Source organism: Bradyrhizobium retamae, assembly GCF_001440415.1.
Lineage (GTDB): Bacteria > Pseudomonadota > Alphaproteobacteria > Rhizobiales > Xanthobacteraceae > Bradyrhizobium > Bradyrhizobium retamae.
The window spans coordinates 55,834-98,036 of record NZ_LLYA01000156.1; the positions used below are offsets into that span (position 1 = coordinate 55,834).

The following is a 42,203-nucleotide window of genomic DNA, read 5'->3' on the forward strand; positions in this document are numbered from 1 at the left end:
TCCGCGCGAGGTCGAGGATGTCTTGTCGCAACATGCCGACGTCGCGATGGTCGCCGTGGTCGGCGTACCCGACGACAAATGGGGCGAGGCGGTCACCGCCGTGATCGTCGCCCGCGAAGGCGCGCGACCGAATCCGGACGAGCTGATCAACCTCGTGAAGGCGAGGAAGGGCTCGGCGCACGCGCCCAAGCACGTCAAGTTCGTTAGCGAGTTGCCGATGACCGGCGTCGGCAAGGTCGACAAGAAGGCGCTGAAGGCAGGCTTCTGGACCGGGCGGGAGCGGATGGTGGGGTAGCGATCAATCAGCGCGGTCGGCACCGCGCCTTTCAGCCGGCCATGCGCTTTTCGGTAGGAGCCTTCTTGTCGAAATTATTGGGCACTTCGATATCGACTTCGAGTGTCGACACCGTCTTGCCGCGCTCCAGCTTAACCATCACCTTGTCGGGATCGAGCACCACGTGCTTCGACACTACCGCGAGGATTTCCTCCCGCAGTGTGGCCAGCAAGTCGGATTGACCGAGTAGCCCGCGCTCATGCGCTAGCAAGATCTGCAGCCGCTCCCGCGCAACGGGGGCAGATGCATTGCGGCCGCTAAACAGCCGCAGCAGATTCATGCTCATGCAGCTCTCCGTCCCAGCAAGCGGTTCATGAAGCCCTTGCGCTCAGCCGGCACGGTCATGGCGACCTGTTCGCCCATCAGGCGGCGCGCGGCATCGATATAGGCGCGGGCCGGCGCGCTCTCGGCATTGTTGAGCGTCACCGGCGTGCCGACGTTGGACGCCTTCAGGACATCCTGGCTCTCGGGAATGATGCCGAGCAAAGGCGTCGCGAGGATTTCCAGGATGTCGTCGATGTTGAGCATCTCGCCGCGCGCCGCACGCGCCGGATCGTAGCGGGTGATCAGCACATGCTTTTCCACCCGCTCGCCGCGCTCCGCCTTCACCGTCTTCGAATCGAGCATGCCGATGATGCGGTCGGAGTCGCGCACCGAGGACACTTCGGGATTGGTGACGATGACGGCTTCGTCGGCATAGCGCATTGCGAGCGTCGCACCGCGCTCGATGCCGGCCGGGCTGTCGCACACAATCCAGTCGAACCGGCTCCTGAGCTCGGCGATAACGCGGCCCACGCCCTCGTCGGTCAGCGCATCCTTGTCGCGGGTCTGTGAGGCCGGCAGCAGCCAGAGATTTTCCAGCCGCTTGTCGCGGATCAGGGCCTGCGACAGCTTGGCGACACCCTGCACCACGTTGATGAGGTCGAACACCACGCGGCGTTCGGCGCCCATCACCAGATCGAGGTTGCGCAGGCCGACATCGAAATCGACCACCACGACGCTTTGCCCGCCTTGCGCAAGCGCCGCACCGAGCGCGGCCGTCGAGGTGGTTTTTCCAACGCCTCCCTTGCCCGAGGTAACGACCAGGACCTTGGTCATACTTGATCTCCTTAGCCGGTTAATTCAGCGGGGTAATTTTCATGGTGTCGCCCTCCAGCCAGGCTTGCGCCGGACGGTTGCGGAGCGCGACGTCGATTTCTTCTGCGGTCTGGTAGTAGCCATCGATCGCCAGCAGCTCGGCCTCGATTCTCTGGCAATAGATCCGTGCGGCCGAATTGCCGTTGACGCCAGCCATCGCACGGCCGCGCAGCGTGCCGTAGATGTGAATCGATCCGCCGGCGACGATCTCCGCGCCCGACCCGACCGAGCCCAAAACCGTGACATCGCCTTCCATGAAGACGATGGACTGGCCCGAACGTACCGGGTTCTCCAGCAAGAGCGAGGTCGGCTTCGGCTTCGGCTCGGGCCCCGGCTTCTGCGTCGGCTCGTTTCGCGTGATCACGCAGGCACGGCCGCCTGTCAGCAAGGGCGGCATGTTCGCCGCGAGACGATCTTCCTCCACCCCCTCGATGCCGAGGACGCGGATGTTGCGCTCGTTGAGACTGCCGACGAGATGGGCGATGGCGGAGCTTGAGAGATCGACGGCTGAGAGATCGAGCACAATCGGCTTGCCGACGAAGTATCCGGGCGAGCGGGCCAGCGTGGCGTCGATCTCGGCGAGCCATTCCACGATCGGCACGACAGGGCTGAATACGAACGCGACATAGGACCGGCCGCGCAGCCGGACCAGTTGACGCGTAGGATCCGCTCGGACGTCCATGATGTTCGACTCGCCTTCTTAGTGAATGGTTAACAATCGACGAACTTGGTTAACGAGTAATTAATGTGAAAGCCCGCGCTACGCGCAGAAAACGGCGCAACGCCAGCGAATCCGGCGCATTTATGGCCGATCCTTGCTGCTGATCGCGGCGAGGGCGCGCAAAAGCCTATGAAAACAGGGGTCACGTGAGTTGTAGCTAACGCGAGCTCAACTTACTTTGGTCACGTTTCCGACCTAAATTAGTCCTCGCGCGGTTCCAACAAACTTATGTGTGCTGCGGATCTCTGCGGTCTGGCAGCTCAATCCGTCGGGCAGACGGAACATTAGCCGGCAGGGGACGAGGCAGTGGAAGCCGTGAGCGTTGTGTGGTCGCGAGATTCGATCTCGCAGGCAGGTGTCGTCGGACGCAGGGACGGCGCCTCACACCTTGCTTCAAATCTTCCAAGCAAGCTCGATAGCGGACAGAAAGCGGACGTCGATGATCCCGCGCGCCTGTTCCGCGATCTGGAACTCCTGACCGGTACGTCACCTGCCGTTCCGCCGCCGAGCAATCCGCCGGTCAATCCGCCAAGCGACATGAGGAGTGAGCGTATGAGTAGTGTGAGTGAGCAGGACCACATCAATCCCCGCGATCCCCTGTACTACGCGCCGCGCTCGCTACGTGAGCGGTCGGCTTCCGTGCGCGACGCCAGTCCCGCAACGACACCGTTCTCTCCGGCGTCGTTTGACTCCCAGCTCGAGAGCGCCGTATCCGATGCGCTGCGCCATCGCCTCGATCCCGAGATCATGCGCGAACCTCAACTGGAATCGAAGAAGGCGTTGTGGAGCGTCGCAGCGCGCTTTGGTGCCGCGATCGGCGTCGCGGCTCTCGTGGCGTTGTTCTTCGTCATCGCCGTGCCGGGGTCGCGGCAGAGCGACGGTGAGCCGTCGGCGTCCTCCGGAATCGTGCAGTCGATCAAGGCTGCCCTGTTCCAATCCGGAGAGGCTTCGCCAAAGCCTGCAATCAGCGAATTCCAGGCCGTTCTCGCCTCCACGCCACCGAGCGCCTCGCCTGCGCCCGAGCAGTCCCAGTTGCTCAAGCAATTCATGCAGTGGCGCGAGAAGCCGGATCCGGCGACGCCACAACGCGCCAACCCATGATCCAGATGGAGGAATGACAATGCCTGAGAACCGACCTTCCGCCATCTTGTTCTCAAGGAGTTTGCCATGACCTCGCACCGGATCTCCTTGCTGGTCGGGGCCGTGCTGTTCGGAATCGCAGGCAGCGCTCAGGCTGCCGGCGACATTGCGATCGTGCGCGACCTTGCAGGCCGCGTCGGCCCCGTGATCGGCTCGGCCCAGGCCTGCCGCGACATTGCGCGTCCCCGCATCCAGACCATCGCCGACAAGTTTTCACAGGTGATCCGGGAAGCCTCGTCGAACGAGGCAGAGCGTTCTGATCTCACCCAGACGTTCGATCGCAGCGTGGCCGACGGCCGCGCCGCCGTTAGCTCGGGCAAAATCGATTGCATCCGGGCGGATCGTCAGCTTGCCGATCTCGAACGCTCGATCTCGGGCCCTAGTCTTTCCAGCGTCATCGGCCCATCCCCTGCCGCCGCGGCAACGGCCGCGAACGCAGCAACCGCGCCGACGGCCCCGGTCCCGACCGGGCCGCTGCCACGCGGCATCGGCGAAAAGGAAATCCGCTTCGGCATCGCCGCGCCCTTCTCCGGCCCGGCCCGTGAGCTGGGACGCCAGATGAAGCTCGGAATCGAGACCGCCTTCAACCGGATCAACGATGCCGGCGGCGTCGACGGGCGGATGCTCAAGTTGTACGCCGCCGACGACGGCTACGAGCCTTCGCGCACCGCGGAAGCGATGAAGCAGCTCTATGAAAAGGACCAGGTGTTCGGCATCGTCGGCAATGTCGGCACGCCGACCGCGGCGGTTGCGATTCCCTATGCGCTCGAGCGCCGGATGCTGTTCTTCGGAGCCTTCACCGGCGCCAACATCCTGCGCAACGATCCGCCGGATCGCTACGTGTTCAACTACCGCGCCAGCTATGTTCAGGAAACCGACGCAGTCGTCCGCTACCTCGTCAAGATACGCCGGCTGCAGCCCCGCCAGATCGCGGTGTTCGCGCAGCAGGATTCGTACGGCGACGCCGGATTTGCCGGTGTCGCCAAGGCGTTTCGCTCTATGGGCGTGAACGACGGCGCCATCCTCCGGCTCAATTATGCGCGAAACACCGTCGACGTCGACGACGCGATCAACCAGTTGAAGCTCGCGAAACCGCCGATCAAGGCCGTCGTCATGGTCGCCACCTACCGGGCCGCGGCGCGGTTCATCGAGAAGACACGCGACCTCTATCCCGGGTTGATCTACTCCAACGTCTCGTTCGTCGGCTCCACCGCGCTCGCCGAAGAACTGAAACTCTTGGGACCGCGTTACACCAACGGCGTGATCGTGACGCAGGTGGTGCCGGCGGTGTCGGGCTATTCGTCCGCCGTGCTCGAATACAAGAATGCGCTCGCCAAGTATTTCCCAGGCGAAGCGCCCGACTACGTTTCGTTCGAGGGCTATGTCGCCGCCAACGTGCTGATCCAGGGCATCAAGCGGACCGGCCCGCAGATCGATACGGAGAAGCTGATCGACACGCTGGAGACGATGCGCAATCTCGACCTCGGTCTCGGGACCCAGCTCAGCTTCGGCCGCTCCGAGCACCAGGCCTCGAACAAGGTGTGGGGCACGGCACTCGACGAAAGCGGGCGTTACCAGCCGATCGATCTCGAATGATCGGGAAGCCGCGATCCCTCTGATCGCGGCTTCACCATGCCGCCTGTCCGCGCTCAGCGCTTCTCGATGACAAGGCTCTGGATGGCGCGGCCGAAATAGCCGCGCTCGTCGGCGAGCCGCGCCATTGCCAGCCCCGCGCCGTCGGGACCGATCCAGGACTCGGCATCAAGCAGGATCCAGTCGCCGACCGGCTCACGCGCAAAATTCACGGTCAGGTCGGCATTGAGAAAGGTCCACGCGCGGAAATCCAGCACGGCCGAGGTGCCGTTGCAGAAATCCGCCGCCGCCATCGCCCGCATCGCCTGCGATACCGGCGCGCCTTCCACGATCGGCCGGTCGACGCGATACCAGATCGCGCCGGGACCGGGCTCGCCGAAGCGGCCGCGCGCGGCGCGCAGCGACATACCTGATACGAACGGGCTGGAGGAAAAATCCGCGGGCTCGACGCGCGATCGATCCGGCCCCGGTAGCTCGACTGGCAGGATCGCGGCCTCTGGCGGCAATTCCTGGGCCTGCACCTTGATCTTCAGCACGGTCGCGCCGACCACGACGACGCCTTTAGCCAGTAGCCTGACCGCGCAGAGCTGGATCTTGCGGCCCTCGCGCAAGACTTCGCTCTCGATGGTCAGCGGCGCCACCGGCACGGGGCGCATCAGGTCCACGGTCACGCGCGCAACCCGCATCGCGACCGGCGTCGGAATCCGCTCCGCCGCCCACACCACCAGCGCCGCCGGCGGCGAGCCGTGCTGCATGCTCGGATCCCATGGGCCTGCCGCAAAGGGGCTGGTGACGACGTCGTTGCCGTCAACGCGAAAAATACCGTCCATTGAATGAGAAGTCCTGTCGATCAAGGGACGAGCTTCTTGCCTGCTTCGGCGGAACGAGTCGAGCCCGCGGCGGACAGGGCACCGTGCGCCATTGGCGGGAGATGGCGAGCAAGGCGGCGCGTCAAATGAATGCCATGCCGCCATTGAGGACGATGGTCTGCCCGGTCATGTAGCTGTTGCCGAGCACCATCGCGACGGCTTGCGCGACTTCCTCGGCCTGGCCCATGCGGCCGAGCGGGATGTTGCGCGCGAGGTCCGTCCGGCCGCCCATCATGTCGGTCTCGATCAGCGACGGCGCCACCGCGTTGACGGTAATGCCTTCCTTGACGAGGCGCGCCGCGTAGCCGCGCGTCAGTCCTTCCATGCCAGCCTTGGAGGCGTTGTAGTGTACGCCGATGGCGCCGGCGCCGCGCGCCGCGCCCGACGAGATGTTGACGATGCGGCCCCATTTGCGCGCCCGCATCGCCGGCAGCACCGCCTGCGTGCACAGGAACGCCGATTTCAGGTTTACCGCGATGGTGCGGTCGAAATCGTCCTCGGTGAGATCGTCGACGCCGCGCAAGATAGCTAAGCCGGCATTGTTGACGAGAATGTCGATCGGACCGAGCGCGGAGCCCACCTGTTCGACCATGTTGGCGACGGGCCCAGCCTGCGAGACATCGGCTCCGATCGCGATGGCGCGGCCGCCACTGGCCTTGATCCGGGCGACAACAGCATCGGCATCACCAGCGCGCTCGCGATAATTGACCGCGACCGCGGCGCCGGCTTCGGCAAGCGTCAAGGCAACTGCCGCGCCGATACCGCGGGACGCGCCCGTCACCAGTGCAACACGCGCACTCAGGTTGTGTTCGGCCATCACCGATCCTCCGTCGCCTTCACGGCGGCGCGCGACCCGCAAGGCACCTCACAATGCGGGGTCGACCGCCTCGTCATATTCCTTCCTGAACCGCGCGATCAGCTCGGCGGCCGGCACCACCTTGCCGATGCCGCCAATACCTTGGCCGCTGCCCCAGATCTCCTTCCACGCCTTCGGCTTGGCGCGCTCGCCGGAGGCGTCGGTGCCAAAACTCATCTTCGAGGGATCGGAGGTCGGCAGGTCGTCGGGATTGAGGCCGGCCTTGACGATCGACGGCTTGAGGTAATTGCCGTGCACGCCGGTGAACAGGTTTGAATAGACAATGTCTTCCGCCGACGACGACGTGATCATCTCCTTGTAGGCTTCGACCGCGTTAGCTTCCTGGGTCGCGATGAAGGCGGAGCCGATATAGGCAAAGTCGGCACCGAGGATGCGCGCCGCACGGATGGCGCGGCCGTTGGCAATCGCGCCCGACAGCGCGATCGGTCCGTCGAACCAGGCGCGCGTTTCCTCGACGAAGGCGAGCGGCGAGATCGTGCCGGCATGGCCGCCGGCGCCGGCCGCCACCAGGATCAGGCCGTCGGCACCTTTCTCGACCGCCTTGTGCGCGAATTTTTGGTTGATCACGTCGTGGAAGACGATGCCGCCCCAATTGTGCGCCGCCTGGTTGAGATCTTCGCGCGCGCCGAGCGAGGTGATCAGCATCGGCACCCTGTACTTCTCGCAGGCCGCAAGATCGTGGTCGAGCCGGTTGTTGGATTTGTGAACGATCTGGTTCACCGCAAACGGCGCCGACGGTCGCTCCGGATGCGCCTTGTCGTAGGCTGCGAGTTCTTCGGTGATCCGCGCCAGCCATTCGTCGAGCAGCGAAGCCGGCCGCGCATTCAGCGCCGGAAACGATCCGACCACGCCGGCCTTGCACTGGGCGATCACGAGATCGGGCACGGAGATGATGAACAGCGGCGATCCGATCACGGGTATCGACAGGCGGCCCTTGAACAGCGCGGGCATGGACATTCGAAGCGATCCTCTGGTTATCAGGCAAACGATTTGGCTCTAGAGATGCCAGACGTCATACCAACCAACAAGGCAATCTTTCCAGTGTCAAGTATTGCGTTTTGGCGCAGCCAGATGACGGAACGACCACTACTGACAGAGCGCCCTCGTCACATAATTTTCCGTCTTGCAATCGCCAGACTGCCGCTTGTAGCCGGGCAGGAACACTTTCGGCGAGCATTTCTCGGCCGCGTCAGTATCGAGGCTATTGCCTTCCTTGTAGCCCTTGCTCTGGCACAGCCGGTCGGCGCCGGCCTTGCAGTCCGGCGCGCCGTTGGCCGCGACAAGACACGCCGCCCGCCCGCTCACCATGACTGATGGCCTGGCGATGTTCGGCAGGCTGTCGCCGGCACCCTTGGCGCCGGCGTTGAGATCCTTGATGGTCTCGCCCGGGCTCTTCAGCGGCAGCAACAGCGATTTGGATTTCTCGAACAGCTTTCCGATTTCGTTGATCAGGCCGGGATTTTCCTGGCGCGGCGCTTGCTGTGGCTCACTCTGCTGCCGCTCGGGCTGAGCCGGCACCGGCTGCTGGGCCGGCGACTGCAGGCCGAGCGAGGGCTGCGGTACGGCTTGCGACCAGCCGGCATCGGGAGCGATCGCAAGCACGGATGCAACGAGGCCAACGACCGCGCGTTGCGTCCCGAATAGCTTGATCAAACGGCCGATTCGATCGGGCATGGAACGAACGTAGCCTGAAGCCGGGATGCCGGCAAAGCCTAGACCAGCTTGAACGCGGCATAGAAGCCGAGCACCAGGACGACGGCACCGATGGCCACCCAGGTGCCAAGGCGCTTTTCTAGCTCGGCCCGGATCACGTCGCCATAGCGGTTGAGCAGGACCGCGACCACGAAGAACCGCCCGCCGCGTGCCACGATCGAGCACAGGATGAACAGCCAGATGTTGTAGCCGGCAAACCCCGAGGTGATGGTGACGAGCTTGTAGGGGATCGGCGTCAGCCCCTTCAGCAGGATGATCACCGCGCCCCATTCGGCATAGGAGGCGCGGAAGGTTTCGACCTTGTCACTGAGACCGTAGATCGTGATCAGCCAGTGCCCGACCGAGTCGTAGAGCAACGCACCGATGGCGTATCCGACCACGCCGCCGGCAACGGATGCGATGGTACAGACGGTCGCGAACCACCACGCCTTCTTCGGCTGCGCCAGCGACATCGGCAGCAGCATGATGTCGGGCGGGATCGGGAAGAACGAGCTTTCCGCGAAAGACACCGCCGCCATGATCCAGAGCGCATAGGGCTTGTCGGCGGCGTTGATACACCAATCGTAGGTCCGTTTGAGCATGGCCGCATGAACCATCATGGAGCGGATTTGTCCATGCCGGAAAACGACGGAATTTGAGAGGATTTACTACCGCTTCCGTAAGGAACGACCTTCCAGCGCGACAATTCGCCGCCGGACTGCGGGGCCAGCGGCCGCCTTGGGCAGCGGCTTGGTTGGCGCCGTTTTCGGCGACTTGACGGCCTTCGGCAGCTTCTCGGCGATGCCGAGCAGGTCCTCGCGCCGCTCCATCTCGCGCCAGACGTCCTCCGGCTTCACGCCGGCCGATGCCCACAGCACGGTGAGGTTATAGAGCAGGTCGGCGCTCTCGCGGACCACCGCGTCGCTCTTGCCGTTGACGGCATCGATCACGACTTCGATGGCTTCCTCGGCGAGCTTCTTGGCCATCTTGGAGGGGCCGCGCTGAAACAGCCGGGCCGTGCGCGACGTCGCCGGATCGAGATCCTTGGCCGCGATAACAGCCTGATAAAGCCGTTCGAGCGAATCACTCATTCTCCGAACCTAATGCAAAGCCATGGCCGGCGTGTTAACGGCCGGGCACACACCATAAAAAAATCCACCGGCCGACGGCCGGTGGATTTTCTTTACCCTTACGGTCGCGATTACCATCCGCCATAATACGGGCTGCCATAGTACGGGCGGGGCGCGTAGTAGTAAGGTGCCGGGCGGCCATAATAGACCGGGCCGCCACCGTAATAGCCGTAGTCGTCATAGTAGTGACGGCGGTTCTGGGTGGCTGCAATCGCAAGCCCCGTACCGACGATGCCGGCAAAGGCCGCCGCTGCCGCCGCGCCACCACCACCGCGATAGTGACGGCGACGGGCACTGATATCGGTCGCGTCGCTGGTCCCGGTCGAGGCCGTCACGCCCTTGCTCGACGGCGCGGAGCCCGCGAATGCCGTGGTCGGCGCGACTGCCGTCAGTGCAACGGCCACAACCGTTGCCACCGCGCCGGCGCGGCCGATCGATGAAAACACACCTTTTCGCGCAAACATCTCGATATCCTCCGTGGGAGCTGGCCTGACAGGCCTTCGATAGCTAAACCACCGGACGGATACTAGGTTCCCGAATCCGAACGGCGGCTGAACGATCCCTGGCAAAATCGTGGCAGTCATCGACCATTCAGGTTAGATGCTGCACAATAGCTCGCCCGAGGGCCAAGTCTGCAGTTGGCGATGTCACGAAACCGACATCACCGGCGCGGCAACTTGTCCCACCTCTTGCTGATGTCATCTCGATGCGTGCGATCAGGACCAACGCCATTCGCTCTCGCCTGAGCGCTCTCTTGGCTTTCCTTGCCGGGCTGTTCGCCGTTGCGGGCTTCACGGCGAATAGCGCTCTCGCCGCCGACGAACCTCGGCCTCCGCTCGCAATCCAGTTTTCGCTGGATCGTCCGATCGATGCCGCGGCAGCGCCGTTCGTGATGGCGGCCGCCGGCGGCCTGTACACCACTGAGGCGCTTGCGGTTACGACCAACATCGCCAGCGGATCGCCGGACGCGATTGCGCGGGTCGCGGCAGGCAGCAGCGATTTCGCCGTGGTCGACGTCAACGCATTGATGCGGTTTCGCGACAAGGACAAGCAGGGCGGCTCCAGGATCAAGGCCGTGTTCGTGCTGTTCAACAAGGCGCCCTATGCCATCATCGCCCGCAAGAGCCGTGGCATCCGCGCGTTGACCGACATTGAGGGCAAGACTCTCGGCGTCGCCGAAGGCGACTTGTCGGCCCGGCTGTGGCCGGCGGTAGCGCACCAGAACAGCATCAAGATCAAGAGCGTGAAGCAGAGCAGCATCAGTGCCGCGGTGCGCGAGCCGATGCTGTCGGCGGGCCAGATCGATGCCGTGACCGGATTCTCCTATCTGTCGGCGATCAATCTGAAGGACCGCGGCGTGCCTGCCGACGATCTGGCGGTGCTGAAATTCGCCGACTATGGCTGTGAAGCCTACGGTTTCGCCATTATCGCCAATCCGGCGCTGGCGGCCGCCAAGCCCGAGGCGGTGAAAGGATTCGTGCGAGCCGTCATCGGCGGGTTGCATCTCACGGTCAAGGACCCCGAACGCGCCGCAACCGAGGTCGCAAATCGCATGGACGGCGGCTCGAAGGACCTCGAATTCGAGCGGCTGCAAAGCATCCTGCGCGACTACGTCGTGACCAGCGAAGTGAAACGCAACGGTATCGGCGCCATCGATCCGGGACGCTTCGAACGCTCGATCGATCAGGTGGCGGAAGACTTCAAGTTTCAGAAACGGCCGCAGGCGTCCGACATTTTCGACGACCAGTTTCTGCCCCCGCTCAACAGCCGGCTGATTAATTGAGTGAGGGCCCTTCTTCCACCGGTGCTCTGGGCTTACCCCTCTCCCGCAAGGGGAATGCGCGCGATGTTCAGCACTCGTGCGAAGGAAGTGAGGTGAGCAGACTGATCGGGCTCCCTCCTCCCTTGCGGCGGAGGGTTGGGGAGAGGGGTGCCGCTTGCTCAGCGTCGTTGACGTGTGCGCCCGGCCTCACTAGTCGTCCCGAGCGATCCCTGTTTACAATGGGCGATTGAAACGCCTTGCGAGTCCTCATTCGATGTCCATGCTGCGCCTTTACACCCGTGTCCTCGAGCTGCTTGGCAAGGAGGCGCGGCTGGGCTGGATTCTCGCCGTCGCCAACCTCCTGCTGGCCGGGGCGCAATTCGCCGAGCCGGTGCTGTTCGGCAAGATCGTCGACGTACTCTCTGGCAAACCGCAGACCGGCCCGCTGGCCACGAACTCGGCCTGGCCGCTGCTGGGAGCCTGGGTCGTGTTCGGGCTGTTCACTATCGCCTGCGGCGCGCTAGTCGCGCTCCATGCCGACAAGCTGGCGCACCGTCAACGCCAGGCGGTGCTGACGGATTATTTCGAGCACATCATGCAGTTGCCGTTGACCTTCCACACCGGCACCCATTCCGGCCGGCTGATGAAGGTGATGCTGAACGGCACCGACGCGCTGTGGCGCCTCTGGGTCGCATTCTTCCGCGAGCATTTTGCGGCGATCCTGTCACTGGTCGTGCTGCTGCCGCTCGCGTTCTACATCAATTGGCGGCTGGCGATACTCTTGTTCGTGCTGTGCGTGGTGTTCACGCTGCTGACCACGCTGGTGGTACGCAAGACCTACGGCATGCAGAGCGAGGTCGAAGCGCAGTACAGCGATCTGTCGGCGCGCGCGTCTGATGCGCTCGGCAACGTCGCACTGGTGCAGAGCTTCGTGCGGATAGATGCAGAGGTTCAGGGCATGCGTTTCGTCGCCGACAAGCTGCTCGCCGCGCAGATGCCGGTGCTAGGCTGGTGGGCACTGGTGACCGTCATCACCCGTGCTTCCACCACCATCACCGTGCTCGCGATCTTTACCGTCGGCATCTACCTGCACGCGCAGGGACAGACGACGGTCGGCGAGATCGTGATGTTTGTCAGCTTCGCGACCATGCTGATCCAGAAGCTGGAACAGGTGGTGAGCTTTATCAACAGCGTGTTCATGGAGGCCCCAAGGCTGCAGGAATTCTTCGACGTGCTGGATGCCGTACCCGCAGTGCGCGACCGGCCCGGAGCGGTCGATACCGGCCGGCTTTCCGGCCTCGTCGAATTCCACGACGTATCGTTTTCATATGACGGCAAACGGCCCGCGGTCGAAGACGTTTCGTTTACCGCTCTGCCCGGGCAGACCATCGCCCTGGTCGGCCCGACCGGCGCCGGCAAGTCGACGGCGATTGCGCTGTTGCACCGCGCCTTCGATCCGCAGTCCGGCATCATCAAGATCGACGGCATGGACATTCGCGCGTTGAAGCTGACGGCGCTGCGGCGGAACATCGGCGTGGTGTTCCAGGAGGCGCTGCTGTTTAACCGCTCGATCGCGGACAATCTGCGCGTCGGCAAGCCGGACGCGACCGATGAGGAAATGCGCATCGCCGCAAGCCGCGCGCAGGCGCTGGAGTTCATCGAGCGCAGCGAGAAGAAGTTCGAGACCCATGCCGGCGAGCGCGGCCGGATGCTATCCGGCGGCGAGCGGCAGCGCTTGTCGATCGCCCGTGCGCTGCTGAAAGACCCACCGATCCTGATTCTCGACGAGGCGACCAGCGCGCTCGACGCCGTCACCGAGGCCAAGGTCAACGCGGCGCTCGACGAGGTGATGAAGGGCCGCACCACCTTTGTGATCGCGCACCGGCTTTCGACCATTCGCAACGCGACCCGCATTCTGATGTTCGACAACGGGCGGGTGATCGAAAGTGGAACTTTCGATGAACTGGTGGCCATGGGCGGTCGCTTCGCGGAACTCGCCAAGGCCCAGTTCATGGTGCAGGAGAATGCCCGGACCGGCATCAAGGTCAAATAGCCGACAAGCATCTGTTACGGTTCAACTATCGCCGAAATTGCGCCAATTTCGTCCACGATTAAATCGCCGGGCCTCTGTTCTGAATCGCCAAGCCGGTATAGGTTTGCGCACCTGCCGCAATGCGACGGCGCCGGACACGCTTGAAACCCGAACGTTTGATTTAAGGACCTCTCCTTTTCGAAGGCGGGTCTCAAAGGACCGGAACGGAAAAGTGCATCTTCTTCGCCCGTTGCTTCGCGCTTCCTCATTGAACCTGATTTTGCTGGCGACGGCGCTTGCCGTCATGACGTCGCGCGCCGTGCACGCCGAAGCGCTGTTGGTCGTCGAAGCCGATACCGGCAAGGTGCTGCAGGCCGACAATGCCACCATGCCCTGGTATCCCGCCTCGGTGACCAAGATCATGACGGCCTACGTCACGTTGAAGGCTGTCAAGGAAGGACGACTGTCGCTCGACACGCTCTTGACGGTGTCGCCGGTCGCCGCCTCGCAGTCGCCGTCCAAGATGGGCTTTCCTCCGGGCACCCAGGTCACCGTCGATAACGCGCTCAAGATGATGATGGTGAAGTCGGCCAATGACATGGCCGTGGTGCTCGCCGAAGGCGTCGGCGGCTCGGTCGACGGTTTCTCGGCGATCATGAACCAGACCGCCTTGCGGCTCGGCATGACGCAGACGAGCTATGTCAATCCCAACGGCCTGCCCGCGGACGGACAGATCACGTCGGCGCGCGATCTCGCGATGCTGGCACGCGCCGTCATTCGCGACCTGCCCGAGTACGAATACTTCATGCAGATCCCCTCGATCCGCTACGGCCGCAGGGTGACGCAGAATTTCAACAAGCTGATCGGGCGCTATCCCGGCGCCGACGGTTTCAAGACCGGCTTCATCTGCGCTTCCGGCTACAATCTGGTTGCGTCTGCGACGCGCAACGGCAAGCGGCTTATCGCGGTCGTGCTCGGCGCATCCTCAGGCCAGGCGCGGGCCGTTCGCGCAGCGCAATTGCTGGAGCGCGGCTTCGGCAACGGGCTGGGCTGGCTGAAGCCCGCGCTCGGCACCGTCGACAATCTGGTTCCGGTCGATGCGACGCCGCCGAACCTGCGCGACGAGATGTGCAACGGCAAGCGCAAGCGGCCGGCCACCGATGAGGACCCGGACATCGTCGCCAGCAACGGCAACACTTCGACTGGCGAGACCGCGGTGAACTTCTTTACGGCGGGGCTGCAGCACCACCCCGTCAAACCTGCGGATCTGCTGGCGGCCGCGGCAGAGCCGTCCGAGCCTGTTCCGGTCTATACCGGTCCAACCAAGACCGGCCCGGCATTGATCGCCGCCGTTGCGGCGGATGCCGAGAAGCAGACGCCGCCAAAGCGTGGCAAGAAATCGACGATTGCAGCGAAGAAGCCTGACGCCGCAGCACCAAAGGCCGAAGCCACCGCGAAGCCGGCAGCCAAGCCTGCTGCAGTCCGGCATGCGACCGCCAAACCGGAGGCTGCCGCCAAGCCGGCCGCCACGGCCGAGAGAAAGCCGGCCGCCTCGGCCGAAAGAAAGCCGGCAGCTTCCGCCGACAAAAAGCCGGCCGCCAAGCCTGTCGCCGTCGGAGACAAGCCCGCGCCGAAGCCGGCCAAGCCAAACGCCGCCGCTAAACCCAAAGGCGAAAACAAGCCGGCTGGTTAACGGGCCGCGGAGCCACGTAATTAGGCAGCTTTCCTGCCGTTCGGCCGAACGATTCCAGATCGCCGAAATGCGTCGATAGCGCGCAGCCGCTTGCCATCGGCGGCGGCATTCACAATACTGCCAAAAACAAGGCATGCCCGGCCGAGAAACAGGGAAACAAGCAGAGGGGAGATACCATGGAGCGGATCTGGCTCAAGCAATATCCGGCCGGTGTGCCAGCCGATATCGACGTCACCCAGTACTCGTCGCTGGTCGAGCTGTTGGAAGAAAGCTTCAAGAAGTTCGCCGATCGCAAGGCGTTCATCTGCATGGACAAGTCGATCAGCTACCGCGATATGGACGAGATGTCGGCCGCACTCGCTGCCTATCTGCAGAGCAAGGGCCTGCAAAAGGGCGCCCGCGTCGCGCTGATGATGCCGAACGTGCTGCAATACCCGGTCTCGACCGCCGCCGTGCTGCGCGCGGGATATGCCGTGGTGAATGTCAATCCGCTCTACACCCCGCGCGAGCTCGAGCATCAGCTCAAGGATTCCGGCGCCGAAGCGATCATCGTGCTGGAGAATTTCGCCACCACCGTGCAGCAGGTAATCGCGAGAACCTCGGTCAAACACGTGATCGTCGGCAGCATGGGCGACCTGCTCGGCTTCAAGGGCGTGATCGTCAATCTCGTCGTGCGCAAGGTGAAGAAGATGGTGCCGGCGTGGTCGCTTCCAGGCTCCGTCTCGTTCAATGATGCGCTCGCCGCCGGCCGCAGCATGAAGCTGAGCAAGCCGCAACTGACGCGTGACGACGTCGCTTTCCTGCAATATACCGGCGGCACCACCGGCGTCTCCAAGGGCGCGACGCTGCTGCACAAGAACATTCTCGCCAACGTGCTGCAGAACGACGCCTGGCTGCAGCCGGCGCTGAAGAAGCCCCCGCATGTCGACCAACTCTTCATCGTCTGCGCGCTGCCGCTCTATCACATCTTCGCGCTGACGGCGTGCTTCCTGATGGCGGTGCGCGCCGGTGGCGTCAATCTTCTGATCCCGAATCCGCGCGACATACCGGGCTTTATCAAGGAGCTGCAGAAATACCAGGTAAACAGCTTCCCGGCGGTCAACACGCTCTACAACGCCCTGCTCAACGCGCCGGGCTTCGACAAGGTCAACTTCTCCAAGCTGAAGACCTCGTTCGGCGGCGGCATGGCGACGCAAAAGGCGGTCGCCGAGAAATGGCTGAAGGTGACGGGCTGCGCGCTGTCGGAAGGCTATGGCCTGTCCGAGACCTCGCCGGTGCTGACCTGCAACCCCGCCGACACCGACCAGTTCTCCGGCTCGATCGGCATTCCCGTGCCCTCGACCTACATCTCGATCCGCGACGACGACGGCAAGGAGGTGCCGCTTGGCCAGCCCGGCGAGATCTGCGCCAAGGGACCGCAGGTGATGGCCGGCTACTGGAATCGGCCGGAAGAGACCGCGAACGTGATGACCGCGGACGGCTTCTTCCGCACCGGCGACATCGGCGTCATGGACGAACGGGGCTACACCAAGATCGTCGACCGCAAGAAGGACATGATCCTGGTCTCGGGCTTCAACGTCTATCCGAACGAGATCGAGGAAGTGATTGCGGGGCATCCAGGCGTGCTCGAATGCGCCGTGATCGGTGTGGCGGATTCGAAGTCGGGCGAGGCGGTGAAGGCCTTCATCGTCAAGAAGGACCCGAACCTTTCGGCCGACGACGTCATCAAGTTCTGCGGCACGCAGCTCACCGCCTACAAGGTCCCCAAGCAGATCGAGTTCAGGACCGATCTGCCCAAGACCAATGTCGGCAAGATCCTGCGCCGCGAACTGCGCGACGAGAAAAAGGCCGCGGCGTAAGGCGCACGCGGACCTCTCGACATGACGGAGACTAACGTCGCGCCAGCCGACATTCTGGCCTTCTGGCGCGACGCCGGCCCAGATCGCTGGTACACTCGCGACGACGCTTTCGATGCGGAGGTGTGCCGGCGCTTTCGCGGCCTTTGGCAGAGAGCGGCGGCCGGCGAGCTATCGTCGTGGGAAACGAGCGATGACGGCGCGCTGGCGCTCGTCATCGTGCTCGACCAGTTTCCCCGCAACATGTTCCGCGGCGACCTCAGGACCTATGCCAGCGACCGCCTCGCCCGTGAGGTGGCGCACCGCGCCGTCGACCACGGCGTCGAGGCGCGGATCGATCCCGCTTTGCGCGAATTCCTCTATCTGCCTTTCATGCATTCGGAGCACCTGGGCGACCAGTTGCGCTGCATCGAGCTGTCACGCGCGGCCGGCCATACCGAGAGCCTGAAATGGGCCGAGCACCACGCCGATATCATCCGGCGCTTCGGTCGCTTTCCCCACCGCAACCACCTTCTGGGCCGCGCTACCACGCCGGAGGAGCAGGCATTCCTCGATGAAGGCGGCTTTTCGCCGTGATGACGCAAGCGTGAACGGTCTCGACCGTTGCCGTTTCTCCTCCCCTGAATATTGTGCCGTTCACCTTCCCGGTCTGGAGCGTTTGCTCCAGATCGTTATTTTGACGCGTTTTCTTCACGCAAACCGGTACCCACTTCGCTCGAAAACGCTATAAGGCACACACCGCTCATTGAGGGAGAATTGACGATGACGATCCAAGTTGGCGACAAGCTGCCGGAAGCCAAGTTTCGCGTGATGACGGCGGAAGGCCCGCAGGTCAAAACCACCGACGACATTTTCAAAGGCAAGAAGGTAGCGCTGTTCGCGGTGCCCGGCGCCTATACCGGCACCTGCCACAAGATGCACCTGCCGAGCATCTTCCTCAACGCCTATGCCATCAAGGACAAGGGCGTGAACGCCATCGCCATCGTCTCCGTCAACGACGCCTTCGTCATGAACGCCTGGAAGCGCGACACCGACCAGCGCGACGAAGCCGTATTCCTCGCCGACGGCAATGCCGACTTCACCAAGGCGATCGGCATGGAGCTCGATGCCTCCGGCAATGGCCTCGGCATCCGTTCCAAGCGCTATTCGATGCTGGTTGAAGACGGCGTGGTGAAGAAGCTCAACCTCGAGCCCGCGCCGGGCAAGGTCGAAGTTTCCGGCGGCGACACGCTGCTGGGACAGTTGTAACTTCCTCCGTCATTGCGAGCGAAGCGAAGCAATCCACCTCTCCGCACGCGCTGAAGCATGGATTGCTTCGTCGCTTCGCTCCTCGCAATGACGACGGATGGATGCCCCGTCCCCTTCTCCTTCTCCCCTTGTGGGAGAAGGTGGCGCGAAGTGCCGGATGAGGGGTTCTCTCAGCGGAAGCAGACGTTTCAGACGAGGGACGCAGACCCGCGGAGAGAATCCACCCGTCTCAATCGCGCTTTGCGCGATTGATCCATCCTCTCCCCTTATGGGAGAGGGGAAGGGGCGCCTACTTCCCCACTCTCTCCTGCAACCTCGCCATTGCCACGCCCTCACGTGCGAGTTGATCGGCGCGCTCGTTTTCGGCGTGGCCGGCGTGGCCCCTGATCCAGTGCCAGCGCACCTCGTGCGGCTTTAGCGCCATGTCGAGGCGCTGCCAGAGATCGACGTTCTTGACCGGTTTCTTGTCCGCGGTGCGCCAGCCGTTCCGCTTCCAGCCATGGATCCAGCCGCTGATGCCCTGGCGGACATACTGGCTGTCGGTGGTGAGATCGACCACGCACGGCTTCTTCAGTGCTTCCAGCGCCGAGATCGCCGCCATCAGCTCCATGCGGTTGTTGGTGGTGTGCGGCTCGCCGCCCTTCAGTTCTTTCTCTTTATCGCCGAACCTCAGAATCGCGCCCCAGCCACCGGGGCCGGGATTGCCCGAGCAGGCACCGTCGGTGAAAACCGTCACGTGAGGCAATTCGCTCAAGCGGCAAATCCGGGCTGGGTCAGGCCGTAATCGCGCACGCTGGAAACGCTCTGGTGAAAGCGCAGCTTGCGGACGTATTCGAGTGGGTCCTTCGGCTTCACCAGCGCGCCCGGCGGCACGTTGAGAAAATCGACCAGCCGCGTCAGCAGGAAGCGCAGCGCCGAGCCGCGCGCCAGCAGCGGCAGCGCTTCCTGCTCGGTATCAGACAATTGCCGCTCGCGGCCATAGGCGTTGAGCAGCGCGCGCGCCTTGGTGACGTTGAACGAATGATCCGGCTCAAAACACCACGCATTCAGGCAGATCGCGGCGTCGTAGGCCAGGATGTCGTTGCAGGAAAACGGGAAGTCGATCAGGCCGGACAGTTTGTCGCCGAGGAAGAAGACATTGTCGGGAAACAGGTCGGCGTGGATGACGCCGAGCGGCAAATCTTTCGGCCAGCGTGCCTCGAGCTGATCGAGCTCGCGCGCGATGAAATCCTGCAAGCCAGGCGCGACGCTGTCGGCGCGCGATGCGGCGAGATCGAATAGCGGCCGCCAGCCCTCGACCGACAGCGGGTTCTTGCGGAACATCGGGAAGTCGCTGCCCGCCAGATGCATCTTTGCAAGCGCCTCGCCGACGCCAGTGCAATGCGCGGCGTTGGGCCGCCGCGGCCACATGCCTTCGAGGAAGTTGATGATCGCCGCGGGACGCCCGGCCAGTTCGCTGTAGACTTCACCCTTGCGGTTGCGGGCTGGCTGCGGGCAGCGCACGCCGCGCTCGGCCAGATGCGCCATCAGCGACAGGAAGTACGGCAAATCGCCCACCGCCACGCGCTTTTCATAGAGCGTGAGGATGAACGCGCCTTTGCTGGTATGCAGCAGAAAATTGGAATTCTCGACGCCTTCGGCGATGCCCTTGTAGGAGAGCAACTCGCCGATTTCGTAGCCCTTCAGGAACTCCGCGAGGTCTTCGGCGGCGACGTCGGTGTAAACCGCCATCGCGACTACTCGGCGGCAGCTTCAGGCCGCAGCGAACGCGGCAGCGGGAAGAACTCGTTCTCCTCCGCGGCCGACACCGTCTCCACATGCAATTCGAACCGCTCGGCGAAGGCGCCCATGATTTCCTCGACGATCACTTCCGGCGCGGATGCGCCCGCCGTGATGCCGAGGCTCTTGATGCCCTCGAAGCGCGACCAGTCGAGATCCGAGGCGCGCTGCGCCAGCACCGAGACCGGGCAGCCCTCGCGCTCAGCGACTTCGCGCAGGCGCTGCGAGTTCGACGAGTTCGGCGCGCCGACCACGATCAGGGCATCAACAACCGGCGCCACCTTCTTCACCGCGAGCTGGCGGTTGGTGGTGGCGTAGCAGATGTCTTCCTTGTGCGGGCCGTTGATATTCGGGAAGCGCTCCTTGAGGAGCGCGACGATCTCGGCGGTGTCGTCGATCGACAACGTCGTCTGGGTCACGAAAGCGAGGTTGTTCGGATCCTTCGGCGCGAACGTCTTGGCGTCCTCAGCGGTCTCGATCAGCGTCACCGCGCCCGTCGGCAACTGCCCGAGCGTGCCGACCACCTCAGGGTGATGCGAATGCCCGATCAGCAGGATCTCACGGCCGCGCTTGAAGTGGATCGCGGCCTCGCGGTGCACCTTGGTAACCAGCGGGCAGGTTGCGTCCAGCGAGAAGAAATTGCGGGCGCGGGCGTCTGCCGGAACCGACTTGGGAACCCCGTGGGCCGAAAACACCACCGGGGCGTTGGTATTGTCGGGGATTTCAGCGAGTTCCTCGACGAAAATCGCGCCCTTGGTCTTCAGGCTATCGACCACGTAGCGGTTATGTACGATCTCGTGCCGGACATAGACGGGGGCGCCATAGATGGCGAGCGCCCGTTCCACGGTATCGATGGCCCGCACCACCCCGGCGCAGAAGCCGCGGGGGGAACAAAGCACGATTCTGAGGTCTGGTTTGGCTGGCATGGGGCGCTATCTCGGGACCGAATCACCCCTTGCCGGCGGGCAGGGAACGGCTAGTTCGGATAAGGACTTGGGACTGGTTTCGGGCTGTGTCAAGGCACTTTAGCAGACCATTGCGCCAAAGGGGTTGGAAGGCGTATATAGCCCTCAATTCCCGTCATCAACGATGACCACAGGCTTCGCCTCCTAAAAAGAGGTGGGCGAGGCACAAAGGAGATTTGCCATGAGCAATGCACCGCTGATGCCCAAGGCGACGGCCGTGTGGCTGGTTGACAATACGGCGCTGACCTTCGACCAGGTGGCCGATTTCACCAAAATGCACCCCCTTGAGGTCCGCGCCATCGCCGATGGCGACGCCGCCCAGGGGATCAAGGGCATGGACCCGATTTCGACCGGGCAATTGACCCGCGACGAGATCGAAAGGGGCGAAAAAGACCCGAATTACCGCCTCAAGCTCGGCGAGAGCAAGGTGGTGCTGCCGCCGGCCGCCAAAAAGAAGGGCCCGCGCTATACCCCGGTGTCGCGCCGCCACGAGCGGCCGAGCGCGATCCTGTGGCTGGTCCGCAACCATCCCGAACTGAAGGACGCGCAGATCATGCGCCTGGTCGGCACCACCAAGACCACCATCGCCTCAGTCCGCGACCGCACCCACTGGAACGCCTCGACGCTCACCCCGATGGATCCGGTGACGCTCGGCCTGTGCTCGCAGATCGAGCTCGATTTCGAGGTGCAGCGCGCAGCGAAGGAAAAGCCGGTGCCCGCAGCCTACGGCGGCGCCACCCTGCTGCCGGCCTCCGAGACCACGAAGAAGGAGCCGGAATTCGAGCCGAGCGAGAAGTCGGAAGACGACCTCAACGTCGATGCCGTGTTCGCCAAGCTCAAGAATATCGGTGGCAAGAAGCAGGACGAGGAAGAGTAGAGGTTATCGGCCACGGCTGATGCTGAACGCGGCGGGGCAACCCGCCGCGCTTTTTGTTTGCGACGAGCGCTGCGGACCGGCTGACAGCCGCTTCAACCGTACTTCAGCTTCATCCAGAGGATTCCGCCGGCCAGGACGATCGTAATCGCATTCGCAACGATCAGCGGCGCATCACCGGAAAGCAGGCCGTACAACAGCCAGAGCAGGATGCCGAGCACCATGACAAGGAACATTCCAAGCGAGATGTCTTCGGTGGAGCGGGTTTTCCAGACTTTCACGAACTGTGGTGCATAAGCGAGAGTCGTGCAGGTTGCGGCGGCAAACCCCAGCAGCTTGATTGCAAGTTGTTCCATGCCGCCCTTATAGCATCGATTCGAAGATGGATTTAAGAAGGCCGACCGGGTGAGCCGACACGCTTCACGCCTTCTTCAAGAACTTCGTGTGCAGCACCAGGCCCTTGACCTTGTCGGTGCGGCCTTCGATCTCGTCGGGATCATCCGTGAGGTGGATGTTCTTGATCACGGTGCCGCGCTTGAGCACGGTGGAGGATCCCTTCAGTTTCAGATCCTTGATCAGCGTGACGCTATCGCCCTCGGCGAGCAGTGCGCCGTTGGAATCCCTGACCTTGATGTCCATGTGACGCCTTCTTTGTATGAAGTCCGGCGTCCACCCTCTCCCACAAGGAGAGAGGGGACAAGATCGCGCCGCTGCTCTTCCTTACCCCAGCTCGATCTCGTCGTTGACTTCATGCGTGAGCGCGATGCCGCCGACGGTCAGAACCATCTTCGCCGGCAGCTTCTCATGGCCCTTGAGTTTGCCGGATTCGACCGCATCGCGCACGGCCTTTTCGATCTCGCGTTGCGAGGTGACGCCGACTTGCTTGAGAAATTTGCGCAGGCTTGCGTTGAAGGTGTCTTCGTTCATGGTGGCCTCCCGTTACGGCCTCGTCGGATTGTTCAGCATCTGCTCGGCGAGATTGCGCTGGGCGCGGTCGGTACGCGCGTTGGCGTTGCCGCGCTGGACGTCGCGGTTCTTGCGGCAGTTGACGTAGTCGTTCGAGCCCGGCGCGACATTGTTGGAGCGACAGAACGCGTCATCGTCGGCGCTGGTGTCGACCATGGTCGGCTGGCCGCGTTCGAGGCAACCCGCAAGCAGCGGTGCGATGAGGAGGAATGCGAGTTGCAGGTTACGTCGCATGCTCTGTCCCTTCCAGGTTTCATCATTGCCGGGCGCGCGTCCCCGACTTGATCGGGATGAGCCGGCAATCCATCGAAATAATGGCAGCCTGCTTTGACGACGAGTCATGCCCGGGTCAAGCCCGGGCATGACAGGGTCCGTCATTTCGGGGCGGTCCGCAGGGCCGAACTATGGGGGCCCTTGCGCCACTGAGAACCTCGAGGTTCCCCGGTGCGCAATTGCGGCACCTGAGGTCCGATGCTTTCGCATCGCCCCGGAACGACGGTGGGTTCGCTCACAACCTGCCCTTCAGCGCGTCGCCGATTTCGTCGAGCACCTTGGGGTCCTCGATGGTGGCCGGCATGGTCCAGCTTTCGCCGTCGGCGATCTTCTTGATGGTGCCGCGCAGGATTTTTCCCGAGCGCGTCTTCGGCAGGCGCCCCACCGTGATCGCCAGCTTGAAGGCTGCGACAGGACCAAGTTTTTCGCGCACCAGCGCCACGATCTCCTTTTCGATCTCGGCGGGAGCTCGCGTCACGCCGGCCTTCAGCACCAGGAAGCCGCAAGGTACTTCGCCCTTGATCGCGTCCTTGATGCCGAGCACGGCGCATTCGGCGACATCAGCGTGAGAGGCCAGAATTTCCTCCATACCGCCGGTGGAAAGGCGGTGGCCAGCGACGTTGATGATGTCGTCGGTACGGCCCATCACCCAGACATAGCCGTCCTCGTCCTTGTAGCCGGCATCCGAGGTCTTGTAGTAGCCGGGAAACTCCGTGAGGTAGGCTTCCCTGAAGCGCTGATCCTGCTGCCACAGCGTCGGCAGGCAGCCGGGTGGCATCGGCAGCTTGATCACGATCGAACCCATGGTACCCGGTGCGACCTGCTTGGATGCCTCGTCCACCACGTCGACCTGATAGCCCGGCATCGGCACCGTCGGCGAGCCGTGCTTGACCGGCAACATGCCAAGGCCCACCGGATTGCCGGCGATGCACCAGCCGGTCTCGGTCTGCCACCAGTGATCGATCACCGGCACCTTCAACTGCGCCACCGCCCATTCCACCGTCGGCGGATCGGCGCGCTCGCCGGCCAGGAACAGCGTGCGGAATTTCGACAGATCGTATTTGCGGATGAACGCGCCGTCCGGGTCTTCCTTGCGGATGGCGCGGAAGGCGGTCGGCGCGGTGAACAGCGCGACGGCCTTGTGCTCGGAAATGACACGCCAGAACGCGCCGGCGTCAGGCGTGCCGATCGGCTTGCCCTCATACATGATCGAGGTGGCGCCATGGATCAGCGGGCCGTAGACGATGTAGCTGTGGCCGACGACCCAGCCGATGTCGGAGCCACACCACCAGACCTCGCCCGGCTTGACGCCGTAGAGATTGAACATCGACCATTTCAGCGCGACCAGATGCCCGCCATTGTCGCGCACGACGCCCTTCGGGATTCCCGTGGTGCCTGACGTGTAGAGAATATAGAGCGGATCGGTGGCGAGCACCGGCGTGCAGGGCGCGGCCTTGCCGGCGTCGAGCGCCGCGCGGCGGAGCGCCGCCCAATCGTGATCGCGGCCGGCCGTGAGTTCGCAAAGATGCTGCGGCCGCTGGAGGATGACGCAGGCTTGCGGTTTGACACTGGAGAGGTTGATCGCCTCGTCGAGCAGCGGTTTGTATTGCACGATACGGCCGGGCTCGATCCCGCAGCTCGCCGAGAAGATCAGCTTCGGCTTGGCGTCCTCGATCCGCGTTGCGAGTTCTTTGGCGGCAAAGCCGCCGAACACCACCGAATGCACCGCGCCGATGCGCGCGCAGGCCAGCATCGCAAACACCGCTTCCGGCACCAGCGGCATATACAGGATAACGCAGTCGCCCTTGGCGACACCGAAATCGGCCATCACGGCGGCGAGCGTCTGCACCTCCTTCAACATCTCGGCATAGGTGAATTTCGAGATCGTATTGGTGAGCGGCGAATCGTGGATCAGCGCGACCTGGTCAGCGCGTCCGCCCGCGACATGGCGGTCGAGCGCGTTGTAGCAAGTGTTGACCACGGCGCCGGCGAACCAGCGGCCGTAGGCGCCCATCGAGGGATCGAAGATCTTTTTGGCCGGCTCGATCCAGTCGATCTCGCGCGCGGCGTCAGCCCAAAATGCCTCCGGGTCCGCCAGCGAGCGGGCATGGACCTCGTGATAGCGGCTGTTGTCTTGGATGTTCATGGCGCACTCCCCGCTCGTTCGCCCATGGTCGTCATGCCCGGCTTGTCGCGGGCATCCACGTCCTTGCTTCAACTCGAGATTCGCAAGGCGTAGATGGCCGGGACAAGCCCGGCCATAACGGCTGGGCAAGCATTTATTTCAGGCATTGTCACGGGAAGTTGCGCCAGATCAAGCCGGGAATGGCTTGATCGTTCGACTAAACTCTACTGCCGGGCGATGGTAGTGAGCTTCTCACCGACAGCCATCGCGCCGCGCTGGCGTATCCCCTCATCAGGCCCAAAACGACCTAGTACCCGTCGATCCCGTTGATTTGCTGCAGGCGGTCGCGCATGGCCTTTTTCAGATCGTAGCCGGGCCGGCCGTACTCTGCGTTGCGGCGGGCGATGTATTCCCCCTGCTCCCGCCGCAGCTTGCGCGCCTGCTGTGGGGTCATCTTCTCAGCGGCCGTCCTGCTATACGACGCTTGAACCTCGCGATCGAGATCGGCGAGTTCCGGATTGGCGCAGATCGCCTTCTCCACCTTGCGGCGCGCGGTGGCACAGTTGAAGCTCGGTTTGCCGGCGACCGCCTGCAACGCGCCTTGCCGCTCCGCCTCCTGCGCCAGCGCCCGGTGGTTGGCTCTTGCGACGACGTGGTCAGGATTCAGCTTGATCGCCGCGGCAAAGTCGGCCACCGCCTTCGGCAGATCACCCTTGTTGCGCCAGAGTTCGCCACGCGCGTTGTAAACATCGGCGTGCGCCGGATCGAGCCGCAACACGCTATCATAGTCGGCGATGGCACGGTCGATCATGTCCTTGCGCTCATAGGCGGTCGCACGGGCAATCAGTGCCTTGATGCGGTCGGCCTTTTCGGTCTTTGCGTTGTCGATCAGCGCACTGCAGAGATGCACCGTCCTGTCGTGATCATGCGCAAGGCCAGCGGCAAGACAGGCCGCAGGATCAATGCGTATATCCTCGCCCGGCTCGGTCCCGGTCGCCGATGCATCATGCGCGTACGTCAGCGACAGCAGGGAAGCCACGACCAGGCTGCGGATGTGGAGATAGCCTCGCATCAATTGATCCGGAAAGCGCCGTCTATTGCGACGCGATCCTAGCAAGCGACCTGCATCTTCGACAAGCAGCCTGCAAATTTCCCGTTCGGACAAGAACAGATTTTGGCCGAAACGTGACCTGCGGGAAACGTAATTCTCTTCACAGACGGAAGAATACGATCCGTGAGAAAATCTGCTGTGAACCTATTGCAGTTCTCACGGACTCAACAACCATGACCACATTGACCGACTTCAATCCGCCGCGCGCCATCGCGCAATCCCAATCAGGCTATTTCTACTTCTACATGGCGCTGGCCTGCATGGCAGTCGCCTTTCTCGGCTTCGCACCGACCTACTGGCTGCCAATGGCCAAGCGATCGTTCTCGGCCTCGCCCGTCGTGCACTTTCACGGCCTGCTGTTTTTCGCCTGGTCGCTCTATTTCGCATTCCAGAGCTGGCTCGCCGCGTCGGGCAAGGTCGCCCGGCACCGCACCATCGGCATGATCGGCGTCTCACTGGCGACCGCGATGACGATTTTCGGTTTCCTGGTCGCGGTCAACGCGATGAAGCGCTCCGCGGCGGCGGGATTGACCGACGAAGGAATCGCGTTCGCGATTGTCCCGCTCAGCGGAATTCTGTTCTTTGCCGTGGTTTTCACGCTGGCGATTGCCGCGATCCGGCGGCCGGAAACCCATAAGCGGCTGATGCTACTGGCCAGCATTTCGCTATTGGACGCCGCGGTCGCCCGCTGGTTTCTCACGTTCCTCGCGCCTCCCGGTCCGCTCGGCCCGCCGCCGGTCCCCGTGACCATCCCGCCGGCCTTCGTCGCCTATCTCCTGCTGGTGGCCGCCATCGTTTTCGACTGGCGCACGCGCGGCCGGCCGCATCCGGTCTATGTCTACGGCGGCATTGCGCTGATCGCCGTGAAACTCCTGAACTGGCCGATCAGCGTCACGCCGCTCTGGCATTCCTTCGCGGGCGGTATCCTGGCGATGGCGCAGTAGCCGGTACAGCTCTCGTCATTCCGGAGCGCGCGACGCGCCTCGGAATGACAGCCAGCCCTAACTCGACCTCACCGTTATCCCGCCGTCGACCACGAGCTCGATTCCAGTGACGTAACGGGATTCGTCGGAGGCGAGAAACAGCGCGGCATTGGCGACGTCCCAGGCGTCGCCCATGTGCCCCATCGGCACTTGCGCATCGCGCGCCCGCCACATCGCTTCGACATCGCCGGCCGAATAGCTTGCAGCGAGGCCAGCCGAGTGCTCGACCATCGGCGTCTTCATCAGGCCCGGCAGGATGCAGTTCACACGAACATGATCTTTCGCGAATTGCACGGCGGTGGTGCGCGTCATCTGGTTCATCGCCGCCTTCGAGGCGCCATAGGTGACGTAGGAGATGCCGAGATGGCGAATCGATGCGATCGACGAGATGTTGATGACCGAGCCGCCACCCTGCTTCTGCATCACGGGAATAACGTGCTTCATGGCAAAATAGGCGCTCTTGAGATTGACCGCGAAAACGTGGTCCCAGCTTGCCTCGTTCACTTCGACGACGCTGCCCATTTCGGCAATGCCGACATTGTTGTCGAGCACGTCGATGCGGCCATAGGTCTTCAGGCACGCCGCCACCATTGCCTCGACCTCGACCTCGCGCGAAACGTCGGCGGTGAAGGCGGCAGCCTTGCCGCCCTCGCCCGTGATGATGCTGACGGTTTCATTTGCGGCAGCCGCATTGCGATCGACGCAGAACACGCTGGCGCCCTCGCGCGCGAAGGTGACGGCGGTCGCCTTGCCATTGCCCCAGCCGGGACCGATCGATCCCGCGCCCACCACCATCGCCACCTTGCCCTTGAGCCGTTCCATCGACTTCTTCTCCCTTGGGTTGTCGTTGCATCGCAGCGCGCACGAACGCGGCGCATCCGAATTTTGGGGCGGGAAATTGGACGGACGGCGCTCCTGGGTCAACCTGTCCGAAAAGCTAAAGCAGCGACTTGGACATAGGCCGAAAAGTCCCTTGCAACCGCCCCCCAAACCGGACTGAATGCGGCCCGCGAAGGAGGCCCGCCGCAGTCGGGCCGGAAAGTTAGCCGGTCCCCCGGGGGAAGCATGGACGTAGACAAGACAACGCCGCCCAATGACGAGGTCATCGCCGTTTCGGACGAAGCCTTGCACAAGGCGGAAGCCTACATCGAGGCGGAAGAAGGCGCGGCCAACCGCCTGATGGGGTGGGCGGGAAGGATTTCGACCACGATTGCCGTGGTCATGAGCCTGTTTCACCTCTATGCGGCCTATGCCATCGTTCCGACCCAGGAGCTTCGCTACACCCACGTCGCCTTCACCTTGATTTTGAGCTTCCTGCTATTTCCGCTGGCGACGCGGTTTCGCAACCGTGTGCGCTGGTGGGATGTCGTCCCCGGGATCGTCGCGGTGGCGACCGTCATCTACGCGCTGTGGGGTGGCGAGGACTTTACCGATCGCGCCACCACGCCCGACCGCTGGGACGTGATCGTCGGCATCGTCTTCATCGTGATGCTGCTGGAGGCGACGCGGCGCACCACCGGCGCAATCATGCCCGTGGTGTCGCTGCTGTTCATCGCCTATGCGATGCTCGGCCCCTATTTGCCGGCGCCCTGGACCCATCGCGGCTACGACCTCGACCGCCTGGTCGGTCACCTCTTTATCACGCTGGAAGGCATCTTCGGCGTCGCGGTTGACGTGTCGGCGACGCTGATCATCCTGTTCACGATCTACGGCGCATTCCTGCAGCATTCCGGCGCCGGCAAATTCTTCATCGATTTCTCGCTGGCCTTGATGGGCGGCAAGCCGAACAGCGCCGGCCGCACCGTGGTGCTGTCCTCGTTCCTGCTCGGCGGCCCCTCCGGATCGGGCGTCGCCACGACCGTGATGATCGGCACGGTGGCCTATCCGATGATGGCGAAGGCGGGCTTCGAGAGGAACGCCGCTGGCGGATTGCTGGCTGCCGGCGGGCTGGGCGCGATCCTGTCGCCACCTGTGCTCGGCGCCGCCGCGTTCCTGATCGCCGAGTTTCTCAAGATCAGCTATCTCGACGTCATATGGATGGCGACCATCCCGACCTGTCTTTACTACATGTCGCTCCTGTTCATGGTCGAGCTGGACGCCAAGAAATTCCACGCCAAGAACGTGACCTTCACGCCCGAGATGTCGCTCGGCCAGATGACCATGCGGTACGGCTTCCACTTCATCTCGCTGCTCGCCGTCGTCTTTTTCATGATCATCGGCTACTCGCCGTCGCTGTCGGTCTTCTACGCCATTATCGTCACCTTTGCGCTGAGCTTCCTGCGCCGGGAGACCGCGCTGGTGCCGAGCAAACTGGTGAAGGCGCTGGCCGACGGCTCGATCGGCGCGCTCAATGCCGCGACCACCTGCGCCTGCGCCGGCATCGTCGTCGGCATCGTGACGCTGACCGGTCTCGGCCTCAAATTCTCGTCGATCGTCATCGCCTATGCCGGCGGCAGCCTGCTGCTGACCGCGATCTACACCGCGCTGATCGTCTGGGTTATCGGCCTCGCCGTGCCGGTGACGGCGTCCTACATCATCTGCGCGGTTATCGCAGCGCCCGCGCTGGTCAAGCTCGGCGTGCCGGACTACGCCGCGCATATGTTCATCTTCTACTATGCCGTCCTGTCGGAGGTCTCGCCGCCGACGGCGCTGTCGCCGTTCGCGGCGGCCGCCATTACCGGCGGCGATCCCTACAAGACCACGCTGCAGTCCTGGAAATATACGCTGCCGGCGTTCCTGGTGCCGTTCGTCTTCGTGCTCGATCCGCAGGGGGGCGGCCTCTTGATGTCGATCCCCAAGGGCGGATCGTGGGTCGACATTCTCGAAATCACGATCAAGACAAGCTTGGGGCTGCTGGCGCTGGCTGCATTTGCCCAGAACTGGGCGCTGCGACAAAATACAGCGGTCGAGCGCGGCCTGCTTCTGCTATCGGGATTGCTGCTGGTGTTCCCAAGCCTGATTGAGGCAATGGTCGAATGGATCACCGGACGCGATATCAGCTACACCTATTTGCCGGGCCTGATCATCGGTTTCGGCGTATTGCTGTGGCAGGCCAAAACGCGGTCGCCAGAGCGGCCTGCGGTCACAACATAGAGAAGAAGCAATTGAGGAGACAAAAATGAAAAAGACCACAGCGATACTGGCAATGGCTCTGGGGCTCGCCTTTGCCGGCGCAGCCCATGCGCAGCAGAAAACCATGTCGATCGGCACCGGCGGCACCGGCGGCGTCTACTATCCGCTCGGCGGCGCGGTTGCCAATGTGCTCTCGAAGAACCTTCCCAACGTGCAGGCCACCGCCGAGGTCACCGGCGGCTCGGTCGACAATCTCAAGCTGATCGGCGCCGGCAAGAGCGAGCTTGCCTTCACCATGGCCGATGCGGCGCTCGATGCTTTGCAAGGGCAGGACAAGTTCAAGAGCGGCAAGGTGCCGCTGCAGGCGCTGCTCGTTGTCTATCCGAACCGCATGCATGTGGTGACGGTGGAAGGCACCGGCATCCAGACCATGGCAGACCTCAAGGGCAAGCGCGTGTCGACAGGTTCGCCCGGCAGCGCCACCGAGGTGATGGCATTCCGCGTCATCGAGGCAGCCGGCCTCGACAAGGACAAGGACATGAAGCGCGAGCGGCTCGGCGTCGCCGAATCCGTCAATGCGGTCAAGGACCGCAAGATCGACGCCTTCTTCTGGGTGGGCGGCATTCCGACCGCTGCAATCACCGATCTCGCGGCGACGCCGGGCCTGAAGATGAAGCTGATCGACCATGGCGATCTGGCCGAGAAGATGAATGCCAAATACGGCAAGCTCTATTCGTCGAGCAAGATCAAGGCGGGCTCGTATCCCGGCTACGACAAGGACAACTCCATCGCCGACGTCTGGAATCTGATCGTCACCGGCGACAAGATGAGCAATGAAGACGCCTACACCATCGTCAAGACGCTGGTGGAGAAGAAGGCCGACATTGTTGCCGTGCACAAGGAAGCCGAGAGCTTCTCGCTCGACAACCAGGTGCAGGACCGCTCGCCGATCCCATTCCATCCTGGCGCGTTGAAGTACTTCAAGGAGAAGGGCATCGGCGGCTAAGGCAACGTGCCGGAGCTAATTCGCTTGCGTCATCAGTGACCGCGGTCTGCCGAGGACCGCGGTCATTCTTTTGGCCGATGAAAGGGTTGTGAGCGTTGCGGCATTGCTGCTCCTGCGAGGGAGCGTTCAGGCGAGGTTCGCTGAGCCACGAACATCGCGGCGCCTGCGAGCGACCACAGGCGTTAACGCGCAAGGCTGATCAAATGCTGTCCAAGCCGGGCATCAACGTGTCGAAGCCGATGAAATGACCCCGTCGAGTTGTCCCGGGCGCTGGTTGGCTGCGTCGCGGCAGCAGTTTCCCTAAAATTTTATTCTTGTCGGCTGCTTTAACCCTACCGAAGTAATCATGTGACCTGCCGCAAAATTCCATGATTGCGACCGCAACGCCGATGTACCACTGGCGTTGGGGTATCTAATGGGAGGGTGGCATGGAGCAAATCAACTTTGTCGACTATTCGCGCGCGGCGCACTTCGGGCATCGGAAGCTGGCGCCCAGAGCGTGCGTCGTCGACAGCAAAAAGCACCTCCGATTGTTTCTTTCCGACGCTCTCGAGGATCTCGGGTTCGTCACCTGCGAATGCGGCCAGGCCGGCGATTTGGCAGGCGTACTGCAGGCGGAGCAGCCGGACCTGATCGTGCTCAGCGTGTGCGCCGACGGGATCAATGTCGGCGAAATTCTCGAGGCAATCGTCCGGAAAAATTTCGGCGGCAAGGTTCTCGTGATCGGTCAACCCGACACGATCATGGTTAAGGCCGTCAGGCAAATTGGCGAAGAATACGGCATTGCCATGCTGCCCTCCCTGCCGACGCCGTTCGGCGCGGCGAGCCTGCGCGCCAGCCTCGCGACGCTGCTGCCTGCCGAGCCGGCGCCAAGCCCGGCCGTCGACGTCGCCGAGGCGTTGAAGGCTGGCTGGCTCGAATTGTGGTATCAGCAGAAGATCAACACCCGCACGCTGGTCCCCAGCGGAGCGGAGGGGCTGGTCCGGATGCGGCATCCGGCCTGGGGTGTGGTCCCGCCAGCCTACTTCATTCCCGACGACAAGGATCCGCATTTTTGCAAGCTTTCCGAGTTCGTGATCGGCCGTGCGATCGAGGACTGGCGCTATCTGCTGGAGAGCCAGGGGCCGGTCGACCTCTCGATCAACCTGCCGATATCGTTCTTCGACGACGCAGCGGCGGTGCGCGATCTGTGCCGCGCCATGCCTGCCCATCCGGCGTTCGGCGGGCTTCTGATCGAAATCAACAGCAGCGAGGTGGTCGACCATCCGGATCTCGCAGTGGACACCGCAAGACGGCTGCGCCTGCACAATATCGCGATCGCCATCGACAATGTCGGAGCGGAATGGCCGTCGCTGCTGGAGCTTCGGAGCTTCCCGTTCCTCGAGCTGAAGGTCGACCAGCAATACCTCAAGGGCTGCGCCGACGATCGGCTGAAGCAGACGGTATGCCGACGCATCGTCGAACTGGCGCGGGACAACGGCGCTCGCGCCGTCGCCCAGGGCATCGAGACGCGCGCCGATTACCTTGCCGCGCACGACATGGAATTCGATCTGATCCAGGGCCATCTGTTCGGCAAGCCCGTCGGGGTGCGCAAATTCGCGCGGTCGCGCCCTCAGCTTGCAGCCGGCTCCGAGAAGGCTCTCTGAGCGAGGCTCACTCGAACTTCATATCGATGCATTTCGCGATGTCGGAACCGAGACCGGACGAGATGATGATGCAGCCGCGCACCCTCAGATTACTGTTGTCGCTGGCCCAGACCGCATAGCCGCCCGGACCGAAAAACGAATTGGTATTCGGCGGCTCGGTCTCGGTGGCATCGAACGAATAGTTCGCGTCGGTATCGAAGATGCGAGGCTTCTTGGTGCAGCCGCCGTCGGCCTGCACGTTGATGACTTCCTTGTTGTCCCGCGTCAGCGCCATCGAGACCTGGCAGCGGAAATACTCTGACGTCTTGGTGTTGAACACGTAAGCATAGGATTTGCAGGTCGAAGTGTTGAGCTTGCCCGCGCTCAATCCCCGACTGCAGGCGATCCGCTGGTTGTTGGACAGCTGGAAATTGTCAGCCTCTGCCGCTTGAGCCGGCGTCATGAACGATAGCGCAACACCAAGACCGATCTTCATGACGTGGTTCATCATAACCATCCCTATGACGTTTTTCGCAATGCATGCTTGTAGCCGGAAAAGCGAACATAGTCGCGAAGTCGGACGCGGGAAATCACAAAGTCTCAAGGGCCGTGTGATGCGTCGAAGGTGGCAATTGACGGCGCAACGCCGTTCGTGATTTGTTCAAAGCGTGAGGCAGAAGCCGAAGGCTCACGGGGAGGATGGATGATGACGTGCAGTTCAACGAAGACGGTTTTGACGGTGGCCATCCTGGCGGGCTTTTCGACCGGCGCATTGGCGCAAGGCGCCGCGCCGACGCCTTGGGAGCTGAGACAGGACATGGGCTATGCCTATGGCAGGGACGGCAAGACGCTCGCGTACAAGATGGGCACGAACAATGCGGGCCTGCTGCTCAAGGGAGCCAAGAAGGTGCCGAAGGGCACATTGTTCTTCATCGGCCAGAATGGGCAGCTCTACATGCGGTCCGGCCCCTATCTGGAAGGCGACGGCAAGTTCATGTTCGGGTCGGAGTGAACTGCGAGCGCTCGCGCTACTTACCTCCCTTGGAGGGTGATAACTAAAACGCCGTCGCCAACTCCTTCGCGCCGGGCTTGCTGGAGTTGAAATCCATCCGCTCGTCGGTGATCGCCAATAGTTTCGCCACCGTATTATGGCGGATTGCGACCGGGTTACGCTCGTAGCCGCCGCGCTGGAAAAAATTCGAGGTCGGCACCTGCTCGCGCATCGCCTGCGGCATGGTGACCATGTCGAGGCCGGTGCCGTCGCCCGTCAGGTTCATCATTTCGAGTTCGGCCGCGGTCAGCGGCCGATTGTAGCCCTTGGCGCGCGCGAAATGGACCGATGTCAGCAGCTTGTGGGTCTGCAGCATCGGTCCGACGTCGATATCGAGCACCATGGCGTGCACAGCCCAGCCCTGCGGGGTTTTGGCGAGCTTCTCATGCTCGGACCAGGTATCCGGTACGGTGCGCGTGAACGCCACCATCCGTTTCAAGACGGCAAGCTTGTGGTCCATCGCCTTGCGCGGCGCGCCCGACAGCGTCGCGGCCCTTGCCGTCAGTTCCTTGATGATTTCGTGGCCCTGTTCGGCCAACAGCTCGACGCTGTTGGTGGTGAGCAATTGATTGTAGCCGATCGCGGTCGAGATCGCGCGCGAGCCCGGTTTCGAGGGGTTCAGCCCCGACTGCATGTCGTAATTGCCGTTACCGCCGGTCTCGAACGAGTAGACCCGCACCGCCTGCTCGCGCGTCAATCCCGAGGCCAACGCGTAGCGGGCATAGGCGCGCTTGAATTCGACTTCGGTTGCCGGCCGTTGCGGCGTGAACTGGAAATGCTCGGCGGCCGCTTTAAGAAAATCGGCAACCACCGGCAGCGGCTTGCGCTCGCGCGGCGGCTTTTCTTCTTCAGGCTCCGGGCTGACCGGGCGCTTCGGACCGGTGTAGACCGGCGGCTGGGTCAGCACGTAATCGTTGAGCGTGATAGCCTGGCGTTCCCGGCGCTTGGCGTTGCGGCCCTTTCGCTTCTCGGAGATTGAGGCCCAATAGGCGCCCGCCTCCTCTTCGAAGGCGGCGCGGGCCTCCTGATACTCTTTCAGCTTACGACGATATTCGGCCATCGCCTGCGGCGAGGCGGCTTGCGCCATGGCGTCGGCGGTTGAGGGAGGGAGCGGCTCCGTCGCCACGGCAGGCGGCGTACTCGCCAGCAGCGCGAGCGCAGCTAATCCGGAACCCATGCGAATCAATGGCAGGCGCATGGCACGGTTGTAGCAAGCGCCGCCGCGATGTCAGCCCCGAAAGGGAGCGACTCTTTTTCCTTCTCCCCTTGCGGGAGAAGGGAGAAAGTCACTCCTGCTCGACGCCACTGACCTTCACTAGCTGCGACCACTTCTTCTCGTCCTTATCGATGAACGCCGCATAATCTTCCGGCGTTCCGGGGGTGATTTCGGTGCCGTCATTCACCAACTGCTTCTTCACCTCGTTGGAAGCGAGAGCGTCGCGCAGCGCCTTGTTGAGCTGGTCGACGATCGGCCGCGGCGTGCCGGCGGGCGCGACGAGGCCGTAGTAGAGCGAAGCGTCGAAGCCGGCTAGCCCCGCCTCCATCAGCGTCGGCACATCGGGCAACAGGCTCGATCGCGTGGTGCTTGTGACCGCAAGTGCGCGCAATTTGCCGGCGGAGACATTGGCGTGCGAGGCCGGGATCGGCGCGAAGGCCATCGGGATATGGCCGCCGAGGAGATCGGTCAACGCCGGGCCGGTGCCCTTGTAGGGGATGTGCACCAGCCTGATGCCGGCGGCGCGGGCGAAATATTCGCCGGTGATGTGGCTGGCGGTGCCGGCGCCGGCCGATCCGAAATTGACCTTGTCGGGATAGGCCTTCGCATAGGCAATCAACTCGGCGACACTCTTTGGCGGGAATGATGGATGCAACACGAGGGAATTCGGTGCGTTGCCGATCATGCCGATCGGCGCAAAATCCCTGCGCGGATCGTAGCCGGGATTCTTGTAGAGTGAGGGGCCTATGGCGAGCGTGCCGGTGTAACCCAAGAGCAGCGTGTAGCCATCGGGATCGCTTTTCGCGACCGCCTTGGTGCCAACCGTACCGCCAGCGCCGGGACGGTTGTCGACCACCACCTTCTCGCCGAGTATCTCGCTCATTTTGTCGGCAATGGCGCGGCCGACGATCGAGGTGCTGCCCCCGGGCGCGAACGGAATGACCAGCGTGATAGCGCGGGCCGGATAGGTCTGCGCTTGCGAAACGTCTGTTGTTGCGCTCAAGCCGAGTATGGCGGCTGCGATGCAAAGCCACTTTCTCCCGATGGACATGGTGGGGCGACTCCCGGATATGTTCTTCTTCTTGACCCAGCCATCGTCTCCGAAACCACCGACATCCGCAACCTGCAGAGCACGCTCTCTCACATGGTGAGATGAGCAGCCGTTTCGGCAGCGGCGCCGACCCTATTTCCAGGCGAACACCGGCTGCTCCAGTTCGGCCACACGGGTCTCCCTTCCCGCCAGCACTTCAGCAAACTGATAGATCAGCGCCGCCGTTGGCGCGTGGATGTGCTGGCCGGCATGGCGGAAGCGGATCACGCGCCGCGCGCTTTCGGGAATCCTGGTGAAGCTGAAGACGTCGGCTCGCTCGATGTCGTCGAGCGCGACGCGGTGCACCGAGGCGACCTCCGCTGGATTGGGGACGATATCGGCGCTCGTGCCGACCCAGACCACCACCGGCGTGATCAAATAGCCTGAGCGCGTCGGGTAATCGTCGAGCAGGCCCAGCACATCGCTCTCGCCGAGGCCGACGCCGAGTTCTTCGTGGAGCTCGCGCAACGCGGCCTGCGCCGGCGTCTCGCCGTGGTCGCAGCGGCCGCCCGGCAACGCCCATTGGGCGGCGTGGGCGCGCAGGCTTGCGGCGCGGCGGGTCAACAGAAATGTGGTGCCCGGGCCGCTCTCGGCTTCCGTCAGCGCGATGGCGACTGCGGCGTGCTTCAGCTCAGGCTCTACGCGCTCCGAGGGCGTCCGCGTAAATGCCGCGCAAAGCCCCGCAATATTCCGCCGTGTGGTATCGTCAAATGGCCTGGCCATCCCGCTTGACTACAACACCCGCGCATCAGATGAAAAGACTCCGGACAGCAAGATAGCCCGCAGGAAACGGAAAGCGCGACATGACAGTCAAGGCCGCGGACAAACTCAAATCCGACGGCTGGAAGATCGTCGAAACCTCCGGCTTCCTGCACCTGATCGGCCCGCTCTGGCAGCGCGTCGTCGACGGCACGCATGAATACGCGCTTGCCACCGAGGACAAGCACCACAACCGCCGCGGCTTGGTGCAAGGCGGCGTCATCATGACCTTCGCCGACCGCACCTGCGGCATGACCGCCCGCTTCGTCTCGGGCAAGCCGACGCTGGCGACCGTGCAGCTCGATACGCATTTTGTCGAAGCCGGCAAGATCGGAGAGGTTTTGGTGTCGAAGCCGCACGTGGTGCGCTCCACCCGCAGCCTTATTTTCATCACGACGGAAGTGACGGTCGACAAGCGCTGTATCGCGATGGCGAGCGGCGTGTTCAAGATATTGAAGAGCGAGGGTTGAGGTGTCGTCCTCTCCGCGTCATTGCGAGGAGCGAAGCGACGAAGCAATCCATGCCTCAGCTTGCGGCGCTATGGATCGCTTCGCTGACGCTCGCAATGACGGATGACAACCGCTATCCTGCCTGGACCCGCTTAAGGACCCACCCCAATGCAATACCGCCAACTCGGCCGCAGCGGCCTGAAGATTTCACCGATCTGCCTGGGCACCATGATGTTCGGCGGCCCGACCGATGAAGCGACGTCGTCGCGCATCATTGCGAACGCGCGCGAGGCCGGCGTCAACTTCATCGACACCGCGGATGCCTATAATGGCGGCCAGTCCGAGCAGGTGGTCGGCCGTGCCATTTCAAATAATCGCACGAACTGGATTCTGGCGACAAAGCTCGCCAACCAGATCGGCGACGATCCCAATCGCGGCGGGCTGTCGCGGCGCTGGGTAATGCAGGCCGCGGACGAAAGCCTGCAACGGCTCGGCACCGATTTCATCGACATCTATTATTTACACAAGGAGGACCACGCGACGCCGCTGGAGGAGACGGTGCGCGCGATGGGCGATTTGATCCGCCAGGGAAAGATCCGCTATTTTGGCGTCTCCAACTACCGCGCCTGGCGCGTCGCCGAGATCTGCAATATCTGCGACAACAACGGCATCGATCGCCCGATCGTCAGCCAGCCCTATTACAACGCCATGAACCGGATGCCGGAGGTCGAGCACTTTCCGGCTTGCGGCTATTACGGCCTCGGCATCGTGCCCTATAGCCCCTTGGCGCGCGGGGTGCTGACCGGCAAGTACAGGCCGGATGCGGCGCCCGACCAGGACACGCGTGCGGGGCGCGCCGACAAACGCATGATGCAGACCGAATGGCGGCCGGAATCGCTGCAGCTCGCCCAGGAGATCAAGCGGCACGCCGAAGCGCGCGGCATCACCGCCGGGCAATTCGCGGTTTCGTGGGTACTGAATTCGTCATTCGTGAGCGGGGTGATCGCGGGCCCACGGACCGAACAGCAATGGGATGATTATATCCAAGCGCTCGACTATCGCTTCACGGTGGAGGACGAGGCGCTGGTCGACCGGCTGGTGGTGAGCGGCCATCCCTCGACGCCGGGGTTCAATGACCCGGCCTACCCGATCGAGGGCCGGCGGGCGCGAACGGATGGCCAAGCTCGATGAGCGGAAGCGGCGGTTCCGCGGCGACCCACGACTTGGCGTTGCATCCGGGCTAGAACGCTCGGTAACGGGATAGTAACCTCGCCCGTAGAAACTTCCCTGTTCAGGTGGGAGGTCCATGTGGTGAACGAGCACAGAATAGCACCACGGCGCCGGCTCTTGAAGTCGGGCAAGATTTCGTTTGGCAGCGGCGCCGTCATCGATTGCACGGTGCGCAATCTCTCCGAAACCGGCGCTGCGCTAGAAGTGAGCACCCCGGTCGGCATTCCCGAGCGCTTCACGCTGGTGATCGAAGCCGACCACATCCATGTGCCGTGCCGCGTCGTCTGGCGAAAAACGACGCGGATCGGAGTTCATTTCGAAACCTAACTCGCGCACTCCAGCAACCATCGCGCGCGGCACGCGACCGCGCACGACAAATCGTCTGAAACACACGCCGAGTCCCGGACTCGAAGAGTCAGTGCCTGGATTCGAGACTGACGATCACGCCTGTCGGCTCGGGCTCGTGTGGCGACAATTTCGTCAGCGTCTCATCGCTCCAATAAGCTAGGTTTACGATCATGCCGATTGTGGTTTCCCGCTCGGAAGCCTCGGTCGGCTCCAGGACGTTGAGCCCGCCGCTGTCGAGGAAAAATGTATGATCCCCAAACATGCTGGCTAGCTGCGGAACCACCGGATGATCGTCGGGAAGCGCCTGGGCTTCGAATTGCGTCAGAGCGCGTTCCACCTGTGCCGAGTTCAATTTCATGCACGATCTCCTTACTTGGCTTCTGGTTGGTGTGCACCGCGTGACGGCCTTGACCGCGCGCGGCTCTTCTGCGGAGGGAATTGACGTCAAGCGTGTCGGATCCTGATCGCTCGTCCCCACCGGCGTCACGCGCCGGCTCGCAGCTTCGCTTTCAATTCCGCAAGCACGCCGAATTGAAGTCGGGACAGTGGTGCCTCTTGGCGCCGCTTCAAGCGGGCAACAAAATTAAATTAGCAATGTTCCGCAGAAAGGCATTTTGAAGTCGCATGGAACCAGGTGGAGAAGTTCCGGCGATCCACCGCGTGACTGCCACCGACTACTTCCCGTCGGGAACGGGATGCCGCCTTGCCAGTTCGTCGAGCGGCAGATGCGCTTCCTCGTCGCTCAGTGCAAAACGGACGATGACATCCTGACGCCCGACCTGCCCCCAAAGCCCATCCGATGACCATTTCTGCGGCGCAGGCCCTCGCAGGCCTTCCACCCAGACAAAGTACCATTCCGTCATCACAGCATCTCCTGGGTCTTCGATCAGGTCTCTTCGATCAGGTTTTGGACCGGAACCAGATGCGTCGTGGCCTCGTTGGAATGATATCGCAGGCCTCGAACGCGAAACAGGCCGCTCGGCTCGTGCAGGTTACTTCCGAAGACGATGCAGCGCTGCTGCCGGAAGCCTCATCCGCATCCTGAGAGAAGGAGTTCGCCATGGAGATCAAGAATTTCAAGGACATGTACATTGCCGAACTGCAGGAACTGGTGAGCGTCGAGGACCAACTTGCGGAAGCACTGCTGCGGATGGCGGCGGCGGCATCCCACCCGGCACTCAAGGAAGCGCTGGTGGACCATCACGCGGAGACGGTCACGCAGAAGCACCGCCTCGTGGCCATTCTTCGCCAGCATGGCGCTGACCCGACGGCGCATGTCGACCAGGCCATGGAGGCGCTCATCCGTGAGACCCGGAAGATGCTTGGCATGCTGGAGGGCGACGACCTTCGCGATGCCGGCCTGATCGCATCCGCCCAGAAGCTCGAGCACTATGAAATCGCCGCCTACGGCTCGGCCGCCGCGCTGGCCGGTCAGTTGGAATTGCGCAACGACCAGGCGACGCTGCACGAGAGCCTGATGGAAGAGAAAGAGATCGATGCACTGCTCACCGATATCGCCAAGGGTGAAGTCAATCCGGATGCACTGGCGGCGTAGAGCGGCAGAAGGCGGGACGTCTCGATCGATCAGACTCACGTCCGATCTTCACCCTCGCGACGCTGCCTGAAATGGGGACTGGCGGCCTCGTCGTGACCGCTTCGGCTGCTGAAGAACATCAACGCCATCAGGCCACATCCGATCAGGAGCGAAAAGAACGTGCCAAGGCCAAGCGCGATCCAGCCGTGCGCGCTCATCGGAACGTCGCTGCTTGCGTTCCAGACGTAAGCGGCCCACACGCCGGTGAGGAGAAGCAGAGCGCCAAGTACGATGAGAAGGACTATTTGTCCTGAGCCGATCTTGGCCCTGTCCGAAGATCGCTGCATGCGCCAACTCCATCTTCCGCTAGAAAATTCCCTCTGCGACTTGCGCGCATGGAACACCCTTTGCACGCCACATCTCAACGACCTGATCGCGATCGTCGAAGGCCATGATCGGCCGATAACCGTCGGCCTGAAGCCGGTGCAGCAACTCCGCCTTGACGATGTAGTCCGGGCCGCGGCGGTCTCGCATGTACAGAGGCCCACGCAGACCTGTTTCGCGTTCGAGCCAGTCTTCGGTTTCTTCGCGCACCTCATCCGAGCGGCCTGATACAAAGACCACCGGCTTGGCTTTGGAAAGATGCCGGGCCAGATCGCAGATGTGCTCAATCGCTTTGTCATTGGCGCTGGCTGCAAAAAATGCGCGCCAGTTCTTTGATTTTCGCTCGATGTGGTGCAGCCGGTGGGACACGTCGGCAAGTGTCCCATCGATGTCGAACACGTAACAGTCTTTCGGTGCGGTTTTCATCATAGCTATAACGAATTCTTCCAAGCGGCAGTTCCTGGGAACGGTGGCAATCACCACGCGTTTCCTTTTTGGTCGGAGCAAGGAGATGGCGATGAAACAAAGCGACGACCGCGCCCGCAACAAGGGCGAAAGTGCCAGCCCGAACACGAAGGGTAATGCGCCGCAGCATCAGGGCGGCGACGCAAGCCGGAAGACTCAGCAATGGGGCGGCGGAAACAAGGCTGCGAAAGGTCCGATCACCAAGGAAGATCGGCAGAACGAAAATTCCAGCGCCAAAACTAACGTAAAGAGCTGACACCAATCAGTGACACCAAGAGCTGACTTATGGCCAAAACGAAAGCAATTGCAGAGCCGGGAAAGCGGATTGGGAAACACGGCGGCAATCGAGGTGGGCACCACGCGAGAGGTGCCGAGAAGGTAGTTCGCGCCGGTCGTCAAGGCGCGGGCAAGAATGCTCGTCGGGGCGGCAAAGGCCGTCGCTAGTTTCAGCAAGAAGCCCACGTGGGGGACAACACGGTCGCGCGATGCGCGGCTGATGAGGCTCTACGCCGTTTCCCGTTGTGGTGGGTGCCTGTCAGGATTCAGAAGCTACTGTCAAACAGCGAGAGGGTGTGCGTCCGCGTTCCCGCGGCGTAAGGCGCCCGAGCTTTGCTCAAACTTCCGCCCTCCATCGAAACAAGGGCGCAGGGAAAGCCGGATGCACGCTGCACCCGAGGTCTCGTGTGCTGTTTGCGCATAAGGAAATGCACACGAGCATACAGGGCAGCGGAAGCATTCCGGCTTTCCCTGCGCGATGGGTTACGGCTTACTTCGTGCTCTTGTGTCCGCAAGATCTGCCAGAATGTGCGAACGG

At 62.9% G+C, this 42,203-nt stretch carries 48 protein-coding genes (1 of these 48 running past the window's edge); 20 read left to right on the forward strand and 28 right to left on the reverse strand.

Features of this window, described 5'->3' with window-relative positions; genetic code table 11:
* Positions 1-295 carry the 3' portion of an AMP-binding protein gene (locus CQ13_RS19040; RefSeq protein ID WP_057844368.1) on the forward strand. Its footprint begins 1,268 nt before the window's first position, so 295 of the gene's 1,563 nt are visible here — the last part of the coding sequence; its start codon lies beyond the left edge, outside the window; it ends in the stop codon at positions 293-295.
* A gap of 31 nt (positions 296-326) precedes the next feature.
* On the opposite strand, the gene minE is transcribed toward CQ13_RS19040, so the two are convergent.
* Genes minE through minC form a run of 3 tightly spaced genes read right to left on the reverse strand, consistent with a single transcriptional unit; the run spans position 327 to position 2,153 of the window.
* Positions 327-620: a cell division topological specificity factor MinE gene (gene minE, locus CQ13_RS19045; protein ID WP_156433752.1), complete on the reverse strand. Its 294-nt coding sequence runs from the start codon at positions 618-620 to the stop codon at positions 327-329.
* Positions 617-1,432, reverse strand: coding sequence for a septum site-determining protein MinD (minD, locus tag CQ13_RS19050; RefSeq protein ID WP_057844370.1), 816 nt, complete (start codon positions 1,430-1,432; stop codon positions 617-619). Before minD ends, minE begins: the two co-directional genes overlap by 4 nt.
* 19 nt (positions 1,433-1,451) lie before the next feature.
* Positions 1,452-2,153 carry a septum site-determining protein MinC gene (minC, locus tag CQ13_RS19055; RefSeq protein WP_057844371.1) on the reverse strand — a complete coding sequence of 234 codons (702 nt, stop codon included), beginning with the start codon at positions 2,151-2,153 and terminating at the stop codon, positions 1,452-1,454.
* 591 nt (positions 2,154-2,744) lie between these two features.
* Here minC and CQ13_RS19060 point away from each other — a divergent pair.
* Positions 2,745-3,293: a hypothetical protein gene (locus CQ13_RS19060; protein WP_063800109.1), complete on the forward strand. Its 549-nt coding sequence runs from the start codon at positions 2,745-2,747 to the stop codon at positions 3,291-3,293.
* Positions 3,294-3,359: 66 nt separating this feature from the next.
* Positions 3,360-4,928 (forward strand): ABC transporter substrate-binding protein, encoded by a 1,569-nt coding sequence (locus CQ13_RS19065; RefSeq protein WP_197427371.1) that lies wholly within the window; start codon positions 3,360-3,362, stop codon positions 4,926-4,928.
* 53 nt (positions 4,929-4,981) lie between these two features.
* On the opposite strand, the gene CQ13_RS19070 is transcribed toward CQ13_RS19065, so the two are convergent.
* The 7 genes from CQ13_RS19070 to CQ13_RS19100 form a co-directional block, all read right to left on the reverse strand.
* Positions 4,982-5,755 carry a thioesterase family protein gene (locus tag CQ13_RS19070; RefSeq protein ID WP_057844373.1) on the reverse strand — a complete coding sequence of 258 codons (774 nt, stop codon included), beginning with the start codon at positions 5,753-5,755 and terminating at the stop codon, positions 4,982-4,984.
* Between the two features lie 121 nt (positions 5,756-5,876).
* The gene (locus tag CQ13_RS19075; RefSeq protein WP_057844374.1) at positions 5,877-6,611 is read right to left on the reverse strand and encodes an SDR family NAD(P)-dependent oxidoreductase; all 735 of its coding nucleotides are present in this window, start codon (positions 6,609-6,611) and stop codon (positions 5,877-5,879) included.
* Positions 6,612-6,659: 48 nt separating this feature from the next.
* Positions 6,660-7,628: an NAD(P)H-dependent flavin oxidoreductase gene (locus CQ13_RS19080; protein ID WP_057844375.1), complete on the reverse strand. Its 969-nt coding sequence runs from the start codon at positions 7,626-7,628 to the stop codon at positions 6,660-6,662.
* 129 nt (positions 7,629-7,757) lie between these two features.
* Positions 7,758-8,345 (reverse strand): hypothetical protein, encoded by a 588-nt coding sequence (locus tag CQ13_RS19085; protein ID WP_057844376.1) that lies wholly within the window; start codon positions 8,343-8,345, stop codon positions 7,758-7,760.
* Between the two features lie 38 nt (positions 8,346-8,383).
* Positions 8,384-8,965 (reverse strand): YqaA family protein, encoded by a 582-nt coding sequence (locus tag CQ13_RS19090; protein WP_057844419.1) that lies wholly within the window; start codon positions 8,963-8,965, stop codon positions 8,384-8,386.
* Positions 8,966-9,031: 66 nt separating this feature from the next.
* Positions 9,032-9,454: a phosphoribosyl-ATP diphosphatase gene (gene hisE, locus CQ13_RS19095; RefSeq protein WP_057844377.1), complete on the reverse strand. Its 423-nt coding sequence runs from the start codon at positions 9,452-9,454 to the stop codon at positions 9,032-9,034.
* 110 nt (positions 9,455-9,564) lie between these two features.
* Positions 9,565-9,957, reverse strand: coding sequence for a hypothetical protein (locus CQ13_RS19100; protein WP_057844378.1), 393 nt, complete (start codon positions 9,955-9,957; stop codon positions 9,565-9,567).
* A gap of 242 nt (positions 9,958-10,199) precedes the next feature.
* Between CQ13_RS19100 and CQ13_RS19105 the strand changes: the two genes are divergently transcribed.
* The 6 genes from CQ13_RS19105 (at position 10,200) to CQ13_RS19130 (ending at position 18,084) form a co-directional block, all read left to right on the forward strand.
* Positions 10,200-11,276, forward strand: a complete 1,077-nt coding sequence (locus CQ13_RS19105; protein WP_057844379.1) for an ABC transporter substrate-binding protein — start codon at positions 10,200-10,202, stop codon at positions 11,274-11,276.
* A gap of 253 nt (positions 11,277-11,529) precedes the next feature.
* Positions 11,530-13,308 carry a glucan ABC transporter ATP-binding protein/ permease gene (locus tag CQ13_RS19110; RefSeq protein ID WP_057844380.1) on the forward strand — a complete coding sequence of 593 codons (1,779 nt, stop codon included), beginning with the start codon at positions 11,530-11,532 and terminating at the stop codon, positions 13,306-13,308.
* Positions 13,309-13,519: 211 nt separating this feature from the next.
* Complete coding sequence (locus CQ13_RS19115; RefSeq protein ID WP_057844381.1) at positions 13,520-14,980, forward strand: D-alanyl-D-alanine carboxypeptidase family protein; 1,461 nt, start codon at positions 13,520-13,522, stop codon at positions 14,978-14,980.
* Between the two features lie 176 nt (positions 14,981-15,156).
* Complete coding sequence (locus CQ13_RS19120) at positions 15,157-16,839, forward strand: long-chain fatty acid--CoA ligase (RefSeq protein ID WP_057844382.1); 1,683 nt, start codon at positions 15,157-15,159, stop codon at positions 16,837-16,839.
* Between the two features lie 21 nt (positions 16,840-16,860).
* The gene (locus CQ13_RS19125; RefSeq protein WP_057844383.1) at positions 16,861-17,412 is read left to right on the forward strand and encodes a DUF924 family protein; all 552 of its coding nucleotides are present in this window, start codon (positions 16,861-16,863) and stop codon (positions 17,410-17,412) included.
* A gap of 186 nt (positions 17,413-17,598) precedes the next feature.
* The gene (locus tag CQ13_RS19130; RefSeq protein ID WP_057844384.1) at positions 17,599-18,084 is read left to right on the forward strand and encodes a peroxiredoxin; all 486 of its coding nucleotides are present in this window, start codon (positions 17,599-17,601) and stop codon (positions 18,082-18,084) included.
* Between the two features lie 289 nt (positions 18,085-18,373).
* On the opposite strand, the gene rnhA is transcribed toward CQ13_RS19130, so the two are convergent.
* Genes rnhA through ispH form a run of 3 tightly spaced genes read right to left on the reverse strand, consistent with a single transcriptional unit; the run spans position 18,374 to position 20,789 of the window.
* On the reverse strand, positions 18,374-18,838 hold the full coding sequence (gene rnhA / locus CQ13_RS19135; RefSeq protein WP_057844385.1) for a ribonuclease HI: 465 nt from the start codon (positions 18,836-18,838) through the stop codon (positions 18,374-18,376).
* Positions 18,835-19,815, reverse strand: a complete 981-nt coding sequence (locus CQ13_RS19140; RefSeq protein ID WP_057844386.1) for a homoserine kinase — start codon at positions 19,813-19,815, stop codon at positions 18,835-18,837. The genes rnhA and CQ13_RS19140 overlap by 4 nt, the downstream gene beginning before the upstream one ends.
* Before the next feature lie 5 nt (positions 19,816-19,820).
* On the reverse strand, positions 19,821-20,789 hold the full coding sequence (ispH, locus tag CQ13_RS19145; protein ID WP_028348105.1) for a 4-hydroxy-3-methylbut-2-enyl diphosphate reductase: 969 nt from the start codon (positions 20,787-20,789) through the stop codon (positions 19,821-19,823).
* A gap of 220 nt (positions 20,790-21,009) precedes the next feature.
* On the opposite strand from ispH, the gene CQ13_RS19150 reads away from it, so the two are divergent.
* A complete protein-coding gene (locus tag CQ13_RS19150) occupies positions 21,010-21,705 on the forward strand; it encodes a DUF1013 domain-containing protein (protein WP_057844387.1) in 696 nt (231 codons plus the stop codon).
* 92 nt (positions 21,706-21,797) lie between these two features.
* Here CQ13_RS19150 and CQ13_RS19155 read toward each other — a convergent pair whose 3' ends face one another.
* The 6 genes from CQ13_RS19155 to CQ13_RS19180 form a co-directional block, all read right to left on the reverse strand.
* The gene (locus tag CQ13_RS19155) at positions 21,798-22,058 is read right to left on the reverse strand and encodes a SemiSWEET transporter (RefSeq protein ID WP_057844388.1); all 261 of its coding nucleotides are present in this window, start codon (positions 22,056-22,058) and stop codon (positions 21,798-21,800) included.
* A 64-nt stretch (positions 22,059-22,122) separates the two neighbouring features.
* Positions 22,123-22,341: an alkylphosphonate utilization protein gene (locus CQ13_RS19160; RefSeq protein WP_057844389.1), complete on the reverse strand. Its 219-nt coding sequence runs from the start codon at positions 22,339-22,341 to the stop codon at positions 22,123-22,125.
* 81 nt (positions 22,342-22,422) lie between these two features.
* Positions 22,423-22,629 (reverse strand): DUF6494 family protein, encoded by a 207-nt coding sequence (locus tag CQ13_RS19165; protein ID WP_057844390.1) that lies wholly within the window; start codon positions 22,627-22,629, stop codon positions 22,423-22,425.
* A gap of 12 nt (positions 22,630-22,641) precedes the next feature.
* Positions 22,642-22,902, reverse strand: a complete 261-nt coding sequence (locus CQ13_RS19170; RefSeq protein WP_057844391.1) for a hypothetical protein — start codon at positions 22,900-22,902, stop codon at positions 22,642-22,644.
* A 274-nt stretch (positions 22,903-23,176) separates the two neighbouring features.
* Positions 23,177-25,087: a propionyl-CoA synthetase gene (locus tag CQ13_RS19175; RefSeq protein ID WP_057844392.1), complete on the reverse strand. Its 1,911-nt coding sequence runs from the start codon at positions 25,085-25,087 to the stop codon at positions 23,177-23,179.
* A 286-nt stretch (positions 25,088-25,373) separates the two neighbouring features.
* Positions 25,374-26,138 (reverse strand): tetratricopeptide repeat protein, encoded by a 765-nt coding sequence (locus CQ13_RS19180; RefSeq protein ID WP_057844393.1) that lies wholly within the window; start codon positions 26,136-26,138, stop codon positions 25,374-25,376.
* A gap of 212 nt (positions 26,139-26,350) precedes the next feature.
* Between CQ13_RS19180 and CQ13_RS19185 the strand changes: the two genes are divergently transcribed.
* Complete coding sequence (locus tag CQ13_RS19185; RefSeq protein WP_057844394.1) at positions 26,351-27,121, forward strand: hypothetical protein; 771 nt, start codon at positions 26,351-26,353, stop codon at positions 27,119-27,121.
* 57 nt (positions 27,122-27,178) lie between these two features.
* Here CQ13_RS19185 and CQ13_RS19190 read toward each other — a convergent pair whose 3' ends face one another.
* Positions 27,179-27,982, reverse strand: coding sequence for an SDR family NAD(P)-dependent oxidoreductase (locus CQ13_RS19190; protein ID WP_057844395.1), 804 nt, complete (start codon positions 27,980-27,982; stop codon positions 27,179-27,181).
* A 243-nt stretch (positions 27,983-28,225) separates the two neighbouring features.
* Between CQ13_RS19190 and CQ13_RS19195 the strand changes: the two genes are divergently transcribed.
* From CQ13_RS19195 to CQ13_RS19205, 3 genes are all read left to right on the forward strand, one after another.
* Positions 28,226-30,253 (forward strand): TRAP transporter permease, encoded by a 2,028-nt coding sequence (locus CQ13_RS19195; RefSeq protein ID WP_057844396.1) that lies wholly within the window; start codon positions 28,226-28,228, stop codon positions 30,251-30,253.
* Positions 30,254-30,278: 25 nt separating this feature from the next.
* A complete protein-coding gene (locus CQ13_RS19200; protein ID WP_057844397.1) occupies positions 30,279-31,238 on the forward strand; it encodes a TAXI family TRAP transporter solute-binding subunit in 960 nt (319 codons plus the stop codon).
* A gap of 428 nt (positions 31,239-31,666) precedes the next feature.
* Positions 31,667-32,884, forward strand: coding sequence for an EAL domain-containing response regulator (locus CQ13_RS19205; RefSeq protein WP_057844398.1), 1,218 nt, complete (start codon positions 31,667-31,669; stop codon positions 32,882-32,884).
* A 7-nt stretch (positions 32,885-32,891) separates the two neighbouring features.
* Here CQ13_RS19205 and CQ13_RS19210 read toward each other — a convergent pair whose 3' ends face one another.
* On the reverse strand, positions 32,892-33,371 hold the full coding sequence (locus tag CQ13_RS19210; RefSeq protein WP_057844420.1) for a hypothetical protein: 480 nt from the start codon (positions 33,369-33,371) through the stop codon (positions 32,892-32,894).
* Between the two features lie 198 nt (positions 33,372-33,569).
* Here CQ13_RS19210 and CQ13_RS19215 point away from each other — a divergent pair, with 198 nt between their 5' ends.
* Positions 33,570-33,875 carry a hypothetical protein gene (locus tag CQ13_RS19215; protein ID WP_057844421.1) on the forward strand — a complete coding sequence of 102 codons (306 nt, stop codon included), beginning with the start codon at positions 33,570-33,572 and terminating at the stop codon, positions 33,873-33,875.
* Positions 33,876-33,918: 43 nt separating this feature from the next.
* Here the strand turns inward: CQ13_RS19215 and CQ13_RS19220 are convergent, their stop codons facing one another.
* The 3 genes from CQ13_RS19220 to CQ13_RS19230 all read right to left on the reverse strand — a co-directional run bounded on the left by CQ13_RS19220 (position 33,919) and on the right by CQ13_RS19230 (position 36,943).
* Positions 33,919-35,112, reverse strand: coding sequence for a hypothetical protein (locus CQ13_RS19220; RefSeq protein WP_057844399.1), 1,194 nt, complete (start codon positions 35,110-35,112; stop codon positions 33,919-33,921).
* Between the two features lie 88 nt (positions 35,113-35,200).
* A complete protein-coding gene (locus tag CQ13_RS19225) occupies positions 35,201-36,181 on the reverse strand; it encodes a Bug family tripartite tricarboxylate transporter substrate binding protein (RefSeq protein WP_057844400.1) in 981 nt (326 codons plus the stop codon).
* A 132-nt stretch (positions 36,182-36,313) separates the two neighbouring features.
* A complete protein-coding gene (locus CQ13_RS19230) occupies positions 36,314-36,943 on the reverse strand; it encodes an NUDIX hydrolase (RefSeq protein WP_057844401.1) in 630 nt (209 codons plus the stop codon).
* Between the two features lie 80 nt (positions 36,944-37,023).
* Here CQ13_RS19230 and CQ13_RS19235 point away from each other — a divergent pair, with 80 nt between their 5' ends.
* The 3 genes from CQ13_RS19235 to CQ13_RS19245 all read left to right on the forward strand — a co-directional run bounded on the left by CQ13_RS19235 (position 37,024) and on the right by CQ13_RS19245 (position 38,985).
* Positions 37,024-37,449 carry a PaaI family thioesterase gene (locus CQ13_RS19235; RefSeq protein WP_057844402.1) on the forward strand — a complete coding sequence of 142 codons (426 nt, stop codon included), beginning with the start codon at positions 37,024-37,026 and terminating at the stop codon, positions 37,447-37,449.
* A gap of 147 nt (positions 37,450-37,596) precedes the next feature.
* Positions 37,597-38,619, forward strand: a complete 1,023-nt coding sequence (locus CQ13_RS19240; RefSeq protein WP_057844403.1) for an aldo/keto reductase — start codon at positions 37,597-37,599, stop codon at positions 38,617-38,619.
* A gap of 120 nt (positions 38,620-38,739) precedes the next feature.
* On the forward strand, positions 38,740-38,985 hold the full coding sequence (locus CQ13_RS19245) for a PilZ domain-containing protein (protein ID WP_057844422.1): 246 nt from the start codon (positions 38,740-38,742) through the stop codon (positions 38,983-38,985).
* Positions 38,986-39,073: 88 nt separating this feature from the next.
* Here CQ13_RS19245 and CQ13_RS19250 read toward each other — a convergent pair whose 3' ends face one another.
* Both CQ13_RS19250 and CQ13_RS19255 read right to left on the reverse strand, forming a co-directional pair.
* On the reverse strand, positions 39,074-39,364 hold the full coding sequence (locus tag CQ13_RS19250; RefSeq protein WP_028348084.1) for a hypothetical protein: 291 nt from the start codon (positions 39,362-39,364) through the stop codon (positions 39,074-39,076).
* Positions 39,365-39,680: 316 nt separating this feature from the next.
* Complete coding sequence (locus CQ13_RS19255; protein WP_057844404.1) at positions 39,681-39,869, reverse strand: hypothetical protein; 189 nt, start codon at positions 39,867-39,869, stop codon at positions 39,681-39,683.
* A gap of 197 nt (positions 39,870-40,066) precedes the next feature.
* Here CQ13_RS19255 and CQ13_RS19260 point away from each other — a divergent pair, with 197 nt between their 5' ends.
* Positions 40,067-40,561, forward strand: coding sequence for a YciE/YciF ferroxidase family protein (locus tag CQ13_RS19260; protein ID WP_057844405.1), 495 nt, complete (start codon positions 40,067-40,069; stop codon positions 40,559-40,561).
* Positions 40,562-40,596: 35 nt separating this feature from the next.
* Here CQ13_RS19260 and CQ13_RS19265 read toward each other — a convergent pair whose 3' ends face one another.
* Positions 40,597-40,887 carry a hypothetical protein gene (locus CQ13_RS19265; protein ID WP_057844406.1) on the reverse strand — a complete coding sequence of 97 codons (291 nt, stop codon included), beginning with the start codon at positions 40,885-40,887 and terminating at the stop codon, positions 40,597-40,599.
* A 19-nt stretch (positions 40,888-40,906) separates the two neighbouring features.
* Positions 40,907-41,374: a phosphatase domain-containing protein gene (locus tag CQ13_RS19270; RefSeq protein WP_156433753.1), complete on the reverse strand. Its 468-nt coding sequence runs from the start codon at positions 41,372-41,374 to the stop codon at positions 40,907-40,909.
* A 19-nt stretch (positions 41,375-41,393) separates the two neighbouring features.
* Here CQ13_RS19270 and CQ13_RS19275 point away from each other — a divergent pair, with 19 nt between their 5' ends.
* Positions 41,394-41,645: a hypothetical protein gene (locus tag CQ13_RS19275; protein ID WP_245309230.1), complete on the forward strand. Its 252-nt coding sequence runs from the start codon at positions 41,394-41,396 to the stop codon at positions 41,643-41,645.
* The last annotated feature ends 558 nt before the right edge of the window (positions 41,646-42,203 follow it).

What these genes read in the sequence shown, in the direction of transcription:
- minE (WP_156433752.1), bottom strand. Translation starts at nt 620, where the DNA reads ATGAGCATGAATCTGCTGCGGCTGTTTAGCGGCCGCAATGCATCTGCC.
- minD (WP_057844370.1), bottom strand. Translation starts at nt 1,432, where the DNA reads ATGACCAAGGTCCTGGTCGTTACCTCGGGCAAGGGAGGCGTTGGAAAA.
- minC (WP_057844371.1), bottom strand. Translation starts at nt 2,153, where the DNA reads ATGGACGTCCGAGCGGATCCTACGCGTCAACTGGTCCGGCTGCGCGGC.
- CQ13_RS19060 (WP_063800109.1), top strand. Translation starts at nt 2,745, where the DNA reads ATGAGTAGTGTGAGTGAGCAGGACCACATCAATCCCCGCGATCCCCTG.
- CQ13_RS19065 (WP_197427371.1), top strand. Translation starts at nt 3,360, where the DNA reads ATGACCTCGCACCGGATCTCCTTGCTGGTCGGGGCCGTGCTGTTCGGA.
- CQ13_RS19070 (WP_057844373.1), bottom strand. Translation starts at nt 5,755, where the DNA reads ATGGACGGTATTTTTCGCGTTGACGGCAACGACGTCGTCACCAGCCCC.
- CQ13_RS19075 (WP_057844374.1), bottom strand. Translation starts at nt 6,611, where the DNA reads ATGGCCGAACACAACCTGAGTGCGCGTGTTGCACTGGTGACGGGCGCG.
- CQ13_RS19080 (WP_057844375.1), bottom strand. Translation starts at nt 7,628, where the DNA reads ATGTCCATGCCCGCGCTGTTCAAGGGCCGCCTGTCGATACCCGTGATC.
- CQ13_RS19085 (WP_057844376.1), bottom strand. Translation starts at nt 8,345, where the DNA reads ATGCCCGATCGAATCGGCCGTTTGATCAAGCTATTCGGGACGCAACGC.
- CQ13_RS19090 (WP_057844419.1), bottom strand. Translation starts at nt 8,965, where the DNA reads ATGCTCAAACGGACCTACGATTGGTGTATCAACGCCGCCGACAAGCCC.
- hisE (WP_057844377.1), bottom strand. Translation starts at nt 9,454, where the DNA reads ATGAGTGATTCGCTCGAACGGCTTTATCAGGCTGTTATCGCGGCCAAG.
- CQ13_RS19100 (WP_057844378.1), bottom strand. Translation starts at nt 9,957, where the DNA reads ATGTTTGCGCGAAAAGGTGTGTTTTCATCGATCGGCCGCGCCGGCGCG.
- CQ13_RS19105 (WP_057844379.1), top strand. Translation starts at nt 10,200, where the DNA reads ATGCGTGCGATCAGGACCAACGCCATTCGCTCTCGCCTGAGCGCTCTC.
- CQ13_RS19110 (WP_057844380.1), top strand. Translation starts at nt 11,530, where the DNA reads ATGTCCATGCTGCGCCTTTACACCCGTGTCCTCGAGCTGCTTGGCAAG.
- CQ13_RS19120 (WP_057844382.1), top strand. Translation starts at nt 15,157, where the DNA reads ATGGAGCGGATCTGGCTCAAGCAATATCCGGCCGGTGTGCCAGCCGAT.
- CQ13_RS19125 (WP_057844383.1), top strand. Translation starts at nt 16,861, where the DNA reads ATGACGGAGACTAACGTCGCGCCAGCCGACATTCTGGCCTTCTGGCGC.
- CQ13_RS19130 (WP_057844384.1), top strand. Translation starts at nt 17,599, where the DNA reads ATGACGATCCAAGTTGGCGACAAGCTGCCGGAAGCCAAGTTTCGCGTG.
- CQ13_RS19140 (WP_057844386.1), bottom strand. Translation starts at nt 19,815, where the DNA reads ATGGCGGTTTACACCGACGTCGCCGCCGAAGACCTCGCGGAGTTCCTG.
- ispH (WP_028348105.1), bottom strand. Translation starts at nt 20,789, where the DNA reads ATGCCAGCCAAACCAGACCTCAGAATCGTGCTTTGTTCCCCCCGCGGC.
- CQ13_RS19150 (WP_057844387.1), top strand. Translation starts at nt 21,010, where the DNA reads ATGAGCAATGCACCGCTGATGCCCAAGGCGACGGCCGTGTGGCTGGTT.
- CQ13_RS19155 (WP_057844388.1), bottom strand. Translation starts at nt 22,058, where the DNA reads ATGGAACAACTTGCAATCAAGCTGCTGGGGTTTGCCGCCGCAACCTGC.
- CQ13_RS19160 (WP_057844389.1), bottom strand. Translation starts at nt 22,341, where the DNA reads ATGGACATCAAGGTCAGGGATTCCAACGGCGCACTGCTCGCCGAGGGC.
- CQ13_RS19165 (WP_057844390.1), bottom strand. Translation starts at nt 22,629, where the DNA reads ATGAACGAAGACACCTTCAACGCAAGCCTGCGCAAATTTCTCAAGCAA.
- CQ13_RS19170 (WP_057844391.1), bottom strand. Translation starts at nt 22,902, where the DNA reads ATGCGACGTAACCTGCAACTCGCATTCCTCCTCATCGCACCGCTGCTT.
- CQ13_RS19175 (WP_057844392.1), bottom strand. Translation starts at nt 25,087, where the DNA reads ATGAACATCCAAGACAACAGCCGCTATCACGAGGTCCATGCCCGCTCG.
- CQ13_RS19180 (WP_057844393.1), bottom strand. Translation starts at nt 26,138, where the DNA reads ATGCGAGGCTATCTCCACATCCGCAGCCTGGTCGTGGCTTCCCTGCTG.
- CQ13_RS19185 (WP_057844394.1), top strand. Translation starts at nt 26,351, where the DNA reads ATGACCACATTGACCGACTTCAATCCGCCGCGCGCCATCGCGCAATCC.
- CQ13_RS19190 (WP_057844395.1), bottom strand. Translation starts at nt 27,982, where the DNA reads ATGGAACGGCTCAAGGGCAAGGTGGCGATGGTGGTGGGCGCGGGATCG.
- CQ13_RS19195 (WP_057844396.1), top strand. Translation starts at nt 28,226, where the DNA reads ATGGACGTAGACAAGACAACGCCGCCCAATGACGAGGTCATCGCCGTT.
- CQ13_RS19200 (WP_057844397.1), top strand. Translation starts at nt 30,279, where the DNA reads ATGAAAAAGACCACAGCGATACTGGCAATGGCTCTGGGGCTCGCCTTT.
- CQ13_RS19205 (WP_057844398.1), top strand. Translation starts at nt 31,667, where the DNA reads ATGGAGCAAATCAACTTTGTCGACTATTCGCGCGCGGCGCACTTCGGG.
- CQ13_RS19210 (WP_057844420.1), bottom strand. Translation starts at nt 33,371, where the DNA reads ATGAACCACGTCATGAAGATCGGTCTTGGTGTTGCGCTATCGTTCATG.
- CQ13_RS19215 (WP_057844421.1), top strand. Translation starts at nt 33,570, where the DNA reads ATGACGTGCAGTTCAACGAAGACGGTTTTGACGGTGGCCATCCTGGCG.
- CQ13_RS19220 (WP_057844399.1), bottom strand. Translation starts at nt 35,112, where the DNA reads ATGCGCCTGCCATTGATTCGCATGGGTTCCGGATTAGCTGCGCTCGCG.
- CQ13_RS19225 (WP_057844400.1), bottom strand. Translation starts at nt 36,181, where the DNA reads ATGTCCATCGGGAGAAAGTGGCTTTGCATCGCAGCCGCCATACTCGGC.
- CQ13_RS19230 (WP_057844401.1), bottom strand. Translation starts at nt 36,943, where the DNA reads ATGGCCAGGCCATTTGACGATACCACACGGCGGAATATTGCGGGGCTT.
- CQ13_RS19235 (WP_057844402.1), top strand. Translation starts at nt 37,024, where the DNA reads ATGACAGTCAAGGCCGCGGACAAACTCAAATCCGACGGCTGGAAGATC.
- CQ13_RS19240 (WP_057844403.1), top strand. Translation starts at nt 37,597, where the DNA reads ATGCAATACCGCCAACTCGGCCGCAGCGGCCTGAAGATTTCACCGATC.
- CQ13_RS19250 (WP_028348084.1), bottom strand. Translation starts at nt 39,364, where the DNA reads ATGAAATTGAACTCGGCACAGGTGGAACGCGCTCTGACGCAATTCGAA.
- CQ13_RS19255 (WP_057844404.1), bottom strand. Translation starts at nt 39,869, where the DNA reads ATGACGGAATGGTACTTTGTCTGGGTGGAAGGCCTGCGAGGGCCTGCG.
- CQ13_RS19260 (WP_057844405.1), top strand. Translation starts at nt 40,067, where the DNA reads ATGGAGATCAAGAATTTCAAGGACATGTACATTGCCGAACTGCAGGAA.
- CQ13_RS19265 (WP_057844406.1), bottom strand. Translation starts at nt 40,887, where the DNA reads ATGCAGCGATCTTCGGACAGGGCCAAGATCGGCTCAGGACAAATAGTC.